The 57,671-nt window shown below is 54.1% G+C and carries 54 protein-coding genes (1 of these 54 running past the window's edge); 42 read left to right on the top strand and 12 right to left on the bottom strand.

Annotated elements, in window-relative coordinates:
- The 4 genes from PEH01S_RS13590 to PEH01S_RS13575 form a co-directional block, all read left to right on the top strand.
- Positions 1-1,033 carry the 3' portion of a sensor histidine kinase gene (locus PEH01S_RS13590; protein WP_127486045.1) on the top strand. The gene continues 827 nt to the left of window position 1, outside the view, so 1,033 of the gene's 1,860 nt are visible here — the last part of the coding sequence; its start codon lies off the left edge, out of view; it ends in the stop codon at positions 1,031-1,033.
- Positions 1,034-1,045: 12 nt separating this feature from the next.
- On the top strand, positions 1,046-2,551 hold the full coding sequence (locus PEH01S_RS13585) for a response regulator (RefSeq protein WP_127486043.1): 1,506 nt from the start codon (positions 1,046-1,048) through the stop codon (positions 2,549-2,551).
- Positions 2,552-2,577: 26 nt separating this feature from the next.
- Complete coding sequence (locus PEH01S_RS13580; RefSeq protein ID WP_127486040.1) at positions 2,578-3,891, top strand: ABC transporter substrate-binding protein; 1,314 nt, start codon at positions 2,578-2,580, stop codon at positions 3,889-3,891.
- A gap of 92 nt (positions 3,892-3,983) precedes the next feature.
- On the top strand, positions 3,984-5,048 hold the full coding sequence (locus tag PEH01S_RS13575; protein WP_127486038.1) for a LacI family DNA-binding transcriptional regulator: 1,065 nt from the start codon (positions 3,984-3,986) through the stop codon (positions 5,046-5,048).
- 98 nt (positions 5,049-5,146) lie between these two features.
- Here PEH01S_RS13575 and PEH01S_RS13570 read toward each other — a convergent pair whose 3' ends face one another.
- From PEH01S_RS13570 to PEH01S_RS13560, 3 genes are read right to left on the bottom strand one after another with little or no spacing between them, the layout of a single operon-like run.
- Positions 5,147-6,328 carry a glycoside hydrolase family 130 protein gene (locus PEH01S_RS13570; protein ID WP_127486036.1) on the bottom strand — a complete coding sequence of 394 codons (1,182 nt, stop codon included), beginning with the start codon at positions 6,326-6,328 and terminating at the stop codon, positions 5,147-5,149.
- A gap of 12 nt (positions 6,329-6,340) precedes the next feature.
- Entirely contained in the window at positions 6,341-7,555 is a 1,215-nt protein-coding gene (locus PEH01S_RS13565) for an AGE family epimerase/isomerase (protein ID WP_127486034.1), read from the bottom strand.
- 14 nt (positions 7,556-7,569) lie between these two features.
- Positions 7,570-8,547 (bottom strand): glycoside hydrolase family 113, encoded by a 978-nt coding sequence (locus PEH01S_RS13560; RefSeq protein WP_025846130.1) that lies wholly within the window; start codon positions 8,545-8,547, stop codon positions 7,570-7,572.
- Positions 8,548-8,942: 395 nt separating this feature from the next.
- Here PEH01S_RS13560 and PEH01S_RS13555 point away from each other — a divergent pair, with 395 nt between their 5' ends.
- From PEH01S_RS13555 to PEH01S_RS13505, 11 genes are all read left to right on the top strand, one after another.
- Positions 8,943-9,422, top strand: a complete 480-nt coding sequence (locus PEH01S_RS13555; protein ID WP_127486032.1) for a DUF6530 family protein — start codon at positions 8,943-8,945, stop codon at positions 9,420-9,422.
- A 25-nt stretch (positions 9,423-9,447) separates the two neighbouring features.
- Complete coding sequence (locus PEH01S_RS13550; RefSeq protein ID WP_127486030.1) at positions 9,448-10,569, top strand: AAA family ATPase; 1,122 nt, start codon at positions 9,448-9,450, stop codon at positions 10,567-10,569.
- A gap of 140 nt (positions 10,570-10,709) precedes the next feature.
- Positions 10,710-11,669 (top strand): vWA domain-containing protein, encoded by a 960-nt coding sequence (locus PEH01S_RS13545; RefSeq protein WP_246062912.1) that lies wholly within the window; start codon positions 10,710-10,712, stop codon positions 11,667-11,669.
- A 28-nt stretch (positions 11,670-11,697) separates the two neighbouring features.
- The gene (locus PEH01S_RS13540; RefSeq protein WP_025846134.1) at positions 11,698-12,057 is read left to right on the top strand and encodes a GIY-YIG nuclease family protein; all 360 of its coding nucleotides are present in this window, start codon (positions 11,698-11,700) and stop codon (positions 12,055-12,057) included.
- A 186-nt stretch (positions 12,058-12,243) separates the two neighbouring features.
- Entirely contained in the window at positions 12,244-14,211 is a 1,968-nt protein-coding gene (locus PEH01S_RS13535) for a hypothetical protein (protein ID WP_025846136.1), read from the top strand.
- Between the two features lie 486 nt (positions 14,212-14,697).
- On the top strand, positions 14,698-15,738 hold the full coding sequence (locus PEH01S_RS13530) for a nucleotidyltransferase family protein (RefSeq protein ID WP_127486026.1): 1,041 nt from the start codon (positions 14,698-14,700) through the stop codon (positions 15,736-15,738).
- The gene (locus PEH01S_RS13525; protein WP_127486024.1) at positions 15,735-16,889 is read left to right on the top strand and encodes a glycosyltransferase; all 1,155 of its coding nucleotides are present in this window, start codon (positions 15,735-15,737) and stop codon (positions 16,887-16,889) included. The genes PEH01S_RS13530 and PEH01S_RS13525 overlap by 4 nt, the downstream gene beginning before the upstream one ends.
- On the top strand, positions 16,870-17,916 hold the full coding sequence (locus PEH01S_RS13520; RefSeq protein ID WP_127486022.1) for a glycoside hydrolase family protein: 1,047 nt from the start codon (positions 16,870-16,872) through the stop codon (positions 17,914-17,916). The genes PEH01S_RS13525 and PEH01S_RS13520 overlap by 20 nt, the downstream gene beginning before the upstream one ends.
- A gap of 21 nt (positions 17,917-17,937) precedes the next feature.
- Positions 17,938-19,005, top strand: a complete 1,068-nt coding sequence (locus PEH01S_RS13515) for a glycoside hydrolase family 130 protein (RefSeq protein WP_025846143.1) — start codon at positions 17,938-17,940, stop codon at positions 19,003-19,005.
- Positions 19,006-19,124: 119 nt separating this feature from the next.
- Positions 19,125-19,541, top strand: a complete 417-nt coding sequence (locus tag PEH01S_RS13510; RefSeq protein WP_025846144.1) for an Rrf2 family transcriptional regulator — start codon at positions 19,125-19,127, stop codon at positions 19,539-19,541.
- A 95-nt stretch (positions 19,542-19,636) separates the two neighbouring features.
- Positions 19,637-20,500, top strand: a complete 864-nt coding sequence (locus PEH01S_RS13505) for an SDR family oxidoreductase (protein WP_127486020.1) — start codon at positions 19,637-19,639, stop codon at positions 20,498-20,500.
- Between the two features lie 140 nt (positions 20,501-20,640).
- Here the strand turns inward: PEH01S_RS13505 and PEH01S_RS13500 are convergent, their stop codons facing one another.
- Complete coding sequence (locus tag PEH01S_RS13500) at positions 20,641-21,255, bottom strand: TetR/AcrR family transcriptional regulator (RefSeq protein WP_127486018.1); 615 nt, start codon at positions 21,253-21,255, stop codon at positions 20,641-20,643.
- 95 nt (positions 21,256-21,350) lie between these two features.
- Here PEH01S_RS13500 and PEH01S_RS13495 point away from each other — a divergent pair, with 95 nt between their 5' ends.
- The 6 genes from PEH01S_RS13495 (at position 21,351) to eat (ending at position 30,056) form a co-directional block, all read left to right on the top strand.
- On the top strand, positions 21,351-22,364 hold the full coding sequence (locus PEH01S_RS13495) for an alpha/beta fold hydrolase (protein ID WP_025846150.1): 1,014 nt from the start codon (positions 21,351-21,353) through the stop codon (positions 22,362-22,364).
- 539 nt (positions 22,365-22,903) lie between these two features.
- Positions 22,904-25,180, top strand: a complete 2,277-nt coding sequence (locus PEH01S_RS13490) for a glycoside hydrolase family 65 protein (RefSeq protein ID WP_127486016.1) — start codon at positions 22,904-22,906, stop codon at positions 25,178-25,180.
- A 39-nt stretch (positions 25,181-25,219) separates the two neighbouring features.
- The gene (pgmB, locus tag PEH01S_RS13485) at positions 25,220-25,885 is read left to right on the top strand and encodes a beta-phosphoglucomutase (protein ID WP_025846154.1); all 666 of its coding nucleotides are present in this window, start codon (positions 25,220-25,222) and stop codon (positions 25,883-25,885) included.
- A gap of 162 nt (positions 25,886-26,047) precedes the next feature.
- Positions 26,048-27,067 (top strand): LacI family DNA-binding transcriptional regulator, encoded by a 1,020-nt coding sequence (locus tag PEH01S_RS13480; protein ID WP_127486014.1) that lies wholly within the window; start codon positions 26,048-26,050, stop codon positions 27,065-27,067.
- Positions 27,068-27,307: 240 nt separating this feature from the next.
- Positions 27,308-28,618, top strand: coding sequence for an HAD family hydrolase (locus tag PEH01S_RS13475; RefSeq protein ID WP_127486012.1), 1,311 nt, complete (start codon positions 27,308-27,310; stop codon positions 28,616-28,618).
- Positions 28,619-28,703: 85 nt separating this feature from the next.
- Complete coding sequence (eat, locus tag PEH01S_RS13470) at positions 28,704-30,056, top strand: ethanolamine permease (protein WP_025846159.1); 1,353 nt, start codon at positions 28,704-28,706, stop codon at positions 30,054-30,056.
- A 42-nt stretch (positions 30,057-30,098) separates the two neighbouring features.
- On the opposite strand, the gene PEH01S_RS13465 is transcribed toward eat, so the two are convergent.
- Positions 30,099-30,668, bottom strand: coding sequence for a TetR/AcrR family transcriptional regulator (locus tag PEH01S_RS13465; protein WP_036712740.1), 570 nt, complete (start codon positions 30,666-30,668; stop codon positions 30,099-30,101).
- Between the two features lie 253 nt (positions 30,669-30,921).
- On the opposite strand from PEH01S_RS13465, the gene asnB reads away from it, so the two are divergent.
- From asnB to PEH01S_RS13445, 5 genes are all read left to right on the top strand, one after another.
- Positions 30,922-32,754, top strand: coding sequence for an asparagine synthase (glutamine-hydrolyzing) (gene asnB, locus PEH01S_RS13460; protein ID WP_127486010.1), 1,833 nt, complete (start codon positions 30,922-30,924; stop codon positions 32,752-32,754).
- A gap of 87 nt (positions 32,755-32,841) precedes the next feature.
- Entirely contained in the window at positions 32,842-33,003 is a 162-nt protein-coding gene (locus PEH01S_RS34580; protein WP_164827825.1) for a hypothetical protein, read from the top strand.
- A gap of 306 nt (positions 33,004-33,309) precedes the next feature.
- Complete coding sequence (uvrA, locus tag PEH01S_RS13455; RefSeq protein ID WP_127486008.1) at positions 33,310-35,847, top strand: excinuclease ABC subunit UvrA; 2,538 nt, start codon at positions 33,310-33,312, stop codon at positions 35,845-35,847.
- A gap of 79 nt (positions 35,848-35,926) precedes the next feature.
- Positions 35,927-36,328, top strand: coding sequence for a DMT family transporter (locus PEH01S_RS13450; RefSeq protein WP_127486006.1), 402 nt, complete (start codon positions 35,927-35,929; stop codon positions 36,326-36,328).
- Positions 36,328-36,642 (top strand): DMT family transporter, encoded by a 315-nt coding sequence (locus tag PEH01S_RS13445; protein ID WP_025846166.1) that lies wholly within the window; start codon positions 36,328-36,330, stop codon positions 36,640-36,642. The genes PEH01S_RS13450 and PEH01S_RS13445 overlap by 1 nt, the downstream gene beginning before the upstream one ends.
- 80 nt (positions 36,643-36,722) lie before the next feature.
- Here the strand turns inward: PEH01S_RS13445 and PEH01S_RS13440 are convergent, their stop codons facing one another.
- Positions 36,723-37,184 carry a MarR family winged helix-turn-helix transcriptional regulator gene (locus PEH01S_RS13440; RefSeq protein WP_127486004.1) on the bottom strand — a complete coding sequence of 154 codons (462 nt, stop codon included), beginning with the start codon at positions 37,182-37,184 and terminating at the stop codon, positions 36,723-36,725.
- Between the two features lie 71 nt (positions 37,185-37,255).
- Complete coding sequence (locus PEH01S_RS13435) at positions 37,256-37,849, bottom strand: TetR/AcrR family transcriptional regulator (protein ID WP_127486002.1); 594 nt, start codon at positions 37,847-37,849, stop codon at positions 37,256-37,258.
- 354 nt (positions 37,850-38,203) lie between these two features.
- Between PEH01S_RS13435 and PEH01S_RS13430 the strand changes: the two genes are divergently transcribed.
- A complete protein-coding gene (locus PEH01S_RS13430; RefSeq protein ID WP_025846172.1) occupies positions 38,204-38,605 on the top strand; it encodes a MerR family transcriptional regulator in 402 nt (133 codons plus the stop codon).
- A gap of 70 nt (positions 38,606-38,675) precedes the next feature.
- On the opposite strand, the gene PEH01S_RS13425 is transcribed toward PEH01S_RS13430, so the two are convergent.
- Together PEH01S_RS13425 and PEH01S_RS13420 are read right to left on the bottom strand one after the other, a co-directional pair.
- A complete protein-coding gene (locus PEH01S_RS13425) occupies positions 38,676-39,572 on the bottom strand; it encodes an NAD(P)-dependent oxidoreductase (RefSeq protein WP_127485999.1) in 897 nt (298 codons plus the stop codon).
- Between the two features lie 25 nt (positions 39,573-39,597).
- Positions 39,598-40,524, bottom strand: a complete 927-nt coding sequence (locus PEH01S_RS13420; protein WP_127485997.1) for an NAD(P)-dependent oxidoreductase — start codon at positions 40,522-40,524, stop codon at positions 39,598-39,600.
- Positions 40,525-40,846: 322 nt separating this feature from the next.
- Between PEH01S_RS13420 and PEH01S_RS13415 the strand changes: the two genes are divergently transcribed.
- From PEH01S_RS13415 to PEH01S_RS13385, 7 genes are all read left to right on the top strand, one after another.
- Positions 40,847-42,322, top strand: coding sequence for an NAD(P)/FAD-dependent oxidoreductase (locus PEH01S_RS13415; RefSeq protein ID WP_127485995.1), 1,476 nt, complete (start codon positions 40,847-40,849; stop codon positions 42,320-42,322).
- Between the two features lie 121 nt (positions 42,323-42,443).
- A complete protein-coding gene (locus tag PEH01S_RS13410; RefSeq protein ID WP_127485993.1) occupies positions 42,444-43,040 on the top strand; it encodes a TetR/AcrR family transcriptional regulator in 597 nt (198 codons plus the stop codon).
- Between the two features lie 34 nt (positions 43,041-43,074).
- Positions 43,075-43,791 (top strand): response regulator transcription factor, encoded by a 717-nt coding sequence (locus PEH01S_RS13405; protein ID WP_025846179.1) that lies wholly within the window; start codon positions 43,075-43,077, stop codon positions 43,789-43,791.
- Positions 43,781-44,812, top strand: coding sequence for a sensor histidine kinase (locus tag PEH01S_RS13400; RefSeq protein ID WP_127485991.1), 1,032 nt, complete (start codon positions 43,781-43,783; stop codon positions 44,810-44,812). Before PEH01S_RS13405 ends, PEH01S_RS13400 begins: the two co-directional genes overlap by 11 nt.
- Positions 44,813-44,899: 87 nt before the next feature.
- On the top strand, positions 44,900-45,820 hold the full coding sequence (locus tag PEH01S_RS13395; RefSeq protein WP_025846182.1) for an ABC transporter ATP-binding protein: 921 nt from the start codon (positions 44,900-44,902) through the stop codon (positions 45,818-45,820).
- Complete coding sequence (locus PEH01S_RS13390) at positions 45,813-46,547, top strand: ABC transporter permease (protein WP_127485989.1); 735 nt, start codon at positions 45,813-45,815, stop codon at positions 46,545-46,547. The genes PEH01S_RS13395 and PEH01S_RS13390 overlap by 8 nt, the downstream gene beginning before the upstream one ends.
- 38 nt (positions 46,548-46,585) lie before the next feature.
- Positions 46,586-47,413, top strand: coding sequence for an undecaprenyl-diphosphate phosphatase (locus PEH01S_RS13385; protein ID WP_025846185.1), 828 nt, complete (start codon positions 46,586-46,588; stop codon positions 47,411-47,413).
- A 75-nt stretch (positions 47,414-47,488) separates the two neighbouring features.
- Here the strand turns inward: PEH01S_RS13385 and PEH01S_RS13380 are convergent, their stop codons facing one another.
- Entirely contained in the window at positions 47,489-47,731 is a 243-nt protein-coding gene (locus PEH01S_RS13380; protein WP_127485987.1) for a hypothetical protein, read from the bottom strand.
- A gap of 148 nt (positions 47,732-47,879) precedes the next feature.
- On the opposite strand from PEH01S_RS13380, the gene PEH01S_RS13375 reads away from it, so the two are divergent.
- The 7 genes from PEH01S_RS13375 to lpdD all read left to right on the top strand — a co-directional run bounded on the left by PEH01S_RS13375 (position 47,880) and on the right by lpdD (position 54,027).
- Positions 47,880-48,614 carry a response regulator transcription factor gene (locus PEH01S_RS13375; RefSeq protein WP_025846188.1) on the top strand — a complete coding sequence of 245 codons (735 nt, stop codon included), beginning with the start codon at positions 47,880-47,882 and terminating at the stop codon, positions 48,612-48,614.
- Positions 48,611-49,714: a sensor histidine kinase gene (locus PEH01S_RS13370; protein ID WP_127485985.1), complete on the top strand. Its 1,104-nt coding sequence runs from the start codon at positions 48,611-48,613 to the stop codon at positions 49,712-49,714. The genes PEH01S_RS13375 and PEH01S_RS13370 overlap by 4 nt, the downstream gene beginning before the upstream one ends.
- A gap of 109 nt (positions 49,715-49,823) precedes the next feature.
- Positions 49,824-50,600, top strand: coding sequence for an ABC transporter ATP-binding protein (locus tag PEH01S_RS13365; protein WP_127485983.1), 777 nt, complete (start codon positions 49,824-49,826; stop codon positions 50,598-50,600).
- Positions 50,575-51,924, top strand: a complete 1,350-nt coding sequence (locus PEH01S_RS13360; protein ID WP_127485981.1) for an ABC transporter permease — start codon at positions 50,575-50,577, stop codon at positions 51,922-51,924. The genes PEH01S_RS13365 and PEH01S_RS13360 overlap by 26 nt, the downstream gene beginning before the upstream one ends.
- A 95-nt stretch (positions 51,925-52,019) precedes the next feature.
- Complete coding sequence (locus tag PEH01S_RS13355) at positions 52,020-53,450, top strand: serine hydrolase domain-containing protein (protein ID WP_246062910.1); 1,431 nt, start codon at positions 52,020-52,022, stop codon at positions 53,448-53,450.
- Positions 53,447-53,572 (top strand): hypothetical protein, encoded by a 126-nt coding sequence (locus tag PEH01S_RS35810; protein WP_281281458.1) that lies wholly within the window; start codon positions 53,447-53,449, stop codon positions 53,570-53,572. Before PEH01S_RS13355 ends, PEH01S_RS35810 begins: the two co-directional genes overlap by 4 nt.
- A gap of 101 nt (positions 53,573-53,673) precedes the next feature.
- On the top strand, positions 53,674-54,027 hold the full coding sequence (lpdD, locus tag PEH01S_RS13350) for a prenylated flavin chaperone LpdD (protein WP_025846196.1): 354 nt from the start codon (positions 53,674-53,676) through the stop codon (positions 54,025-54,027).
- A gap of 8 nt (positions 54,028-54,035) precedes the next feature.
- Here the strand turns inward: lpdD and PEH01S_RS13345 are convergent, their stop codons facing one another.
- On the bottom strand, positions 54,036-54,833 hold the full coding sequence (locus PEH01S_RS13345) for an inositol monophosphatase family protein (protein WP_127485979.1): 798 nt from the start codon (positions 54,831-54,833) through the stop codon (positions 54,036-54,038).
- A 51-nt stretch (positions 54,834-54,884) separates the two neighbouring features.
- Positions 54,885-56,318 (bottom strand): MFS transporter, encoded by a 1,434-nt coding sequence (locus PEH01S_RS13340; RefSeq protein WP_127485977.1) that lies wholly within the window; start codon positions 56,316-56,318, stop codon positions 54,885-54,887.
- Positions 56,319-56,999: 681 nt separating this feature from the next.
- Between PEH01S_RS13340 and PEH01S_RS13335 the strand changes: the two genes are divergently transcribed.
- Positions 57,000-57,671: bifunctional 3-deoxy-7-phosphoheptulonate synthase/chorismate mutase (locus PEH01S_RS13335; protein ID WP_127485975.1), on the top strand; the 672-nt coding region annotated here is incomplete at its 3' end.

Raw genomic sequence — 57,671 nt, 5'->3', positions numbered from 1 at the left:
GCAGCGCGGCCGGGAGTCTCAAGGAAGCTTCTTGGAGCAGGTAGAGGGCGGGGATTCACTGGTTGTTTACTCCATATCGGAGCGGTCCGGATGGCGAGTGGTGATCACGGTCCCCTTGGATCAGTTGACCCAAGGAGTTGAAAGAACGCGGGAGTTTACCTTGTTCGCGACTTTGCTTACAATCGGTCTGGCGCTCGCGATATCGATCTTCCTCTCCTTCGCTTTGACCCGCTCATTAAGGAAGCTGGTCGTTCTTATGAAAAACGTTCAGCAGGGCAACCTGGATGTCCGCTTCCCGGTTACGTCCCAGGATGAGGCGGGCCGGCTTGGCAATCAGTTCAACCGGATGATCGACAGAATCCGGCATCTTATCGAGGAGAACACCCGGATCGGCGAGAGAAAGAAGGAGGCCGAGCTGCACGCATTGCAGTCGCAGATCAACCCGCATTTTATCTACAACACGCTGGAATCCATCCGCATGACGGCAGAATTTAATGACGATGACGAAGTGGCCGATATGACGGAAATTTTGGGGAAGCTGCTGCGCTACAGCATTACCGATAAGAAGGAATTCGTGCAGATGGAAGACGAGCTTGAACATCTGCGTAATTATATGAAGCTTCAGGAATTCAGGTATCCGGGCCGCTTCCAATTGACGATTGAACCGTACGAGAAATTCGAAACGCTTCGGATGCTGAAACTGACCGTGCAGCCGATTGTGGAGAACGCCATCCTTCATGGGATGAACCCCTCCCGGAAGATGATCGTCTCCGTATCTTTCGCCAAGAGCGGCGAAGATGTGGTTATGGTCATTCAAGATAACGGAACCGGCATGAACCCGGAGACGCTGGAGAAGCTGCGCCGGACCTTGTCTTCGGCAGAGGGGAGCCCAAAAGATAAGAGAAGTATCGGTCTGCGCAATGTGAACGAGCGGCTGAAGCTGTATTATGGCGAGTCGTACGGGTTGGAGGTATACAGCGTCGAGGGCAAGGGGACGGAAGTTCATGTAAGACTGCACCGTTCAACGGAATAGGAGTGGAGAAGCGTGCTGCGTATTATGATAGCGGACGATGAGGAACGCATTCGGCTCGGACTGGAGAAAATCATTCAAAAGGAAAGCGAGGATTACGAGATTGTCGGTTCCTACGCGAACGGTTTGGAGATCCTGAACGCCCTGCCCGGCAAGGAAGTCGATATGATTATTACCGATATCCAAATGCCTGCAATGGATGGGCTCGAGCTCATCGATAAGCTCCGGGAGCGGAAGCCCGGAGTGCCCTGTGTGATTTTGAGCGGCTATAGCGAGTTTGAATATGCCCGCAAAGCGCTGAAATTCGGCGTGGTGGACTATCTGTTGAAGCCGGTTAATAAGCAGGAGCTCTTTGCTCTGCTGAGGCGGCTGCACGGTGAGACGGAGAGACGGCGTGTCGAGGGGCGGGCAAGGCAGACCGACTGGATTCGGGCGAAGCTGGAGGGAAGGGAGGTAGAGCCTGCCGGCGAGATGCCGGAGCCGCCCTGGGAAGGAGAAGCGGCTTGCCTCGTGATCCGGGGGGAAGAGCCGATCGAAGAGGGAGCTCTCCGGGCACGGATCGCCGAGGTGGCCGGCGCCGCTTTCCTGGAGGCGATTCCAATAACCGGGCATATGATGTGCCTTCTGGTCGCGGCTGATTTCCGGTCGTATCCGCAGGGAACGGCCGACCTTGCCACGCGGCTGGCCCTCTCTTGTACGACGGGGCAAAAGGGATGCTTGTCCGTTGGGATCGGACCGGTTGTCCGAGGTCCGCACCAGTGGAGCGAGGCTTTCCGCGAAGCGCTCCGGGCCAGTCACTACGCGATGTATGGAACCGGACGGGTGCTGACCGCGATGGTGGAGGAAATCCCCGCAGCCTCGCTGCACGGGCAGTTCGCCAAGCTTGAGAAAGAGCTGAAGCCCTTCCTTGAAATACTGGATGAGGCCGGCATTCGGGAGGTGCTGCAGAAGTTCGTGCTTCGGCTGGCAGAGCTTCGGCCGGAGAAGCGGCAGCTGCTCGAACTCTTCGAGCAGACGGTCTTCCTGCTGCGGCAGGATATTCCCGAGTTTGTCGAAGTCATCGAGGATCATTACGGCGGCTCGCTGAAGATGGAATCTCTGATCGAGAACGCCATGCGGTTCGAACAAATCGGAACCCAATGGATTCGGAGCATAACCGAACTGCTCAGGGGGTGCCGGGAGCGGCGCAGCAGCCGGGAGAACCGGGTGATTGGCCAAGTGAAGAAGATTCTTGCGGAAGGCTTTCAAAGGGACATCGATTTGCAGTCCCTCGCAGCAGAGGTATACCTCACCCCGAACTATCTGAGCAAGCTGTTCAAAGCGGAAACCGGGCAGACACTGACCGAATTTATGATCGGCATCCGGATTCAGAAGGCGAAGGAGCTGCTGAAAGAGCATGCCGAGCTTAAAACTTACGAAATCGGCGAACGGGTAGGGTATCCCGACCCGGCTTATTTTAACAAAATCTTCAAGAAGACCGTAGGCTTCACGCCGAAAGAATACAGGGATATCGTGAGATAAAAAGAAATGGGGGCGGCAGACCGTATATGCGAAGGGGATTGCTCCTGTTGATTATCCTGCTGCTGATTTCCGCCTGTACGAATGCGGGCGACATCGGGCAGCCATCCATCCGGCCGGCTCCTGACCCTGGCAAAACTGCCGATTCCGCCAAGGCGAACGGCCGGTTAACGGTATCGACCCATCGCGTGGACCTCGTGGAAGACGGGACGTTCGACAGATATGCCCAAGCGTTCCGGGACAGGCATCCCGAGGTGCAGGAGGTTGTGTTTGAACCGATCGTCGATTATGAGAGCGATATTCGCTTCCGTCTGACGACCGGGGATGCCGGGGATGTGCTGCTCATTCCGGGGAATATCGCGCAGGAGCACTTGGGAGATTTTTTTGAGAAGCTGAATGACACGGCAGACCAGCTCGGAGACCTTTATTTCAAAGACTATAAGTCTCACCTCGGCAATGTATACGGAATTGTTTCCGGCGTATCCACCGAGGGGATCATCTACAATAAGAAAGCTTTCGCCAAAGCGGGGATCGCATCGGTTCCAAGAACGCTTGATGAATTATACGAGGCTTGCGAGAAGCTGAAGAAGGCCGGAATCACGCCCTTTTACATCAATTATGGCGCGCAGTGGCCGCTGAAGCAGTGGGGCGAAGTGCTCGCCACGATGATGAGCGGTAAAGGCAATTATTTGAATTCCATGACCGAAACCGACGAGCCGTTCCGAATGGACAACGAGTTCGGGCGGTCGCTTACGATTCTTCAGACGCTGATGCGGAAGGGTTATGTGGAGGCCGACCTGCAGACGAACCTGTGGGAGGTGTCCAAAAGTGAATTCGCTCAGGGGAACGCAGGCATGTTTTTTATGGGGAACTGGATGATAAGGCAGCTGGAGCAGGCAGGCGCCTTGCCGCAAGATGTCGGGTACATCCCGTTTCCTTACGATAACAGCGGCTCCTATCATGTGCTAATGAATACGGACTGGTTTTATGCCGTAAGCAAAAACAGCAAAAACAAGGAGACGGCCAAGGCTTGGATCCGATTCCTGATCGAGGAATCCGACTATGCGGAACGGTCCGGATTCATACCGCCCCAGAAAAAGAAGGTTCCTCGGCTTCCGCAATTGGAAGAGTTTTTCTCATCCCGGCCTTCCATAATCGAAAATTCCCCATCCTCGTCGCTGTGGTATGAGATCGGCAACAAGGCGAAGATCGATTTCTATAGGGGAGCATACCTGCAACGCGCGGCTGTCGCGGAGCGGTTGCCGGCGGCATTCGGCGAGCTGAATGCCAGCTGGAAGGCGAACCGGGCCCGCGCCATGGAGAGCCGTGCGCGCAGAATGTAACAAGACGATCAAAATGTATTTTTGTTAGGGGAAAGACGCTAACCGTGTTATAATGGGAGGTATGATCATAGAAATTAGGTTGGTGCAGAGGAATGGCGAAGAAAGTAACCATGCAGCAAATTGCGGATTATATGGGGGTTTCCAAATTTGTTGTGTCCAAAGCGCTGTCAGGTAAAGGCGGCGTAAGCGAGTCTACGAAAGAGAAGGTTATTAAAGCGGCAGCGCAGCTTGGCTATTTTGCCAATACGAAGCCCTACCTTCCTCCGAAGCTGTCGGATGCTTCACCCGAAGGCGCCTCCAAGCAGTCCGTGCTGGTGCTTATGCCCAATGTCCGCTTTCAAACGAAGGAATCCCTTTACTGGGGACGGATTCTGGACGGGATCAAGGCCAGATTGGAGGCCGCCGGTCTCGGCATGATGATCGTGATGGAACAGAGTGCGGATCATCTTTTGCAGGCATTGAATCCAAACGGTATTCTTGGATTGATCGGGGTCGGAGAGATATCGAGCTCCGTTCTTCTGGAGGTTCGACGTCTTCATGTTCCATTTGTACTCGTGGATCACGAGGATGGCTTAATTCCCTCGGACACGGTCTTTGTTAACAATTACGATTCGATGCATCGTCTGACGAATCATTTGATCGGCATTGGCCACAGCCGTTTGATGTTCGTTGGGGATCCGCGCTACTCCCGCAGCTTCTACGACCGCTGGACCGGATTTCGCAGCGCGGTGGAGGAGCAGGGGCTCGTGTCCGATACTTCCGCTTCGCTGCTGATCCGGCTGGAGGGGTACGAAGTGTTTGGCGAACAGATCCGGGAAGCGTTCGAAAGTTTGCGCCGGCGGAAGGCCATGCCCACGGCTTTTGTCTGCGCGAACGATACCATTGCGCTGGATACGATCCAAGTACTGCAGCAAATGGAGTACAAGGTGCCTGAGGACGTGTCGGTAAGCGGCTTCGATAATATTGAAAATTCCTATCGGACCACTCCTTCTTTGACTACCGTGAACGTGCCGAAGGAGCTGATGGGGGCAAGAGCCGTGGAGAAGCTGTTCGAACGGGTTTCCAGAAATGAGGACGTTATCGAGAAGCTTCTGCTATCGGGTGAAGTGATGTTTCGGGAATCTACGGCAGGGGCGGTTAAGACGGACAACGCCTGATATGTGGATAAAGCATTGAGAACCCTTTGGATAGGTGCCAAAGGGTTCTTCGTATTGCACGGAATGCGATTCGAATGGATTCATGTCCGCAGCGGGTCCTATCCATTCATTAGCTGCAAATTGTTATCGATGAGTGCCATCCGCTGCGCCACGCAAGCATAGGAACGAAGCGGATCTTCCGGGGTATGAAGCACATAATCGAGCAGTTGGTCCACCGTGGTGGTAGCGACATGGCAGCGGGTATCCGAGGAGGCGTAATAGAGGTAGACGTCTCCGTTATCGCGTGCGATAACCCCGTTGCTGAATACCACGTTGGACACATCGCCGATCCGTTCCTCGCCCTCGGGAGCGATCAAGTGGCCGCCCGGGCTGTGCGTGACCTTATGCGGCTCGTTCAGGTCGGTCAGGAAAGCGTACAGCACATAACGAAGACCGGCAGCCGTTCCACGCACGCCATGAGCGATATGCAGCCAGCCCTTCGGCGTCTTGATAGGAGCCGGACCTTGGCCGTTCTTGACTTCCTTGATCGTATGGTAGTGGCGCCGGTCAATGATTACTTCGTTCTCAATGACGGCCTGTTCTATCGACGCGGACAGGCCCCAACCGATTCCGCCGCCGGAACCCGTATCGATGAAGCCGTCTTGTGGACGGGTGTAGAATGCATACTGGCCATCGATAAATTCGGGATGGAGCACAACGTTGCGCTGCTGATTGGATTTGGTTTTAAGATCGGCGAGGCGCTCCCACGAACGGAGATCCTTCGTCCGCGCGATTCCGCACTGGGCGACGGCGCTGGACAGATCGCCCGCAGGCGCAGCCGGATCTTTGCGCTCCGTGCAGAAGAGGCCGTAAATCCAGCCGTCTTCATGCTTCACCAAACGCATGTCGTATACGTTGATATCGGGATCTTCGGTTTCCGGCAGGACGACAGGGCGGTCCCAGAAGCGAAAGCCCTCCGTCCCGCTTTCGCTTTCGGCAACAGCGAAGAACGACTTACGGTCTGCGCCTTCCACGCGGGCTACCAGATAGAAACGGCCGTCCAGCTCGATCGCCCCCGGATTGAATACGGCGTTGACGCCGAGACGCTCCATAAAATACGGATTCGTCCCGGGGTTGAAATCGTACTTCCAGATCAGCGGCGCATGCCCGGCGGTCAGGACCGGATACCGATAGCGGTCATAGATCCCGTTGCCCGGCGCCAGCTTCTCGTTCTTGCGGTGAATTAAAGCTTCATACTCGCGCTCAAGCGCCTGTTTTCTCTGCTCAAAAAGCGAATTCATGGGTGATCCTCCTCATTTATGGATATCGTTAAAGCGTTCGATGATTTCAAAGCAGGCCCGGGCGTTGTGATAAGGACATTTCCAGGCGCCAACCTTGGGCTGCTCGACTATCGGTCTGCGGTCCCGGGTGACCCCCCAATACCATTCTCCATGCCGCCGGTCCACCATATAATGCTCGATGAACGTCCAGGAGGCCAGAGAAGCGTTCAAGTATTTCTCCTCGCCGGTCAACTGGTAGGCGTTGAAGAAGCCGACGACGGACTCGGCTTGAGGCCACCAGTCTTTATTTGAATCAAGCAGGTTCCCTTGGGCATCGGCTTCGTTCCAGAGCCCGCCATCCGTGTCGATGCCTTCGCGGTACGTCGCTTCCGCCATGCGAACGGCGATGGCTTTCACCTGTTCGAGCAGCACGGCATCGCCCAATACCTCGGCGGCCTCCACCAGCAGCCAGCTTCCCTCGATATCGTGACCGTAGGAGACGTGACCGCATTTGGAGCGCCAGGCTTCGTCGAAAAACAGCAGAAAATGGGCGGTTTTCTGATCGACGATATGCTCCAGAGTCACTTCGATCAGCGCCTTCAGCTGCCGGGCCAGTTCCTCGCTCGGATACACCCGGTAAAGATTCGTATAGGCCTCCATGACATGAAGATGCGTGTTCATGGATTTTTTTTCGTTCAGATCCTTGCCGCTCAGGCTGAGGTCATCGGTATTTTCCCAGGTGCGCGATAAAGCTTCCACATAGCCCTGGAACACGGGATCAAAGCTGTGCTTCTCCAGCAGATGGAACAGCTTCACGGCCCGTTCCAAAGCGTCCGGCACGGCCGTCGCGCGGTAATATTCCGCATAAGCGTAGATGGCGAACGCCTGACCGTACACCTGTTTTTTCGTCTGGGCAGGCCGGCCCTTGGCGTCGACCGTCCAGAACAACCCGCCGTGCTCGCGGTCCGTAAAGCGGTCGTTGAGGTAGGAATAGGCCCGGCGGGCCGCTTCCAGATAAGCGGGAGCTTGAAAGATTCGGTAAGCGGAGGAAAACGTCCACAGGATACGGGCGTTGAGCACAAGACTTTTCTCTGCCTCTTCCAGAGGGGTAAGATCGCTGCTGATTTCCCCCAGGAAGCCTCCGTTCTTGGCGTCGAAGGAATGCTTTAACCAGAAGGCGAGAATGTTATCCTTAACTTCCTTTTCCACTTCGGGGAGCCAGGAATTTCGAAGTTCGCTGAGCCGCATGAGCATTCACCTTTCTATTCGTCGTTTAAAGCATCGGCAGAGGCTAACGTTTGTTTGTTCTTGTAATACCGCCTGACGGTCTGCTCGGCGCGTTTGCCGTACATGCAGTAGTCGTCATTCAAGGCTGCGGAGCCCCGGTCGTAAAGGTGCGCCGGCCAATCCCACAGCATGAAGCCTCCCACCCAGCCGCGCTTCTCGCAGGCTTCGAACATCGCTTCATAGTACCGCTCCTGAACCTCTTCGCTAGGAGAGCCTTGCAGCCCCCAATCGTTCGGCAGAAACTGCGAGCCCTCCCGGCTCGGGCACCCGGCTTCCATGAAAAAGAACGGCTTCCCGTGCCGCCGCACGACGGTTTCGATGCGGTCGAGCTGCCGCTCCCATTCGCCGATCGGATAATAGCCGCTGGAGGAAATGATGTCGACGGCATCCCACCAGGAGACGTGATCTTCCTGGTATTTGTCGCAGTTATACGTAATCGGCCCGGAATAGACCTTCCGGACTTCCGCGATCAGCTGCCGCCATTCCCGCTCGCGGCGGTCGGTCTGGACCATCTCGCAGCCGATGCAAAATAATTCGCAGCCGGTTTCTTCGGCGATTTGCGCATAATGGAGAATGAAGCGGGTATACGCAGCGAACCAATCGGACCACTTCGGCTCGCAAGGCACATCCATGTCAAAAAAATTGATGTGAGCTCTCCAGGTGCCATCCTTGCAGTTGACGACAGGCTTAAGACATACCTTCAGTCCCAGCTCCTTGGATCGGCCGATCGCCCAGCGGACTTCATCGTCGGTAACGGTCGGCGCTTCTTCAAAGGAGATGACGGTAGACTGGGGATGATCCTGATGGGCCGCGAAAGCTACAGTAACCCAGTTCACATGAAGCTTCTCTTTCATTTCCTTCAGGGAATGCCCGGCCCGCTCGCTCGCCCATTCGCCCCGGACTCCTGTCCACCCCCAAGTCATTCCTGCCACGTAGTGTTGTGTCTCGTTCATAGGCTCACCTCAAAATGGAGATAGAAATCGCAATGAGATAAATATAGCAAGCTTTTGCTAACAATACAATAACTAAAATAACAAAAATGATGCAGGATTTTTTCATTATTCTGGCTTTATTTTATCTGAATCAATTAAATATGATTTGTGTATGCCTAACAAAATTGTAGAAAATCGATGAACGGTGCTAACAAAATAGAATGGATTCCTGCCAATCGTTTGGCTGCCTGTTCCGATTGTACAGCCTGCCTGTCGGCAAAAAAATCTTTCCCGCTATAACGGAAGTCAACCAACGGATTGACTTTCGGTGAAGTGAAGGATACAATGAAGTTGCGATTTAGTAATTTAGTAAATTAGTAATTTGGTGATTTAGTAAATGGAAAGAGGGGTATCACATGAAAATACCGACGACGTTAAAGCATAAGCCCGTTGTCGTTTCCGAAAATTATGAGCAGGTTGACGGCCGGTTCGCCCGCAATACGGATGCCAAGGGGCTTTCCTTGGGATTGGCTCAATGGAATGACAGGGGCAAAATCGATATTTCGGCCAAGGTATGGCGGTACACGGGGGAAAAATGGTCCCGGCAATCGGAAGAGCTGCCGCTCCACCGTGTCCTGGATTTGTCCATTCTGATTTGCCGGGCGATGGCGCATTTTCGCGAAGCTTACCGCTATGAGCATCTGTATGATCCGCAGGAGCCGGTGATCGACCGGGTCGGTCTCCAGGGGGATGCCATGACCGTGGCCATATGTACGGACAACGAGCGAATCAACGAGGATATCAAGCTGTTCTATCAGGCGCTGAGCGATGACGACGAGCTGATCGGGGAACGGCTGCGCACGTTATCCAGAATTTTGAAGGATATGGGGTATTAACTTGAATTAGGGGAAGTGGTCAGGAATGAATCAGGACTATGTATTGTCTCCTGCAAGACAACTGACCGATGCGGAAAAAGCGCTTGTCTGGAAAAAGCCGCCGACGCATAAGGCCAGCGAAGAAGAACGGCGCATCTGTGCCGAAGTCAAGCGCAACTGGAACCGGGGCGAGATGAAAATCGCCAACATTTTGTTGGAGGGCGACGCAGGCTCGGGCAAAACGCAGGTTGCCAAGGCATTGTCGGCGAATTTCGGGCTTCCGTATACGAAGGTCACCTGCTTTGCGGATATGGATAAATCGGACATTATCGGCGCGATTCTGCCCGTGATTTCCTCGGAGCGGCTGGAGAAGCTGGAGCCGGCGGACCGGACGGCGCTCAAGGCGCTATACGAGAGCGACGCGTTTCAAAGCGCCGCCGGAATTTTGACCGACGTTCTAGGAATCGCCCCGGAGCAGGCGGCTTTCAAGATGAAGCAGCTGCTGAAGCTGGCTGCGGAGAACACCGAGGGCGAAGCGGTAGAGTATCGATTCTATCCTTCCGAGATTGTCAGAGCTTATCAAAACGGTTATCTTCTGGAAATCCAAGAGCCGAACGTCATTCGGGATGCCGCGGTGTTAATGGCGCTCAATTCCGCTTTGGAGCTGGATGGCAGCATTAATCTTCCCACGGAAATCGTGCGCAGACATCCGGATTTCATCGCGGTCATCACCACGAACCGCAGCTACGCGGGGGCCAGGCCGTTAAACGAAGCATTGCGCGACAGAGTTCAGCACTCGGAAAAGATGGATCTGCCGACGAAAGAAGTGATGCTGGAACGCGCCATGGCCAAAACCGGTTACAGGAATGAACGCGTACTGGACGTTTTGGCAGACACCATTATTATTTTGGACAAAACCGCCCGCGCCAATGCGATTAAAGGGGTGGCCGGTATGCGTTCCTATTTCTACTGGGCCGATGCGGTTGCCGATGGGGCTTCCGTGAAACAATCCCTTTATCATAAAGTCATCTACAAGATCACAACCGATTCCGAGGAAATCAAGCTGTTGGAAGATGCGCTCGCAAGCCATGGCTTGACGGCCAGCTTGGAGGAGGTTGAGGCTCAAGTAAAAAAAAACGGGACTCTGAAGCTCTGGAGATCAAGATAACGGGCGAGGTCGGCAGCGTCGAACTTGATTCCGAGCAGCCTGCGGATGATGACGCGGTCGCGTTGAAAAAAAGCGCGGACAGCGACGAAAGCTCATCCGATCGCGCCGATGATTCCGATGGCTCCGAGGATGACGCCGGAATGGAAAGTCCGGACTTGGGCGAGAGCAGCGCTCCGGCCTACCATCCGGCCGACCCTGAACCCGTGTCGGAGGAGGCGAAGCGGCAGGAGCGCGATTTCCGCAAAAAGCTGAATCGGGACGCAAGGGAAGTCGTGTCCGGTTCCATCCATCATAAAGTCAAGCTCGTCGTTCACCGGCCCGATTACGATCAGGCAAGCCAGCAGGAATATGTGCGCCTGAGCAGGGGGCTGATGCCTGTCGTGCGGGAGATCGCAAGAAAGACGCTTCCGCTGCTGGAGCACGAGGCCTCGTTTGAATTTGCCAGGAATCATTACTATGGCAGCAAATTTCAAGCGGACAGCGTCGCCTACCGGGATTTCAGATACTTTGCCAAGAAGCGTCCGCCGGCAGAATCGCCTTCGCTTGTGGTCGGTCTGAGGGTGGACGAATCGGCATCGATGACGGCTTTCGGCAGATTGGAAGCGGCCAAGCGCGCAGTAATCGCCGTCTACGAATTTTGTCAGCTGTGTCATATCCCCGTTTTGATCTATGGGGATACGGCGGATGTTTCCAGGCTGGAGCAAATGTCGGTTTATGCCTATACCGATTTTGACCGAACCGATGCCAATGACCGTTTCCGACTGACGGGAATTCGGGCCAGAAGCAACAATCGCGACGGCATGGCTTTAAGAATTATTGCGGAACGGCTGGCAGTCACGCCGCAAAAGACGAAGCTTTTGATCAGCATCAGCGACGGGCAGCCGAAAGCCATGGAGGATTATGCCGGAGCCTATGCCGTTCAAGACATGCAGCAGACGATTGCCGAATATGAACGGAAAGGAATTACATTTCTTGCAGCCGCGATCGGCCAAGACAAGGACGTCATTAATCAAATCTACGGGAACGAGCGATTCCTGGATATTACGAATTTAACTGAATTGCCGGCCAAGCTGGTTCGGATTATCACCCGGTATTTATGAGGAACGGGCCCGGAAGGAGACAAAAAACATGGATAAGAGCAAGCGCAAGGAGCTGCTGGAGGAATTTAAGCAGATTAAAACTTACATGGGCGTCATCCAAATCGCCAACAAAGCCAACGGCAAAATTTTCGTGGACAGCTACCCGAATCTGAAAAACAAATGGTTGACCATCAAGATGCAGCTCGATATGGGGAGATTCGCCAATTTAGAGCTGCAAAAGGATTGGAAGGAGTTCGGAGCCGAAGCGTTCACCTATGAGGTGCTGGAGGAAAAGAAGACGGACGATGTGACGGATATGAAGTGGGAGCTCAAAATGATGGAAAAGCCGTGGCTTGAGAAATTGCAGCCCTATGGGGAACGAGGCTATAACAAGCCGCCAAAGCAGTGACGGATAGCAGAGACGCAGAAGTTGTACCGATAAGGGGGAGACCTGGTAAGGAACTGCTCAAAAGCAGCTCCTTTTTTTTACGATTCAAGCATTTATTTAGTTATTTCATACAAAATAAGAGGGAATTTGCCATAGAACATCGAACCCTAAATAATGGAATTTTATTCATGAAAAGGGGGATGTTTCATGAGCGAAAAGGCCGAAGTCCATCAAATTAGCTCCTTAACGGAGGGATATGCGGAACAGCCGACTTTTTTACAAGCGATAAAGGAAGAAAGCCTTCATCCTTTTCCGGTCGATAAGTTTAAATTTTTAATTCATGAACTATCCGTTCAACAAAAACGAGCAATAGCCCATTTCCTAAATCTCCCCATTGTTTTTTCCAGACATAAGAAGTTTCCTGATGCACTCTTTCATAAATTACTCCTCCAACTGCAAAAACATTATCTCTTAACCGATAGAGAACGACTTTATTGGGTTATCTTATACGCCGTGCTGGATTTATTGAAAAACGAATCCCCGGGCTCCCTGGAAACATTTCTGGCTGCGAAAGAGGACAACATCTCAAGATTCGGGCAATGGCATTTTTATTGGGCTCTCCGGCTTCATCCCGGCCGCGCGGCAGCAGGAACATTATGGGAAGAGGCCATACGAGAGTTTGAGGAGGGTTTGCAAGGAAAGGCTCCGGAAGCGAAGAGCATACAAGAGGACCGCATAAGCGACGCAAAGCTTACTGCTTTGGAAGACAAGCTGAAGAAAGAGTTTGCCTTACGCCAGACGAGGGAAAAGGAAGCCGGGCAGCTGCGAAAGGAACTTGGAATCCAAACGAAAAAGTTGGAGCAATTCGAAAGAGAAAAGAAACAATTATCGGCGGAGCTGCTGATTTTGAAAGAAGAAGCGGTGAAGCAAAAAGCGGAAGCGGAAGTCTCCCGGAATCAGCTGGAAGCTCGGCTGTATCGTCTGAATAAGGAAAAAAACGAGCTGCTGAACCAGCTTAAGGATGCCGAATGGAAAGTCGAGGAAATGAAATCCAATGCGGCAAAAGCGGAGCATGAGTTGGAGAAATGGAAAAAGCGGCTTGAGAGGAAAGAACAGAGCAGCACCTGCGATCTGATCGGTCTTCTTTTACATTCCTTGCTACCGGAGTCGGACAAGCTTTATCAGGAGCTTCGGCAAAGCGATCCGGAGAATGCGCCTGTTCTTCGCGCCCGGATAAGGAAAATTTTTGACTTAATCGATCTTTTGGAACAGTTTCAGCAAGAACATGGGCAGGCGCGTTCTACAAGTCATGTGCAGACAAGCGATCATTCGCTTGCGTCAGATTCAAGCGTACCGGAGGCGAGCCGGGAATCCGAATCTTATGTCGGTACGTTCTACCGTCGCGATCATGGCGGTTACATTGTGCTGGAGGACGGAAAAACGTTTAACGTTACGGAATCGATGGTTCATCAGTACGGGCTGGAGCATGAAGCCGAAGTACAATGCTCGCCAGGCAAGCAACAAAACGGAATGACGCTCTATGACATCGAACTCTTGCTCCAAGGAGACGATACTTATGCGCCGGTCCGCCAATTTTTCGGATATATCGAGCTGGGAGCTCACTTCACATGGTACGTTGTCGACATGAACAATTCCCAAAACCGGTATCCGCTGCATCAACGGGATATTGAGATACAGCAGCCCAACGACGGAGATCCATGTCTGTTCAATATTGCTGACGAAGGGCGATTTGCCCGAATCTCCCGTTTATACCGCAAAACCAAGCAGACTGCAGCCGAGCAAGAATTGAAAACCTATAAGCCGTCTTTACTCAGGGGGCAGGCTAAAAAGGCGAAGCCGGACCCGTTCTTAGATGATTGTAAAGTGGTCATTGTCGGCGGTATGCGGAAATGGTTCGAGGGAGTAGTAGCGGAGACAGGCGCAACACTCATACATGATAGCGGCGATGCCCCGGAACGAATTCACTCGGATTTAAGCAAAGCCAACGCCTTATTTTTCCTGCTGACCGCGACATCGCATCGAGCTACCTGGAGCTGCGTTGAAATTGCAAAGCATAGACGAATTCCGCATTTTGTTATTCAAGGCTCCAAGTCAAATTTGCGCACGCTTCTATGGGAAAATCGAGAATTGATTAAGCGAAAACAAAATGTATGACTTTTGACATCACGTTGTGCTGCGTCTATTCGTTGGATCGCTTGGACTGGAGCGCTGCTTCCCCCGGCGGTCCATTCCTCGATACGGGCTGCAAAATTTGGAGAAAAGCCGAGAAATATGGTGCAATCATCCAAATGAAAGGCCGTAAACCGATTTTTTTGCGCGCTTTGGGCGATATTGAACGAGGATTGAGATTGAAAAACGGGCGCAGGCAATAATACACTGTTATTAGCACTTGTCATTCATGAGTGCTAACAGTTGCCGGCAACAACTCTTCATTCTTGATAAGAACAAAACACAGAAGGATTTTTCCGACTAAAGATTTTTACTGGGCGAAGCGGCGAAGGCTGCCTTGTCCACAAATAATTCCGCAATGCGTGGTTGCTTCAGGGGGCGCGTATTACGAAATGTTTGGCCGAAAGGCGTGAAGGTCCCCGGTTAGAACAATGCTTCTTTTTTATTTTTATCTTGGAGGGAGATGTCGCAATGAACGCATTACTGCTCGCAGGAGGACTCGGAACAAGGCTAAGACCGCTCACGGAGCATTTGCCGAAGCCGATGGCTCTGGTCGCGAACCGTCCTTGGCTCGAGCATCTTGTCATTCATCTGAAAAATCAGGGGATCCGCGATTTCGTGATGGCGGTCAAGCATCATCCCGAGCATATCCGGAACTATTTCGGCGACGGCAGCAAATGGGGAGTCTCCATCCGGTATGCCGTGGAACAAACGCTTCGAGGGACGGCCGGGGCGATCAAAAACGCGGAATCCTATCTCGACGACCGCTTTATCGTGGTCAATGCGGATATTGTACACGAGGTCCATCTGCTGCCTTTATTGGAATATCATCTCCAGCATGGCGGCGAGGTTACCATCGGATTAACGGAGGTGGATGACCCTACCCAATACGGGGTTGTGGAACAGGACCGGCTCGGCCGCATTTTGCGCTTTGTGGAAAAGCCCCGGCTGGAAGAAGCGCCGTCCCGCCGGATCAATGCAGGGATCTACGTCATGGAGAAAAAAGCGCTGCGTTACATTCCCGAAGACCGGGAGGTTTCCATTGAGCGTGAAACGTTCCCGCTGCTGATCCGGGAGCAGGTGGGGGTATACGGTCAAGTCATCTCCGGTTATTGGATGGACATGGGTACCAAAGAACGATACCGGAAAATTCATTGGGACCTGTTGAACCGCACGTGCCGGCTGCCGATTCCGGGCCGGGAGAACGGCAGCGGGATATGGCTCGGCGACGATTGCGAAGTCGGTCCCGGTGCGCTGCTTGTTCCGCCGGTGCTGATCGGCAATAACGTCAAGATCGGGGAGCGCTCCATTATCGGGCCTTTTGCCGTCATCGGCGACGATTGCGAAATCGGCCGTCATGTGCGCTGCTCGGAAACGATTATGTGGGATCGGTGCAAGATCAATGACGCTATCCATTTGAATAACTGCATTTTCGGCTACGGGCTTGAGCTCGGCTCCCGTCAGATTTTGCACGAAGCGGTCATGAACCGGATGGGGGCGATGCAGGCATGACGAAGATCGCTTATGTCAGCACCTACGTGCCTAAAAAATGCGGACTGGCCACCTATACGTTTCACTTGAGACAGGCCGTTCAAGGGGTTAAGGAATGGAGAGGCAAGGACCCGGTCATCGTCCTTACCGATTCCGTCAGGGACAAGAGCGACGATCCCATATTGTGGCCGCTGCCCCGCGATCAGGAGGCGGCCTATGCCAAGATGGCGCGGAAAATCAACCAGTCAGACGTTGACGTCGTATCCCTGCAGCACGAATTCGGGATCTTCGGCGGCGAAGCGGGAGGCCATATTTTAACGCTGATCCGTAACCTGGAAAAGCCGCTGATTACGACGTTCCATACGGTATTTGACAAGCCGCTGCCGCCCTACGCTCCGATCCAGCGGGAAATCGCCGAAAGAAGCAGAAAAATCATCGTCATGAACCGCAAGGCGATCGACTACTTGCACGAGACGTTCGGCGTTCCGAAAGAGCGAATCTTTTTTATTCCCCATGGCACGCCCGAGCCGAACCCCGAGAGCCGGCACCGGCTGAGAGCCCAGCTTGGCTGGGACAACCGGAAGGTACTGATGACCTTCGGGCTTTTGGGCCGGGGAAAAGGCATCGAGCTTCTGCTCAGGGCACTTCCCGGTATCGTGAAGCAGATTCCGGATGTCCTGTATGCGATCGTCGGCCAGACGCATCCAGAGGTGAAGAAGCGCGAGGGAGAGCGTTACCGGGAGGAGCTGCTGGAGCAAATCCGGCGCAGCGGCATCGAGCGGAACGTTGTCATGATCGACCGGTACATGGAGGAACACGATCTGGTCAAGCATCTGATGGCCTGCGACATTTATGTGACGCCTTATCCGGGGATGCAGCAGATTACAAGCGGGACGCTCGCCTACGCGGTCGGCCTGGGCCGTCCGGTGCTGTCTACGCCTTACTGCTACGCGCAAGACCTGTTGTCGGATTATCCGGAGCTGCTGCTGCCTTATGACGACGAACAACCATGGATCGATAATATCGTCTCGCTTCTGAGCAATGACGTGCTGCTGAGAGGATGGGGCAAAAAAATAGAAAGCGTCGGAAAAAGCATGCATTGGCCGGAAGTGGGCAGGCGGCACGAGCAATTGTTTGCCGAGGTGAGAAAGCTTGAGTCCGTCCCCCGTTAGTTTTAGGCATTTGCAGCGGCTGACGGACGATACCGGGATGCTGGAGCACGCGCTCGGCATCATTCCCCGGCGCAAGGAAGGCTACAGCACCGACGATCAGGCGCGGGCGCTATGGACATGTTTGGAATGGCTGGATAGGGTAGAGGGCGCGGAGGCTCGGATACTATACGATTTGACGGATACGTACTTGTCTTTTTTGCAGTGGGTGCAGCGGGAAAACGGACATTTTCATAACAATATCGCCTTTGACCGGATGCCGGAGGACGAAACGCCCTCGGACGATTGCCTCGGCCGCTGCTTGTGGGCCAGCGCGTTGGCTCTGGTCAAGCTGCAGGACAAGAGCCGGACTATCGCCGCGCAAGACCTGTTCGAAAAGGCGCTGCCCCGGGTAAGCGGCATGCAGTATCCCCGCGGGCAGGCTTATGCGCTTGCCGCGGTCGCTCTCCTGATCCGCAGCGGCCGTCCGCCCGGCCTGATGCCGGTGGCGGAAAGCTTGGCTGTCCGACTGCTTGGCAGCTATCGGCGGCATGCGAAGCCGGGGTGGCATTGGTACGAGCCGGTGCTATCCTACAGCAACGGGGTACTTCCGTGGGGACTGCTGTGCGCCTACGAAGTTATGGAGCGAGAGGACATCCTGGCTGTCGCCAAGGAAAGTCTCGATTTTTTGATCCGCATGTCGGTAAATGAACGCGGGCAGATCCGTCCGGTCGGCAACCGGGGGTGGTGCGCTCCCGGGCACCGGGCGCAATGGGATCAGCAGCCGGTCGATGTCATGAAGCTGCTGCTCGCCGTCTCCAAAGCGTACGAAATCACAGGGGACTCCGGTTATGCGGACATTGCGCGGCGGTGCCGGGACTGGTTTTACGGGGACAACGACGCAGGTGCTTTGATGATTGACGCGGAGGAAGGCGCTTGCTGCGACGGATTGGGGGAGGACGGCCCGAATCTGAATAAAGGGGCGGAATCCACCATCGCTTTTTTATTGACGGAAGCTTTGTATCGGAAATTGGCCGATATTCATTCCTAAACGGGAGGCGAGCAGGTTCGGATGAATATTTACCGTTATCCGGGCAATCCGATTATTGAGCCGAAGGATATTCCGCCCTATCTGGAGGATTACGAAGTGATCGGCGTGTTTAACGCCGGGGTGATGCGCTACGGCGACGAAATTTTGCTGCTGCTGCGCATTGCGGAAAGGCCGGTGCATCATGATCCGAAGTACAGCCTTAGCCCCTTCTACGATATGGCGAACGGCAAAATGGGGGTCGTCCGTTTGGAGAAGGGGATGCCGGGCTACGATTTCTCGGATGCCAGAGGAATCGGGACCCCGGACGGATCTTTACTGACGTCGATTTCCTATTTGCGTATCGCGCGGAGCAAGGACGGCATTCATTTCAAGATCGACGACCGGCCCGCCTTGTTCCCGGAAAACCGGTACGAAATTTACGGCATCGAGGACTGTCGGATCACGCAGATCGACGATACGTATTACATCAACTACTCGGCAGTATCCAATCTGGGCATTACGACTTGTCTGGCGTCGACAAAGGACTTTGCTTATATGCAGCGCGAAGGCGTCATATTTCAGCCGGACAGCAAAAATATCGCGATTTTCCCGCAAAAAATTAACGGCAAATATTATGCGCTGCACCGTCCGTCCAGCTCAAGCTTCGGCAAGCCGAGCATGTGGATCGCGGAATCTCCCGATCTGCTCTGCTGGGGAAACCACCGGTATTTGATGGGCTGCCGGGACGGCTGCTGGGACGAGACGCGAATCGGGGCGAGCTGCGTGCCCATCAAGCTGGAGCAGGGCTGGCTTGAGCTGTACCACGGCGCCGACCGCAACAACCGGTACTGCCTGGGGGCGGCGCTGCTCGATATCGATCAGCCATGGCGGGTGATCGCGCGCAGCACGCTGCCTTTGATGGAGCCGGAGACGGCTTACGAAAAGGACGGATTTTTCGGGAACGTCATTTTCAGCTGCGGGGCTTTATACGAGCAGGGCAAGGTTAGGATCTACTACGGAGCGGCGGATACGTCCATGTGCTACGCCGAGGTGGATATGGCGGAAATCATGCGGGGCATGAAGGAATGCGAAGGTTTGTCCGGCAAATGAACGGGAATGAATGGAGGCCTTGGGGAATTGTTCCTCAGGGTCTTTCCTTTATTTTGAGTTGAACGAGATTGACAAAGCAATTAGGTGTAACTATAATGGTTACATCGGTGGTGATACATTTGAAGCAGATCAGTACCCGCTTTTCCATTGCTGTGCATACCCTTTCCCTTATTGCTGTGTACCCGAAGGATTGCACGGGGGACTTTATCGCGGGCAGCGTAAATACCAATCCCGTCGTCATCCGGAGAATTATGGGGATGTTAAAAAAGGCCGGATTGGTTGACGTTCGCCCAGGGGTCGGGGGAGCTTCTTTGTTAAAAGATCCCGAACGGATTACACTCCTTGATGTGTACCGGGCTGTGAATGTGACAGAAGAGGATCGGCTGTTTCGCATTCATGGAAACCCCAATATTCATTGCTTTGTCGGGCGGAATATCGAGCAAGCCCTTCAAAAGGAATTAAAAGAGGCTCAGTCCGTGATGGAACAAAGGCTGGCACAAACAACGTTGGACCAATTGATTGGAAAATTTAAGTAAGTAAAAGCTCATTTTTTCGGGCTTTTATTTTATACAGTTGTTGTAACTTGTTTTGTTATAACAAATTTAATTACAACTAAATGGAGGAATCGTCTATGAAATTGTTGGTGACAGGCGCAACGGGAAAATTGGGGACGAAAGTGGTAGAGACGCTGTTGAAAACGGTGCCGGCGAGTCAGCTGGCTGTCAGCGTTCGCAATCCGGAGAAAGCGGAAGGGTTAAGAGCACGCGGAGTCGAGGTCCGTCAAGGCGATTTTGACCGCCCGGATTCGCTGGAAACCGCTTTTGCAGGTATCGACCGCTTGTTAATGATTTCTGCGGACGGAGACAATGAAACCAGAATCCGGCAGCATGCCAATGCGGTAGCGGCGGCAGAGCGTGCCGGAGTTAAATTTATTGCTTATACCAGCATAGCCAATGCCAGGGAGAGCAACAACTTCCTTGCTCCAACACATCGGGCAACCGAGGAAGCTATTTTGAAAACAGGGATTCCATACTCCTTTTTGCGCAACAACTGGTACTTGGAGAATGAATTGTCGAGCATTCAAGGCGTCGTAGCGGGAGCTCCTTGGGTGACATCGGCCGGAAACGGCAAGGTGGGTTGGGCGCTGCAGCAAGAATACGCAGAAGCGGCGGCCAACGTATTGGCGGGGACCGGACATGAGAATACGATCTATGAGCTTTCCGGAAAGCTGCTGACTCAAGAAGAAATGGCGTCCGCTCTCGGTGCCGTATTGGGTAAGGAGGTTCCCGTGCAGCAGGTTGACGACGCTGCGTATGCCGGCATCATGAAAGCCGCGGGTGTCCCGGACTTCATTATCCCTTTACTCACAGGGATCCAACAAGGCATTCGGGAAGGCACATTGGAAGTCGAAAGCAGTGATTTGGAAAAGCTGCTCGGCCGCCCGGCGACGCCGATTCACGAAGCGCTCGGCCAACTGGTTAAGCATATTTCTTAAAACGTACGAACCTCAAATGACCGGCCTTTCTTGAAAGTGAGAGAGGGCGGTTTTTTCTTTGCAAATTGCCCGAACACAGAAACAATCAATCATTTTCTTACAATCCCTGCTTTGTGAGTCACAGGATCGATATTCCTTGGCTAACCGCGAGAGCTTTCCTCCTCCCTTGTACATAACGAGCTCAAATGCTGGTCAAGCAGATATTCCAGCCGATCCGGCGAGAGTCGCCCTGGCTGCATCAGTTGGTGTATGGCCAGTCCGTCGACCAGCGCGTACAATTTCTCCGCTTCCAAAGCGGCATCCAATCCCGGTTTCGCCAGATTGGACTCTACCAAGGTTTCAATTACGAATTCAGCGATCCGATATAAGCCGTTCTGCATTTCTTCACTTACTTTCTTTAGCTCGGGATAAATCATGACCTTGGCGTTAAATAAAAACCAAACCTCCATCTCCTTTGTTCTTTCCTCATTTACAGGCAAAAACTGCAAAAGCAGTTGCTTCAAATCCGGCAAAAACGGCTTCTCGACAGTAAGCGCTGCAACACGCTTTTGGACGCGCTGAGCATAGAGACCCATACAAAAGGCAAAAAGCTCGACCTGTGTGGAAAAGTAATGCCGCATCGATCCTACGGACAGGCCGGCTTCTTTCGCGATATTGCGGACGGTAGCCTGTTCGAGTCCAAATTTTTGGATGACTTTCAAGGCGGCTTGAGCAACAATATGTCGCTGTTTCTCATGATCAACGATTTTTGGCATAGCTCGATTATATCGTTTTGTTTTTTATAATACAATGTGCTAAAATATTTTTTTGTAATACGATTGTACTAAAAAAAGAGAGGACTTGCCGCCCAATGAACATCAATGCTAGACACAAGAAACCATCAACAAAATTAAAGTGGAAAAGGATGTTGCTCGTTGTATTGTCTATTGTTACACTCCTTATCGGATCAGGATTTATTTATGAATGGATTGCATCGAAGCAAGCCAAGAAGGCTTTTCCCCCTCCAGGAAAACTAGTCGAAGTTGGCGGTTACCGTTTGCATCTTCAAAAATTGGGCAGCGGATCTCCAACCATCATTCTCGAAGCGGGAAGCGGGGAGACAAGCCTGTCCTGGAGAAATATTCCCGAACAGTTGGCCGAATTTGCTACCGTTGTAACCTATGATCGCGCGGGTTATGCGTGGAGCGAGAAAGCAAATACGGCACGAACAGGAGCCAACATCGTACAAGAATTGCATTCAGCCTTGAAAAAAGAGGGAATCGACGGGCCTTACCTGCTTGTCGGTCATTCATTGGGGGGGTTGTACGCACGGTTATTCGCACAGACCTATCCGAATGATATCACCGGCTTAGTGCTTATTGATGCCAGACCCGAAAACGATGAGCGGGAAGCCAAGCCGGTCCTTGAGCGGGAAAAATTCGCCAAAAACCCGCCTGCGTCGTTCTTAAAGCTCTTAAAACTGTCGGGAGGCTTCCGGTTATACCAGGACTATTTGCTGGAAGGTCTTGTTCCGAAAGAAGATAGAAAACAGTTTATCAATGTTATTGCGACGCCAAACTATTTTGAAGCCAAAGAACAAGAGGCGGATTTGGCAGGTTCTACGGAGGATGCCGTTCGGGGACAAAACCTGGGCTCCCTCCCCGTAAAAATCATTGCCAGAGGGCTTCCACAAAATTACGCCGCATTTGGCATTTCAGAAGAAGGCGGTAAGCGGCTTGAAGAGATATGGCAGGCTGGACAACGAAATATGCTGAAGATTTCCACCGATAGCGAGCTTATCATTGCCAAAAAAAGCGGTCATATGGTAATTCACGACGAGCCCGCTCTGGTCATCGAAACGATCCGCAGCTTATTGGGGCATTGAGGGATGATTCGCGTCTTCCTTCCTACAACCAGTACTATGATTTTGTAACGATTCCGCAATTCTTTCACTTACTGCGATTATTCAATAAACAGCGGCAGCCCGGGGCTTTACCCACCCAAGGCTGCCGCTCTTCATTATTTTTTCAATCCTGGCGTTATTAGACAGGCTAGGTTCTGAAAGCAATCATACAGTCATCTCGTGCTTGAAGCTGCTGTCTACAAGTGACAAAAACGGTAATCAGATAAATTCCGGAAGGTTTCGCTTTGAAACTGGAAGTTAACGGATTGAATTCATTGTTATGATTCGATCTTGTTTTGAAAAGCTTTTCAATTATTTTTTAGCTGACTTCAGGGTAAGTTCTGGGGTTTCGTCTGTGGGGAAACGCGCCAATAAACAAAGACAATCCTTTAAAAAAGCACTTTACAACTACCCGTGGTCTCCCTAATAATAGAGAAGAATGGTTCGATAAGTTGGAAGCTATGCTTTGATTGGATTTGAAAAGCTTTTCAAATCAAATTAACGTCCGGGAGTGATATGCGGTGACATGGACATTGACGAACAATGAATTGACCCCGAAAGCTTTGCTGAACTTGGAAAGCTTATTTTCTTTGGGCAACGGGTATCTCGGTGTTCGCGGCAACTTTGAAGAAGGCTACCGTCCGGAGATGGTCTCGATCCGGGGCACGTACCAGAACGCGTTTCATGATGTGATTGAAATCCCTTACGGAGAAAAGCTTTACGCTTTCCCGGGAACCCAGCAGAAGCTGCTCAATGTCATCGACGCGCAAACGATCAAGATTTATTTGGGCGATGACGAAGAAGAGTTCTCTTTATTTGCCGGGGAAGCGGTTGCTTACGAGCGGCGGCTTCATCTCGACCGCGGCTATTCCGAAAGAACGGTGCACTGGCGTTCCCCGGGCGGCAAAGAAGTGAAGCTCCACTTCCGGCGCGTCGTTTCGATGACCGTCAGAGAATTATTTGCTATCGACCTGCGGATCGAACCGGTCAATTTCAACGGGAAGGTCAAAGTGGTGTCGACCGTCAACGGAGACGTGTCCAACTTCGCCGATCCGAACGATCCCCGGGTCGCCTCCGGTCATACCAAGCGTCTGCAAGTGGAGGAAGCCGGAGAAAAGCAAGGCTATGTCTACGCGGTCGACCGCACCTTGGCCTCCGGCTTGAAGACCGCCTGCGTGAGCCGCCATACGGCAACCGGGGCCGCCGACATCAAGAGCCGTAGCGGCGAAACCGTCCTGACGTTTCACTTGACCGAACCGATTCGGGTGACGAAATGGAACGTGTACACGGATACTTTGCGCCACCGGGAGAACCTTGTCGATCAGGCCATCGGCATTCATGAACGACTCGGCGGGCTGACGTTTGAAGACGTGCTGGACGCCCAGCAAGCGTATCTTGACGAGTTTTGGGTAAATGCCGACATCCGGATCGAAGGAGACAGCAGTCTGCAGGAAGGCATCCGCTTTAACCTGTATCATCTGCTCCAGTCGGTCGGCCGGGACGAATACAGCAACATTTCGGCCAAGGGCTTGTCCGGGGAAGGCTACGAAGGCCATTATTTCTGGGATACGGAAATTTACATGTTCCCGGTCTTTCTGATGACGAAGCCGGACATTGCCCGCCAGCTGCTGATTTACCGCTATTCGACCTTGGATCAGGCCCGGGCCCGGGCGAAAGAAATGGGGCATAAGCAAGGCGCCTTGTTCCCTTGGCGTACGATTTCCGGCACGGAATGCTCGTCGTTCTTCCCGTCCGGCACGGCCCAGTATCATATTAGCGCGGATATCGCCTACAGCTACATCCAATATTACCTCGGTACGCAGGATAAGGAATTCATGAAAACGTACGGCGCCGAATTGCTGTTTGAAACGGCGCGGCTCTGGCTGGATATGGGCCACTATCTGAACGGCGAATTCCGGATCGACAACGTGACCGGCCCCGACGAATATACGTGCGTTGTCAATAACAATTACTATACCAACGCGATGGCCAAGCATAATCTGAAGTGGGCGGCCAAGGCTTACGCGCTGCTGGCCGACATTGCCCCGGAGGCTTTGGACCGGCTGTGCGCGCGGCTCAACGTCACGAAGCCGGAAGCGGAAGCGTGGCAAAAAGCGGCGGATTGCATGTACTTGCCGTACGACCCGGAGCTGAACATTAACCCTCAGGACGACACGTTCCTGCAAAAAGCGGTATGGGATTTCGAAAACACGCCGGAAGAGCACTATCCGCTGCTGCTGCATTATCATCCGTTGACGCTTTATCGTTATCAGGTGTGCAAGCAAGCGGATACGGTCCTTGCGCACTTCCTGCTGGAGGACGAGCAGGAGCTGGGGACGATCCGCAATTCCTATAATTATTACGAGAAGATCACGACCCATGATTCGTCGCTTTCTTCCTGCATCTTCAGTATTATGGCCTCCAAGCTGGGATACGATGCCAAGGCTTACGATTACTTTATCGAAACGGCCCGGCTGGATCTCGACAACACGCACGGCAATACCAAAGACGGCCTGCATATGGCGAACATGGGCGGCACCTGGATGTCCATTGTCTACGGCTTTGCCGGCTTCCGCTTGAAGGAGAGCGGTCTGTCGCTGGCGCCTGCGATTCCGCGGCAGTGGGACCGGTACTCGTTCCGTCTTCATTACCGCGGACGGAAGCTTGCCGTGGACATCGGCCGTCAGAGCATCCGGCTCACGCTGGAAGAAGGCGAAGCGCTGACGCTCAAGCTGTACGGGGACGACGTGACGCTGGAGCGGAATCGGCCATTGGAGCAAGCCTTGAAAGCAAACTAAACGGAGCGGACCAAAGCGTACGGAAAGGGGAAGCAGAACATGAACACAGCGGTGCAGGCGGTTATTTTCGATCTGGACGGCGTCATTACGGACACAGCGGAATATCATTACGAAGCGTGGAAGACGCTTGCCGAGGAGCTGTCCATTCCGTTTACGCGCGAATTCAACGAGGAGCTGAAAGGGATCTCCCGCATGGAGTCGCTGGAAAAAATTCTCGTGCTCGGCGGAAAAGCGCAGGATTATACCGAGGAACAAAAACACGCGCTTGCGGACAAAAAAAACGAGCATTATTTGACCTTGATTCAAAACATCAGTCCTGCGGACGTATTGCCGGGCATCCGTGAATTTATTGCCGACATTCAAGCCCAAGGGCTCAAGATCGGGCTGGCGTCGGCCAGCAAAAACGCGCTTGCGGTGCTCGAATCGCTCGGCCTCAAAAACAAGTTCCATGCGATTGTCGATGCGAAGACGGTGCGGCGCGGCAAGCCGGATCCCGAGATCTTTTTGAAAGCCGCTTATCTGCTGGAAGTGGAACCCGGTGCATGCATCGGCGTGGAAGACGCGGCGGCCGGAGTCGAGGCGATCAAAGGAGCGGGCATGTTCGCAGTAGCGATTGGCGCGAAGGAGCTGTTCGCCCATGCCGACCTGGTGTACGAAAGCACGGCCGGGCTTTCCTTGGAAGCCATCTTGCGAAAGGTCGGATAGACAGGTAATCCCGAAGACCCCCGGAGCCGCTGTGAAGGTGGAGCCGGGGGTTGACTGCTCAGGATGTTCAGGCGATTGACGAGCGATGGCAAATCATTTACAATGGTACAAGCTGAAAACCTTTTCAAGCTCAATCCCTTGAATCGGGAGATTAATAATAGAATGGCTACGATAAAAGACGTTGCAAAATTGGCGGGTGTGTCCATAAGCACGATTTCGCGGGTGCTGAATGCGCCGGACAAGGTCACGAAGGAAAAAAGGGAGCGGGTTCTCCGCGCGATCGAACAATTGAAATATCACCCCAATGCTTTGGCAAGAGGTCTGATCCATAAGAAGACCAAGACATTGGGCATCTTGATTCCCGATATTTCCAATTATTATTACGCGGAAATGTTCCGCGGCATGGAGGATGCGGCGCAGGAATTCGGGCATAGCATTATCATTTGCAACACCGATAAGGACAAGCAGCGGATGATCTCGGCGCTCCGGAGCATGAAGGAAAAGCAAATCGACGGCTTCGTGTTCACCAGCGAGCCGGTGTATCCCGATTATTACGACATCTTCAACCAGCTAGGCCTACCGGTTGTGCTCGCTTCCACGCAAAGCCTGGAGTACGCCATTCCTTCCGTCAAAATCGACGACGAGCAGGCCGGCTTTGATGCAGGGCAATATTTGATCGATTGCGGGCACCGGCGGATCGCCATGATTAGCGGGCCGCACCTCGATCCGATTGCCGGTATGTCCCGTCTGCAGGGCTTCATGAGAGCGATGAGAACGAACGGGCTTGACTTCGATTCCGCCCGGTGTGTGGAGTACGGCGACTACCGTTATGACGACGGCTATACAGCGATGGAAAGACTGTGGAGCAAAAATCCGGAGCTGACCGCCGTATTCGCGGCAAGCGACGAGATGGCGCTGGGGGCGATCTACTATCTCTATCGAAGCGGCATCCGGGTGCCCGACGAGGTATCCGTTCTGGGGCTGGACAACACGAGAATCGCCAGCATGTCGCTGCCGCGGTTGACGACCGTCGCCCAGCCGATTTACGAGATCGGCTACAAGGCCGTCCGAACGCTTCAGGAAGTGCTGGACGGAGCGGGTCCATCCACGCTTAGAACGTATCTTCCCCATCAAATCGTCGTCCGCGATACGGTAAAAAAGGCAAACGGCGAAATTTTCTAAAAAATTAAGGTTGCAAATTCGGGCGGTTGGTTTTAATATCTTCTTTAAGAGGATTTAAAATGAAAGTTTTGTGACAAGTGGATAAACAAGGGCAACGGTGCCATGGTCGCAGAAGCGTTATTTCGCTTTTGCTCCCAGGCATTTTTTTGTTTCCGGAGGCCTTGGACCAACAATGGAAAGGGCGGGAGATAAAGCATGAGGCTGACCAAACCAAAGAGAACGGCAAGACCACCGGGATGTGTGAAAACCACCAAAAAGGTTGTTTTGATTTTAGCCGCCGTATTCGTAAGCTTATCGGCAGGCTGCAGCCCATCGGCCACAACGCAACAGGAAGTCAAGACCCAAGCGGAACAGCCCGCGCCATCCCCTTCGCAACAACTGGCCCTTATGCACTGGGCCCCGGCCAATCACAAAGCGATTCAAGCTTTAATCGACGATTACGGCATCCGCAGCAAAAGCTATAACAAGGACAAAAGGCCTTATGCCGTCTTCGACTGGGACAACACCTCCGCATTCAACGATGTCCAAGAAACCTTGTTAACGTACCAGCTGACAAACTTGCACTTTAAAATGACGCCGGACCAATTTGTAAGCGCAATCAAAATCAATATTCCGAAGGATAATTTCAAACAAGAATTCAATAATAAGGCTGGGAAGCCTGTCCGGATCGATCTCATCAGCGAAGATTTGGGCGCGGATTACAAGTATCTATATGAGAACTACAAGGGGTTCAAGGGAACCAAATCTTTGGAGGAAATCAAAGCTACCCCGCAGTATCAAGATTTTGTGGCCAAAACCAGATATCTTTATGAAGCGATCGGGGGAACCTTCAGCCCGGATGTCAGCTATCCCTGGGTCATCTATTTGTTCGCCGGGATGACGGAGAAGGAAGTGCGCGAATTAGCGCGTGCCTCCATCGATTACAATCTGCAGGACGCCATCGGCGAAAAAACGCTGGCCAGTCCGGGCGGGCTGCCGGGTAAAGCGGGCGTTGTCGAAGTGAAGATTAAAACCGGCTTGCGGGCGTTTGCGGAGCAGCAAAATCTGTATAAAACGTTCATAGACAACGGATTCGATGTTTATGTATGCTCCGCTTCCTTCGTTGACGTGGTCAAAGAATTTGCGTCGAACCCGAAATACGGCTACTCCCTTCCGGAGGAGCGCGTCCTGGCCATGGAGCTGGAACGGGATGCCGCGGGGGTCATCCAGCCGGAATATCGCAAGGGGTACGAACAGACGCAGGGCAAAGGGAAGACGAAGACGATCGAGCGTTTTCTGGTATCCAAATACGGATACGGACCCATCTTCGTGGCGGGAGACAGCGACGGCGATACGGCGATGCTGACGGATTTTAAAGATATGAAATTGGGGCTAATCGTCAACCGCTTGAAGGGAGGGGACATCGGGGAATTGTCGAAAACGGCCGCTTCCGGGATTGGCACAGGAAACGCCAAATATTTGCTGCAAGGAAGAGACGATAACACAGGAGCGTTCCGAAATACGGAAAAAAGCGTTAGTTTAGGGGCGTCCGAAGAGAAGCTGCTGAAATAGTCTTGCCGTTTCGCGATCTGGCTGAAGTCAGCGCGCCCGGCTTGTCGTTGAACCTCATAGCCCACATGAAGGAGAGAACTGACGTATGGAAAATCATGAATTGAAGAAGACGTTAAAGCCGATTCATCTTTGGGCAATCGCGGTCGGGATGGTCATCTCCGGTCAATATTTCGGGTGGAACTACGGGTTTGAGCAGGGCGGAATTATGGGCCTTGCGATCGCTTCGCTGCTCGTCATCGTATTTTTTACCTGTTTTATATTCAGCTACTCCGAGCTGTCCACATCCATTCCTAACGCCGGGGGGCCTTCGGCTTATGCGGCAAGGGCGATGGGGCCGTTCGGCGGGTTTATTGCCGGAATCGCGTGTCTGTTAGAGTTTGTGTTCGCGCCGCCGGCCATTGCGGTTTCGACAGGAGCTTACGTACACTTTCTGATTCCGGCGGTTGAACCGGTCTATGTGACGATCGGCGTGTTCGTATTTTTTATTCTGATCAACCTGGTGGGCATGAAAGGAGCCGCGCTGATCGAGCTTGGCGCGACGATCGCCGCGTTGATCGGGCTTGCGATTTTTTACGCAGCGGGACTGCCGCATGTGAAGGTTGAGAATTTGCTGAACGAAAATTCGTTTATCGGGGGAAGCGGCGGCGTCATGGCGGCCATTCCGTTTGCGATCTGGTTCTTTCTCGCGATTGAAGGCGGCGCGATGGCCGCGGAAGAAGTCAAGAATCCGAAGCGGGACATTCCGCGCGGCTTTATCTCCGGCATTTTAACGCTGACCGCGGCTACGCTGTTGACGCTGTTCGTTACCGCCGGCCTTGGGGGAGGCATCGGCAAACCGGCCGATTATCCGCTGCCTCAGGCCCTTGGAAGCGTTTACGGCGAAGGCAGTCTGCTGGCCATGAGCGTGGCGGTTATCGGATTATTCGGCCTGATTGCCAGCCTGCACGGCATTATTATCGGCTATTCCCGGCAGACGTACGCGCTGGCCCGCGCCGGTTATTTCCCGCAGTTTCTGGCCAAGCTTAATTCCAAAAGCGTGCCGGTATGGGGGCTCATCGTTCCGGGCGTGATCGGCGTGATCTGCGCCGGCTCGGCCGCTTTTGCCAACGCCTTGATCCTGCTTGCGGTATTCGGCGCCGTCGTCATGTATGTACTCAGCATGATTTCCTTGTTCATTCTGCGTGTGAAGGAACCGAATATGGAGCGGCCATTCAAAGTAGCCTTTCCTGTCATTCCGGCCATTGCGCTGCTTCTGGGGCTCGTATTCCTCTATTGCGTGATCCGCTACAGCCTGATGACGACCTCGCTTCCGCTGTTCGGCATGAATATCCCGCTCTGGGGCGTCGTTGTCGTCATTTTTGCGGTATCCGTTGTTTATTACTTGGTCCGTGTAAAGCCGGCCCATACTCCGGCGGGGGAAAGCACCGTACTGGATTAGAACGCGAGAAGCCGGCGGTTCCGGCCGGGCTGCCGTTCCGGCTCAATCGTCGGAGCGTTTGCGCAGCATATGCCGAAGCAGCTGCTTCAAATCCTGATCGCTTTGCTCCGTCTTCGGGTAATCAAGCTCGTAGGAAAAAATCATTTTGACCAACATAAACGCGGTAAGCGGCAGCGGAACCTGGGCATAATGCCCTTGCTGCTGCCCTTCCCGGATCAAGCTGCCGATCAATTGAACGGCGGCTTCTTCGGATTGGGCGAAGCATTTTTCAATCTCGGCGAGCCGGAATTCCTTGTATTCCTCAAACAGGGTGGAAACGAAAGGGTCCTGATGCACCTCCGCGCTTAAATAGCCGAGTATGCTTCGCAAACGCACCAAAATATCGCTCTCTTGTTGAAGCTCGCCAAAAGCCTTCGAGCGCATCTGGTTGACATGTCTCATATAGCAATCGATCAGGATTTGGGTCTTATCCTCATAGTAGTAATAGATCGTACCTTTGCCGATCCCCGCCTTCTCCGCGATTTTGTCCAGCGTTGTCCGCCGGACCCCCGAATGCTGGAACAGCTCGGTTGCCGCTTCGATGATTTTTAGTTTTTTATCCGGTTGTTTCATTGACCCGCCCCATGCCGCCGTAAGATATGAATCTGCTATCTATTATTAAATAACTCGGATCGATAGTCAATGATTGCCAAAATTGTTCAAATGTCCTATTATGAATTTATGGCCAATGGATAATTTTGGTCGATTTTTTCACTCTATTTTCGACCGTTTTATGATTTTGGTCGAATTGAAGGGGGTGGGATGTCAATCGGAGAGCCGGAAGGCGCAGCAAACACAAACTAATGTGGAAGGAAGGTAGAACATAATGTGCGGAATTGCAGGATGGGCGGATTGGTCCAAGGACCTTTCCGAAGAACGGTCGGTGTTGACGGAGATGACAAGGTCCATTGCGCATCGCGGGCCGGATGCCGAAGGCTTCTGGTTGTCGAAGCGGGCCGCGTTCGGACACCGCCGCCTGATTGTGATCGATCCCGAAGGCGGGAAGCAGCCGATGCTTTACCGGGACGGCGACCAGACGATTGCCTTGACTTACAACGGCGAGCTCTACAATTACCGGGAGCTGCGAAGGGAGCTGGAAGGAAAAGGCCACCGGTTTAAAACCCATTCCGATACGGAGGTTCTTCTGCATTCTTATGTTGAGTGGAAGGAGGACTGCGTAAGGCATTTTAACGGAATTTATGCGTTCGGCATCTGGGATGAGCAGCGGGGACAACTGATGCTCGGCCGGGATCACCTTGGAGTAAAACCGCTGTTTTTTGCCAAAAGAGGAAGCGCCGTTATTTTCGGGTCGGAAATTAAGGTGCTGCTGGCCCATCCGCTGGTGGAAGCGGTCGTCGACCGTGAAGGGCTGGCGGAGCTTTTCGGCATGGGGGCGATGCGAACTCCCGGGCTGGGGGTGTTCAAGGACATTGAGGAGGTCAAAGGAGGCCATTACGTGACGTTCACGGCCGAAGGCAGCCGTACGACCCGCTACTGGAAGCTCGTAAGCCGCAAGCTCACGGACGATACCGAGACCACGGTGCGGACGATCCGCTCGCTTCTCGAAGACACGGTGGAGCGGCAGCTTATCGCGGACAAGCCGGTCGTCTGCATGCTGTCCGGCGGGCTCGATTCCAGCGGACTGACGGCTCTGGCAGGCAAAAATTTCCACGCGCACGGGAAGACGCTCCATACGTACTCGATCGATTTTGTGAACAACGATCGCGATTTCGAGCAGGATTTTTTGCGGCGCGACCAAGACGAGCCTTGGGTCAGGCGGGTGTCCGGGCATGTCGGCACCGAGCATCATTCCGTCGTCTTTGGACCGGACAAGCTGATTGCGCATTTGCTCGAGCCAATGCGGGCCCGCGACCTTCCGAGCGTCGGCGAGATCGAAACCTCGCTTTATTTGCTGTTCACGGAAATGAAGAAGGATGCGACGGTGGCGCTGTCCGGCGAGTCCGCCGACGAAGTGTTTTCCGGGTACCCGTGGTTTTATCAAGAGACGTATTTGAATGCCGAAATCTTCCCGTGGCTGCTCAACTTCGGCTATACCTCGGACGTCCTGAAAGCGGAGATTCGGGACAGGCTTCAGATTGAGGCGTATCGCAAGCGGCGTTTTCAAGAAGCCGTAAGCGAGATTCCGTTTCTCGAAGGGGAGGAGGAGCTTGAGCGGAAGCAGCGGCAGATGTCGTACCTTTTCATCACGCGGTTCCTGCCGTATATGCTGGACCGGAAAGACCGGGCGAGTATGATGACGGGCTTTGAAGTGCGCGTGCCGTTCTGCGACTACCGGCTCGTGGAATATTTGTGGAACGTGCCGTTCGAGGTGAAAAGCATCGGTCATATTGAAAAAGGGATCCTGCGCCGTGCCTTCGAGGGCGTTCTTCCGGACGACGTTCGAAACCGAAGGAAGAGCGCTTACCCGACCACGAAAGACAAAGCTTATCTCGACCTGATCAGCCGCTGGATGCTCGACATCCTGCATGACCCGGATGCCCCGATTCATGCGCTGATTGATGCCGGAAGGGTGAGACGTATTGCGGAAGGCAAGAGCCTCGAAGGGAGCGGGGCCGACGCCCGCGCGATTCTCGATTATCTGGTGCAGGTGAACTGCTGGCTCAAGGAATACGGCGTCAAGCTGGAGCTTGGGGCGTGAAGTGCGGGAAGGCGTGCATACGATTCCGGCCGGACTGGATATTCTATACATGTGGAAGACAATACGAACGACAAGCGAGGGAACCCGATGGCGGAATTTAATGCCCCAAACAAAGAAAAGCAGACGCAAGAAAGCGGCACGGAGTCCTATAGCGAAATATTCGAATTCGAGCATAACCGGAACCCGGTTGCCTCCGCGCAGAAGCAAATGGCATCTCAGGAAACGGCCGGCGTCTTGGAGCAGGAATAGCCCGCTTCGGCGGCGGAACGGAGCCGCAGGCGTGCAGTCCGCGTTTCGGCGCAGGCTGCGCGTCAAGCTCCGGTTAGGCGATCCGGCCGCCTCCCCAATTTCTTCAAGCAGCATCCCATGCCTGCTACGCTTCGACCTCATCCACGTCCTTCTATTTCGATTGCAATTTCCCCCTTATCGTCATTTTCCGGTAAATCTTCAGGCGCAGGCTTCGATCCAATATGACAATAGATGTCAGGTACATCCCGTATACTTGAATAGAATGGAATGGTACCCAAGGCAGATTGAAACGGGGAGGCTGCAGGCATGGAAGGAGCCATTGTCATCCAAGGCGCCTATGAAAATAATTTGAAGCACGTTTCGCTAAGCATTCCGAAGAACAAGCTCGTCGTCTTGACCGGATTGTCCGGCTCCGGAAAATCGACGCTGGCTATGGACATTTTGCAGAAGGAATGCCAGAGGCAGTACATGGAATCCATGGGCATGGTCACGGATGCGATCGACAAACCGAAGGTGGAATCGATCACCGGTCTTTCCCCGTCGATTGGGGTCAGGCAGCAGACCGCCAACCGGAACCCAAGATCCACGCTGGGAACGGTAACGGAGATTTATACGTATTTGCGGGTGATGTACGCCAGGCTCGGGGAGCGGCCGTGTCCGTCGTGCGGCGCCACGATCCGGCCCTCGTTCGAACCGGTGGCGGAAGGAGCGGTCCCCGGGGCCAAGCTTCTGGAGGAGAGCCCTAGTTCGGGAACGGACCGCTGTCCCCGATGCCGGCATGCCGTCCCCAAGCTGAGGATGGCCCATTTCTCCTTTAACAAGCCGGAAGGAGCTTGTGAAGCGTGTGCGGGAATGGGAATCCTGACCAGTCTGGAAACGAGCCTTATCTTCGATGAAGAACGGAGTCTGCGCGGAGGCTGCGTCACCTTTTGGGACGGCATGTTCATCGACTATTATTCGGACGTGCTGCAAGCTGCCGCCAAGCATTACGGGTTTTCGTTTGATCCGGACGCTCCCATGAAAGATTACAGTCCGGTGCAGCGGGATTTGCTGCTTTACGGCGTGGAGAGCGAGCGGTTTGCCGGGCGCTTTCCGGGAATCAAGGCGCCCAAGTCGGTCGGAAAAGGCCGGTTCGAGGGCGTTCTGACCTATCTGAACCGGCGCCATCGGGAGCAGGCCGGAGATACCGCCCAGTCGAAGAAGCTGGCCGGCTATTTCACCCGGCGCCCTTGTCCCGCTTGCGAAGGAACGCGCCTGAAAAGCGAGAGCCGCCGGGTCACGATCAGCGGACAATCGATTGCGGAAATAGCGTCATGGCCGCTTCACCGCTTGATGGCATGGCTGGAGGAGGTGCGGCCCGTCCTCTCCGAAGCGGGACAGCACGTGCTGGACCCGATCATCCACGACATCGCGGAGCGCATGAGGCGGGTTGCGAAGGTCGGGTTGGGGTATCTGTCACTCGACCGGCAGGCCAACACGCTGTCCGGCGGGGAAGCGCAGCGTCTCCGGCTGGCATCGCTTTTAGGCTCGGGTCTTAGCGGCGTCTTGTACGTTCTTGACGAGCCGACGGCAGGGCTGCATCCGAAGGATACGGCTTCGCTCATCGGCGTGCTGCAGCAGCTGCGCGACCTGGGAAATACCGTGCTCGTGATCGAGCATGACGTCGATGTGATGGAAGCAGCGGATTACGTGATCGATATGGGGCCGGGCGCAGGCCGGCAAGGAGGGACGGTCGTCGGCACCGGTACGCTGGAGGAGCTGAAGGCGAATCCCGGCTCGGTCACGGGACAATTTCTGCGAAACGATCATGGCCGGCCATTATCTTCGGGGCGAAGACCCGGCAACGGCGGCTTCTTAACCGTTCGCGACGCGTATGCGCGAAACCTGAAAAACATCACGGTCGAGCTTCCTTTAGGCACGCTAATTGCCATTACCGGCGTCTCCGGCTCCGGAAAATCGACGCTGCTATTCGACCTGATCGATCCGGCCGGCCGGCAGCATGTTCAAGGGCGCACGGAGGCGGGCTTGGCATGCGGAAGCATTGACGGGTTCGAACAGATCGACAAAATGATTACGGTCGATCAAGCGCCCATCGGACGTATTCTGCGATCCAACATCGCCACCTATACCGACGTATTTACGTTAATCCGCAATCTGTTCTCCGAACTGCCGGAAGCCAAGCGGAGAAAGCTGTCGTCGAAGCATTTTTCGTTTAATGTTCCCGGGGGGAGATGCGAGAAATGCCAGGGGCTGGGCGTGCTGCTGCTGGATATGCATTTTTTGCCGGACGTGGAGGCCGTGTGCCCGGATTGCGGCGGGAGGCGGTTTCAGGACGACATCTTGAGCGTCACATACGAGGGCAAGAACATCTCCGAGCTTCTGGATATGACGGTGCGGGAAAGCTTGCATTTCTTCGGCGGGCATCGCGAGCTGGCGGAAAAGCTGGCGCTGCTGTGCGAAGTCGGGCTCGGTTATTTGCAGCTGGGCCAACCGGCGACCACGCTGTCCGGAGGAGAGGCCCAGCGTCTCAAGCTGGCCAAGGAGTTGAGCAAAAAATCAAAAGGGCATACCCTATACCTGCTGGACGAACCGACGACGGGACTTCATCCTTCCGATGTGCGTCAACTTCTCCTCCTGCTGAATAAACTGGTAGATGCAGGAAATACGATTGTCGTTATCGAACATCATCTTGACCTGATCCGCGAGGCGGATTGGATCGTCGATCTGGGACCGGCTGGCGGAGAAGCGGGCGGCTATCTTGTCGCGCAGGGCACACCGGAGCATGTCGCACAAGCAGGCGGATCTTATACCGCAGTCTTTTTGAGGAACGCGCTGAGCGGATAAAAGCGAAGCTGTCCGCTGCTTGGCGGCCGCAGGTCTGATGTATCGGCGAACGGCAAAAACGGTAGGAGGGAAAACCACAATGACTCAACCGAGGGAGGACGATCGTCAAGCTCCGGCCGGCACGGGGACGGAGCGGGGAAAAGCGCTGCCTGCAGGCAGGGCATGGCTCTATGTCGTGATCGGGGGCCTTCTCGAAATCGTTTGGGCCACCAGCTTTAAAACGGGAGTGCTGGGAATACACACCTTGATTGCCATCTTTGCCAGCTTCGATCTGCTGGTTCGGGCGTCTAAAGTACTGCCGATCGGCACCGTATACGCGGTGTTTGCCGGCATCGGAGCGATTGGAACGATCGTCGTGGGCGCCGTTTATCTGAACGAACCGTTCCCTCCCCTGAAGCTGACGCTTATTTTACTGCTGGCTGCATTTATTGTGGGATTGAAATTATCCGAAGGCGGCGGCAAGAAAGGGGGAGGCGCCTGATGGCCTGGGGCGATTTGATTTTGGCCGGTCTGCTCGAAATTGTCGGCGTGATCGGGATCAAGAAGGTTGCCGAGAACAACAGCTGGACCAACAACCTGATGCTTTACGGCGGTTTTTTTGCCAGCTTCAGTTTGCTGACGCAAGCCATGCAGGAAATACCGTTATCCGTTGCATACACCGTTTGGACGGGGATCGGGACGCTGGGCTCTGCGGCCGTCGGCATGCTGTTCTTTAAAGAGCCGAGAAGCGGGCTTCGCCTCATTTGTATGGTGGGAATTGCCTTGACCATTGCCGGGCTCCGGTTGACGGGCTGATTCGTTCAGCGAACCGCGCTGCGGCGCAACTCAAAAACCGGGACCGATCCTGTACGGATGATCCCGGTTTTTGAGTTTATTTAACCCAAATTACGAATAATCCGGCTTAATACTTGAATCGTCGTACGGTACTCTTCTTCGGTGATGCCTTGAAATACGCGTTGATCGAAGTTGAAGAGAACGGCGTCAAGCGCAGGGAACTCCGCCTTGCCTTCCTCCGTCAATTCCAGCTCGGTGGTGTGCTGCTCCGGATTTGCCCTGCGCACCATCCAGCCCCGTTCCACCAAAGAATCGATGACCTCGTCCAATCGCTTCATGTCGACAAAATCCTGCACCAATTCGTGCAAACTTTCTTTCGTCTTGACGCCTTCATGGTACGTATTGTTTAACGCCTGCCAGTGCGTGCGGGTTAATTCTTTATCACGGAACAGGTCGTTAACGTTCTGCGTAATCATTTTATCGACGCGCTTCAAATACCAGCCGATCGGTTTATCGGAATAATGGGAGAAGTGTTTTTTTCTTTCCACTTTTATCGAAGACATGCTCTGCAGCCTCCTTATGAAAGATGGACATCATGATAGTTAGCACTAACTAACATTTATGCGCTGTAAAACTAGGGGGTCAAGGACTTGACGAACAGCCGGACGCTTGCTTCGATAAACTCGTTCATCGGCATGGTTGTTACCGGAGCGCCGCTGATTTCATTGCTCACAAACGCGCCGTAGTTCATCCACATGAAAGCGAGCGCCTGTGCCTCCGGATTGGCCGGAATCATCAGGCCTTTCCTTTGCATGGCGTCAAAATAACCGGTTAACAGCTCCTTCAGCTGATACGGGTGCTTGTTCGCCTTTTCTTGGAATCCGGGCAATTGGCTGCCTTCTTTGAGTGCGATCAGAAAAATCTTTTTGTTGCGGTTCATGAGTTGATGATACGTTTTGCCGATCAGAAGCAGATCAGCCTCCAGGTTCCATACCAAGCTCTCTTGAAAAAGCTTCGTCATCTCCACGGCATAGTAAAAGCGGTCCATGGCCGCCTCCAGCACATTCTGCTTGCTCCCGAAATGGCGGAAAAGCGTCATCTCGCTTAAGCCTGCCGCTGCGGCGATTTCCTTCGTCGATACGCCTTTGTACCCTTTCTCGGCCATGAGATCGATGGCGGCCAAAAGAATTTTATCGCTGCTGTTAAGCTGAATACCGCCCGAGCTCATCTTGTTCACCTCCCATGAATGTTAGTGATCACTAACATGATGTAAAATAATTCTATACGGCTTCCTTTTCCTTGTCAAGGAGGCGGCGGGTCCGCTTTTTCGCTAACGCCGCTGGGCAAAAAGTACGGCATGGAACAAATTATCGCGAACATGGCAAATAAAAGCGAAAGACGGAGGATTCGCGGATGGCCGATGAAACGAGCTTTATGCTGTGACGATTTTCGGGGCTTGGCCGGTAATCGTTCCGTGCGGTCGACGCAGCAGCGGTCCTTGAAAAATTGCATCTTTACCTTAACACTAATGTCATGGTTTATAATTAGGAATTGAGTATCTTTGGTAAAGGAGGCATTTACCGTGAAAATCAGTCAGCTGTCCAGAGCAACCGGCGCCAGCCCGCGTTCGATCAGGCATTATGAGAAGAAGAAGCTGCTTACGGCGAACCGGCTGGAGAACGATTACCGGGAGTTCGACGAGTCGGCCGTCGAGCGTGTAAAAGCGATCCAAATCTATTTGCGCTTAGGTCTGTCCACCGAAGAAATAGAGCAAGTATTGAACTGCAAGGACAATTATCCGGAGTATGAAGCGGACGAATATTGCGATGAAATGCTGGCCGTTTATGAGGAGAAGCTGAATGAGATTAACAAGCAAATGAGCACATTGGCCACGGTTCAGCAGCGGTTGGAAAAGCAAATCCGTCAAATGAAAGCCAGGGGAACCGCGACGACGGCAGGTGTTGAACCGCCAGGCACATTGTGATGAGGATGGATCCCAGTCCGGTGAACGGACCGGGATCGTTTTCTTTATGAGACCTTCGGCTGCCGCGGGATTACGCAGACGGCTTGCCGAACAGCTCGGCGAGGAGCGAGAATCCGTCGGTGCCTTGACCGGCGTCAATGGCCTGCCTGGCGACGGTATGAGCGGCGCTCAATACGCCGGCGTCGATCCCGCGGGCTTGAGCGACATGAATGATATGCTCCATGCTGGCCGCAGCCGAGAGGATGTTGGACTTATCCCCCGGGTAACGTCCGTCGTCGACCTGCTGTGCGAGCTCGGTCATAATGTCTGGCATGATGCCGACAATCCCCCGGGCATACGCCGCAAGGTCCTTGGCTGCGATATGCTCCGCGCGGGCCAGAGCGAGGGCGTGCATATAGCCGCTCATGGCCGTCCAGTAGATGTCGAGCAGAGCTACATCATAGGCGGCCGCCCTTCCAGGGTCCGTACCGAGATATGCGGGAGTCCCCCCTAGACTGGCTAATGCCGGTTGATTGGCCTCGTACACCGCTTCCGGTCCGCTATACAGCAGGACTGCCGTAGGCTGCCCGATGGTCGGGGTAGGGGTCATAATCGCGCCGTCGAGATAGTCGATTCCTCTGGCGGCGGCCCATGCGGCCATTTCGCGGGCCCGCTCCGGCGAATCGGCGGTGAGGTTGACCAGCGTCCGCCCCTTTAAGGCGTCCGCTGCCGGGGCGAGAATGGCATTCGCGGCGTTGTAGTCCAATACGCAGACAATGACCAGCGGGCTGGCGGCGACGGCGTCAACGACCGTACCCGCGAGAGCTGCTCCTTGGGCGACAAGAGCGTCCGCTTTTCCGGCCGTCCGGTTCCAGACGTTCGTCGGGTGGCCTGCCTTCAGGAACGCGCCGGCTAACGCCTGACCCATCGGACCCAGGCCGAGAACGGTTACCGGCGTGCGGTTTTCATTTGCGGCATTCGTATTCATTGGGATAACCTCCTAGTAATTGGGTTTACAACAATTGCGGCTTCTTTAGCAGCTCGACCAATCTGGTAAGGCCGTCTGCTCCATAGCCGTCTGCGACCGCCCGATTGACCAGCGCTTGAATCGGGGCGACCAATTCGGTGCTGACGCCCTGCTCTTGGCTGGCTTCGATCAAATTCACGAAGCCCACTTTGTTGATGTTGAGGCTGGAGACATCGGTCGTATGATTGTTCGCGTCAATCGCTTGTGCTTGCGAGGGCAGAGAGGCAATCATGGCCTGCAGCCACGGAATGACAAGCGCGGTGAACGCCGCCGCTTCGACCTTTTCCGTGCCGACCAATGCCACGGCATGGAAAAAACCGCCGATCAATCCGTACGCTGTCGTGAGCAGAGCCAGGTCGTAGAGTGCGGCCAGCCCGGCATCTTCGCCCAAGTATTTGCCGGCGCCGAGAACGTCCAGCTCCCTCCGATACGTTTCGAAAGCTTCCGGCGATCCGCTGTAAAGCAGGAATGCCTCAGGCCCCGCAATCATCTGGGGCACCGCCATAATCCCGCCGTCGAGGTAGTTTGCTCCTTGTTCATTAGCCCACTTCGCCGCCTTGCGCGCCTGCTCCGGCTTCCCGTTGGTCAGATTCACCAGCGTACGGCCGGCCAATCGTCCGCCTGCGGGACCCAGGATCTCGTGTACGGCCTCGTAGTCCAGCACGCAGACGACGATGAGCGGGCTCGCCGACACCGCTTCGGCTGCGGAAGCCGCACGGACGGCTCCCTTGGCGACGAGAGCGTCGGCCTTGTCGGCCGAGCGGTTCCAGACGGTCGTCCGGTGGCCTGCGTTCAGGAACGCATCGGCGAGCGCCGACCCCATCATCCCCAGACCGATCACCGTTACCGGCGTGCGGCCGGCTGCTCCTGCCTGCTCATGGGTTTCTTTCTCGCTTGGACTGCTATGTTTCAATGCAAGCACCTCCTTCAATGGGTTCGAGCCTTATTCTAAGAGATTGACACTAGTGGCAATGTCAATAACAATTTTTTATTTTGGCAAGACAAAAAATTGTGGTTGACAAAAAAGGAAAAGCAGCGTATTTTAAAATTGATTGATTCAGTCAATCCAAAAAAGGGCCGGGCTTCATGTCCTGCCATTTGCAGACGGATCTGGGGTAACCGGATCGTGCCGGAGCCTTTTGCCTCTAGTACGGTTCAGCTGCAGCCTGCAGGAATAGCTGCGTCAGATTATTGACTGACCTAGTCAATCTATGACAAGAAAAGGAGCGATACCTATGAACAGCATGCAAAAAAAAGGAACGGCCCTCGTCATTGGAGGAGGCATTGCCGGATTGCTGTCGGCGCGGGTGCTTTCGGATTATTACGAGGAGATCGTGATCGTGGAGAAGGACGATTTTCCCGCCCATCCGGAGGACCGTGCTGGCACGCCTCAATCGTTTCACCCGCATCGCTTCACCGAACGGGGCAAAACGATTATGTCCCGCTTGTTTCCGGACTTCGAACTGGATTTGGCGGAGCAGGGAGCCCGGTCGGTGCTGAACAAGACCGTACATAACATGAATCAATACGGAAGCGTGGTCGTCCAGTATCCGCGCGACGATTACAAGTTCAGCCGGGCCTTGCTGGAGTGGGTTATCCGCAGGCGCGTTAGGGAGCTTCCCGGCGTCCGGTTTCTTCCGAGACATGAAGCGCTGCGCTTATTGACGACGCCGGACCATGCCGCCGTCACGGGGATTGCGGTCCGGGAACGGGGATCGGGCGGGCAGGAAAAGGCTCTGATGGCCGATCTGGTCATCGATACCGGCGGGCGGTCGTCCAAGCTGACCGCATGGCTTGAAAATCTGGGATACGGCGTGCCGAAGCCGGACCTGCTGAAGGTCAACCTGGGCTACAGCACCCGGCGGTACCGGATTCCTCCCGGCCAAGCCCATTTAACCGAGACGTGGGATACCGTGATCATCGGGGGGCAGCCGGCAAACGGTACGTTCACGGGAGTTTTCTCGATTATCGAGAACCAAATCGCGGAGGTGACGCTTTACCGACCGGGCGGTCATTATCCCCCGACGGATACAGAGCAGTTTGAGCAGGCGGTCGCCCAGCTTCCGAGCCCGCTCATTGCCGAGCTGCTGCAAGGGCTGGAACCGGTCACAGCCCCGCGCGGATTTCGGGTGCCGGCCTTGCACCGTCATCATTACGAACAAATGGACCGGTGGCCGTCCGGACTGCTGGTGTTGGGAGACGCTTTCTGCATCTACGATCCGATCTTCGGTCAAGGCATGACCGTGGCCGCGATCGAAACGGAGGTGCTGGAAGCTTGCCTGCGCGAGCAGCGGGAGGCCCCCGGACCGCAATTCGAACAGCGGGCGCTCCGAAAAATTCAGGCTGCGATCGAACCGGCCTGGTGGCTGAACTGCGCGAACGATCTGCAGTGGGAGGGGGTCGAGTATGCAGGTGCGGAGCCGCTGAAGGGCATTTCGTTCGGCCGGAAATATCTCGATCTGCATCTGAAGCGTGCGACGGCCGGGCCTGATTTTGAGCTGTACGGACTGTACTGGGCCGTGAATACGCTGTCGCTCTCGCCGCGGGAAATGCTGAATCCGGATCTGGTGACTAGCGTGCTCACGGCGTCGGAGGAAGGCCGAGAGTGGCTTGCCGAGCTTGCGCAGCAGTACGGACAGCCGCTGGAACACGTGTGGGATGACATCGTGCCCTCCTTCTCCGCAGCGCCTTATCCGTCGACGAGCCGTTAGAGGGCTTACAACCCGGAGCCGGTATAATAGCCATCGGATCATGAGAAATGGTATACTCATAGACGATGTCTATCTATCCAGGAATGGCCGTAAGATTTTCAGGCAAAGGAAGGAATAATCATTGGCGCCTTTAAACGATGAGCAATTGCACCAGATACGCGACGAGCGCAAGGAACAAATTATCGAGGCCGCGCTTAAGGTGTTTTCCCGGCGGGGGATCGCCGGAACGAAAATGAGCATGATTGCGGCCGAGGCCGGCATCAGTCACGGCTTGCTGTACCATTATTTCAAATCGAAGGACGAGCTTTTCATCACCCTTGTTCAAAGGGCAATGATTGGAGCGCATGACGCGATGAAGAGCATCCACGGCCTGCAGGGCTCGCCCCTCGACAAAATAAAATGTTTAACGAAAGACATTCTCGACGAAAGCGGCAGGCCTTACTTCATGCTGATCTATCAAGCGCGCACCTCCGAAGGCGTCCCGGAGAAGGCCAAAGAACTTATTGCCCAGTATTCCTTGAAAAGCTTTGTGGATGAGCTGCTTCCCGTCTTCCAGGAAGGACAGCAGACGGGCGATATTGCGGCAGGCGATCCCGTAGAGCTCATTTCCGCTTATTTATCGGTTCTTTCCAGTCTGATGATACTGAATGCCCAGGACGAAGAAAATTACCGGATTCCAAGCGGCGACATCTTGATGCGGATGGTAACCGGCCCTTAAGCGGGGAATGCCCAGAAAAAAAGCAGGTGGAATGATGCAGCAGGATATTCGAATTTTGATTGCCGACGACGATCGGGAAATTCGCGAGCTGGTAAAAACCTATTTGGAAAGAGAAACGTATCGGATCGACGCGGCGGCAGACGGGGAGGAAGCTCTTCGTCTGTTCGAAGCGCACCGCTATAACCTGATTCTGCTTGATTTGATGATGCCCAAGATCGACGGCATCGAGGTATGCCGGAGACTTCGCATGAAGACGAATGTTCCGATTCTCATGCTCACGGCCAAGGATCAGGAAATCGATAAAGTATTGGGGCTGAGCATCGGGGCGGACGACTATATTACGAAGCCTTTCAGCATCCATGAGCTGGTCGCCCGGATTAAAGCCCATTTGCGGCGTTTCCTGGTCTTGGGCAGTGAAAGCGGTCCGCAGCAGGAAACGGTGCTGAGCTTTAAGAACATCACGATTCATTTGCAAAAGTATACGGTCACGAGAGGCGGGGAAGAGATCACGCTGACCGGCAAAGAGTTCGAGCTGCTGAAGTTTATGGCTTCGCATCCCGAGCAGGTGTTTACGAAGACGCAGCTGTTCCGGCAGGTATGGGACAGCGATTATTTGGAGGACGACAATACCGTGATGGTTCATATCCGCAAGCTCCGGATGAAAATCGAGGAAGACCCGTCCGATCCGAAATTGATTCAGACCGTATGGGGCATCGGATACAAGTTTGCAGGTGACAAAGATGAAGTATGACAAGGGCGCCGTTCTCCTTATCGCACAGTTGATCGTCTTGTCCGCTCTTTTCATCGTGGATTGGACTTACCAGCCCCAAGGCATCGTCCGCGGGGCTTTATTCGCTGTGTTGTTTGCCGTAACGGTCATCCATCTTTACGTCCGGTACCGGTTCACGGCGAGGCTGAAGTCCATGGCGGCTGCGCTGAGACGCGCCACGCAAGGCAATATGAATACCCGGCTGCTTGCGGGCGACGACCGTCACTTTGACGAGGTGATCTTTTCGATCAATGAATTGATCGAGCAGTTGGCTAAGGTTCACGTCCGCACGATCCGCTCCGAGGCGGCGAGAAAAAGTCTGCTGTCCAACATCTCCCATGATATCCGGACTCCTCTCACATCGATTATCGGCTATGCGGATGCGTTGAAGGATGACATCGCGGCTTCCGGCGAGGAGAAGCAGCGGTACTTGGACATTTTGTCCCGGAAGACCGTCGCCTTGAAGGAGCTGATCGACGAAATCTTCGAGCTTGCCAAGCTGGATGCCGACGAAATTCCGTTGAAGCCGGAGACGCTGGATTTTGCGGAAATTGTCCGGGAATCGGTGATCGGATTTTTGCCCAAGCTGAAAAAATATGCTATCGAGTTAAAAGCCAACATTCCGGAGGAAGCCTGCTTCATCGTGGCCGACCGGGTAAGCGTGCTGCGGCTCGTAAGCAATCTGATCAAAAATGCCGTCGAGCATGGAAAAGACGGTAAAGTCTTGGGCATCGAGCTGACGGAGGCCGCAGGGAGGTACCAGCTGCTGGTGTGGGACCGGGGGAGCGGGATTTCGCCGGAGGATTTGCCTCGCGTGTTCGAACGGATGTACCGTACGGACCGGGCAAGGAATCCTTCCGCGCAAGGGAGCGGGTTAGGTCTGGCTATAGCGAAGGCGCTCGCCGAGAAGCATTCGGGGACTTTGTGGGCCGAAAGCGAGCCCGGCGTGAAAACGACCTTCGGCTTCGCGATCCCGAAGCGCGGTGCTCCGAGCCGAGATTAAGAAACAATTAAGAACTGGTTAAGAGGCATTTAAAATCGCCTGCTTATCATGAAATTACGATCTGATGAAAGCAGGAGGGGTAACGATTTGAGTGCGGTTATCAAAACGACGCGGTTAACGAAGATTTACGGAACTCAAAAAGCGGTGGACAACCTGGAAATGAATGTGCGTCAAGGACAGATTTACGGGTTTCTTGGACAGAACGGCGCGGGGAAGACGACGACCATCCGCATGCTGCTCGGTTTAATCAAGCCGACGCATGGTGAAATTGAGATTTTCGGCGAAAGTCTTCAAAAGAACCAGAAAGAGATTTTAAGAAGAATCGGGTCGATTGTCGAGTTCTCCGGATTTTATGAGAATTTAACGGCCCGCGAGAATTTGTTGATCAACGCCAAGCTGATGGGCGTACATAAGAAAAACGCCATGGACGAAGCTTTGGAAATCGTCGGTCTGCATCAGGAAACGAAAAAGCTGGTCGGCAGCTATTCCTTGGGGATGAAGCAGCGGCTTGGGATCGCCAGAGCCATTCTCCATCATCCCGAGCTGTTGATTTTAGACGAGCCTACCAACGGGCTGGACCCGGTGGGCATTAAGGAAATCCGCAGGCTGATCAAATCTCTCGCCGAGGAACGAAAAATAACGATTCTCGTTTCCAGCCATATTTTGTCCGAAGTCGAGCAGTTGGCCGACCAGATCGGGGTCGTTCATCAAGGGAAGCTTCTGGAAGAAATTTCATTCGACGAGCTCCGCAAGCGGAACCGCAAATACCTTGAGTTTCAAGTGTCCGACGACAATAAAGCGGCGATGCTGCTGGAGAAGCATTTCGGCATTACGGACTATGAGGTTCACGACGAACGGGTGATCCGGGTGTACAGTCATATCGGCGAGCAGGGCAAGCTCAACCGGATGCTGGTGGAGCATGGGATAGAAGTCACAAAAATGACAACGAGTGTAGACAGATTGGAAGATTACTTTATAAAATTGATAGGGGGCGGGACGATTGGCTAACTTGCTCTATACGGAACTGATCAAACTGAAGCGGGCCAAGATGTTTATGGTCAGCATGCTCGGAGCCGTGTCGGCCCCTATCATGATGTTTCTTGCTTTGCTGAAAATGAAAAGCAAGCATCCCGATACTCCCATTCAGTTCGAGGTCGCTTTTATCAACACGAATATGTACGTGATTTTGCTTGTAGGCACCCTGCTCTACGGAGTCATTACGGCGTATCTGTTTCATCGGGAATATGCGGAAGATACCTTGAAAAATCTATTGACCATCCCGGTATCCCGACTCAGTCTGATTGCAAGCAAGCTGATTTTGCTGTTCCTGTGGATTATGGCTCTAACGCTCATTATTTGGTTGCTGACGCTGATCCTGGGGCTGATCGGCCAGTTTGAAGGCTTGACTGCGGCTCTGGTGCTCCAATCCTTGAAGCAATTTGTCGTGGGAGGCGCGCTTCTGTTTCTTCTGTGCACTCCGACGATGTTCATCACCTTTTTGTTCAAAAATTATGTTCCCACCATCATCTTTACCGCGATGATTACGATGGCCAACGTAGTGCTTTCCGAATCGGAATACAAGGCTTTATTTCCTTGGTCCGCTACGTACGTCATCGCCAACGAAGCTTTCGTTCCCGAATATCCGCCGGCTTTTTCTTACGCCGCGATTATCGCAGCTTCGATCATCGGACTTGCGGCAACGATTATCTACTTCAAGAAGGTAGATATTCATTGATATAGATAAACAGACGAGAAAATAGGAGTGTGGAGCTGTTGAATTTGTGGGAAGCGTTTGTTGCTTTAATTCTGGGACTCGTGGAGGGTCTAACCGAGTTCGCGCCAGTTTCTTCTACCGGCCATATGATCATCGTAGACGATTTCCTGTTCCAATCCAAAGAAATTTTTTCCCCGAGCGTCGCGAATACGTTCAAGATCGTCATTCAATTGGGATCGATTCTGGCGGTCGTCGTTCTGATGTGGGACCGGTTCATGAACTTGCTCGGACTTAAGAAAATGCCGGGGCAAACGTCTTCCGGACCGCGCTTGAATCTGCTGCAGGTCTTCGTCGGACTGGTTCCGGCCGGGATCCTTGGCGTGCTGTTCGACGATTATATCGACGAATATTTGTTCTCTACGAAAACGGTCGTCGTCGGACTGGTGCTCGGAGCCGTGCTCATGCTCGCGGCCGATTGGTTCCGCCCCCGCCGCCCGAAGACGGAGACGGCCGATCAGATTACATACAAGCAGGCGTTCCTTGTGGGACTGGTGCAATGCTTGTCCCTGTGGCCGGGCTTCTCGCGTTCCGGTTCGACCATCTCCGGCGGCGTCCTGCTCGGGATGAGCCACCGCGCGGCTGCGGATTTCACCTTCATTATGGCTGTGCCGATCATGGCCGGAGCAAGCTTCCTGTCGCTCCTCAAGAGCTGGGACTCGATCACGATGGACGCCATTCCGTTTTTCGTCGTCGGATTTATTAGCGCCTTCGTCTTTGCGCTTCTGTCGATCCGCTTCTTCCTGAAGCTGATCAACCGCATCAAGCTCGTACCGTTTGCGATCTACCGTCTGGTGCTCGCCGCTGTTATTTATTTTGTTTTTCTGTAAACGAGAGTTTGTTTGAGTAGCCTAACCCTGTCATAAACGGGGTTAGGCTTTTTTTGTGAGCAAACCATAAATATGCTATGAACAGCAAATGACAGCATCTTTCAAACGGGTTTCCAGGACAAAGACATTCCCATTCGCATCAAGCTGATAGGATATATGGTTTTGCTTCAAACGGTTAGTAAGAGCCGTCGTTAGTTCTTGATTTAAGTTTGTCGCATGAGCGAAAACCACATAAGTATCGGGGCGATCGGGCAGAGAAAGCCAAGATACAAAAATGCCCAATCCTATAACGAGGCCAATAGCCATTGCTTTTTTCACGTTCATCACACCCTTCTAGAAGTGAAAGTACCATTTTATTGGATAATATACAAATGGATTACATCAGGCTGATGCGAAATTAAAATTGCTTGGCGGCGGCGATCCTGCTATCTTGGTAGTGTCTGTTGAAAACTTGGGAGGAATCGCTATGTACCGCATTCACATCATAGAAGACGACGACAAAATCGGGGCCGTCCTGAAAAAAAATATGGAGAAATACGGCTTCGAGGCGGCGTGCGCAACACAATTCCGCGAGCTGCTGCCCGAGCTGGAAGCCTACGCGCCGCACTTGGTGCTGCTGGATATTAACCTGCCGTATTTTGACGGCTATTACTGGTGCAGACAAATTCGCATGCGCTCGAGCGTGCCGATCATTTTCATCTCCGCGCGGGCCGGGGAGATGGATCAGGTGATGGCCATCGAGAACGGCGGCGATGACTATATTACGAAACCGATCCCGTTGGATCTTCTCATGGCGAAGATCAAGGGCGTGCTCCGAAGAGTCTACGGGGAATATGCTGCTGCCGGACATGACGGCACGGCTGCGGGAGCGCCGGAAGCGGAGCTGAACGCGCATGGCTTGCGGCTGCACCTCGGACGGGGCGAGCTGGTATGGGAGAAGCGGAAAGCCATGCTGACGAAGAACGAGCGGCTGCTGGCGGAATGCTTCATGCGGCAGCCGGGGCGGATCGTCTCGCGGGAGCAGCTACTGGAGGCGCTGTGGGACGATGTGCAGTTTGTCGATGACAATACGTTAACGGTCAATGTGACGAGGCTTCGGAAAAAGCTGGAGGAATTGGGACTGCCGAAAGCCATCGAGACGGTGCGCGGCCAAGGCTATATGCTCCTCTTACGCGACGGACGGGAGGAATCGGGCGTATGAGGAGGGCGTCGGCCGTACTATTTTTGCGGGATCGGCTCGTTTATGCGCTTGTCTGCCTCCTCCTGATCGGACTCGGCGCCGGGCTTATGCTGCTGGAACGGGCGCGCAATCCAGAAGGGATTGGGACGGGCACCATCTCCTATTTTGTCATCCTCGGATTATTCTTGGCCGGCGTGTGGCTGGCCGTTGATTATATACGCCAAAGAGCGTATTACAAGCAGCTGGAGCATGCGGCGGAGCGGTCCGGCGAGCTGCAGGCCGCCGCCATCGTCCAGTCCGCGGTTACGGGCGAGCAGCGGCTTGTCACACGTTTGCTGCAGGAGCAGCACAGCGCTTATCTGAATGAGCTTGGGCAATACCGCCGCCAACAGGAGCAGCACAATCATTTTGTGCTGCAATGGGTGCATCATATGAAAACCCCCGTATCCGTTATCGATTTGCTGGTGCAGGATACCTTGACGCAGCTGCCCGTTACGGAAGAGGAGCAAAAGCAGCTTGCGCTCAGCCTGCAGGAGGAAGCCGACCGCATGACGAGAGGGCTCGATCTGATGCTGAATACGGCGCGTCTCGATAAGTTTCGAATGGATCTCCATTTCCGGCAAACGGCGCTTCACGAGCTGGTGCGCACCGTCATGAATGCGCATAAGCGGCTCTGTATCCGGCATTCTATCTTTCCGCAGATCGAAGGCGAGGCATGGGCGGAAACCGACGGAAAATGGATGACGGTCGTTCTGAACCAGTTTGTCAGCAATGCGATCAAATACAGCAAGGCCAAGCCGGGAGCCAAGAAGCTCGTTTTCCGGTTGGAGCCGGATGCGGACGGGGGCAGCAAGCTGAGCGTGACGGATGAGGGGATCGGAATTGCCCCCCACGATCTGCCGCGAATCTTCGACCCGTTCTTCACCGGAGAGAACGGACGGGAGGCCGGAGAGTCGACCGGCATGGGACTCTATTTGGCCAAGCAGGTATTCAGCGGACTCGGACACCGGTTGTCCGTAGGGTCAAAGCTGGGCGAGGGAACGACGTTTACCGTATTCTTTCATCCCCGGAGCATTTGTGCGTTAGGTGACAAGGGAGAACGGGGCATGCGCTCCAGGTGACAAGTTTGTAAGGTGCAATGTCACGCAAATCGATGGGACCGTCGCCTCCTCCGAGCTATACTAGCGCTATAGACATCAAAGACAGCAACGAAGGAGGAACCGGGCAACGATGAGTGTACTAAGAGCGCAGGGACTCGGCAAAACATACAGCTCCCCTGGAAATATCATTTACCAAGCGTTGGAGGATATTGATTTGACCATCGAGGCGGGCGAGTTTGTCGGCGTCATGGGGCCGTCGGGGAGCGGGAAGACGACGCTGCTCAATCTGCTGGCAACGATGGACCGTCCGACGTCCGGGCGCATCGAGATCAACGGGGTTGATCCGTCGACGCTGAGCGATAAGCAGCTGGCGTTATTCCGGCGGCGCGAGCTTGGCTTCGTGTTTCAGGATTTCAACCTGCTGGACACGTTGTCGATCAAGGAAAATATGATTTTGCCCCTCGTTCTGGAAGGGATGGCTCCCCACCTGATCGAGCAGCGGCTGGAGCCGCTTGCCGAAAGGCTGCAAATCGCCGGGCTGCTCGGGAAGCGTACCTATGAGGTGTCCGGCGGGCAGAAGCAGCGCGCGGCGATTGCGCGGGCGCTCATTCACAAGCCGTCCTTGCTGCTGGCCGACGAGCTGACCGGGAATCTGGACTCGAAGGCGGCCAAGGAGGTCATGGATGCGCTCCAAGAGATGAACGAGCATTTCCATGCGACCGTGCTGATGGTCACGCACGATCCTTTCTCGGCGAGCTACTGCCGGCGCATCATGTTTATTAAAGACGGCAAGCTGTTCTCGGAATTGCGGCGCGGTGCGAGCCGGCAAGTATTCTTCCAACAAATTTTGGACGCGCTCAGCGTGCTGGGAGGGAATTTCGATGACGTTCCGCTCGCTCGCGCTTAGCAATATCCGCGGCAATTGGCGGTCGTACGGCGCGTTTTTTATGAGCAGCGTGTTTTCCGTCATGATCTTCTACATCTATGCCGCGTTTCTCGCTCATCCCGAGGTGGTGAGCGGCCGGCTGCTGGCCGCCGCGAAAGTCCGGCAGGGCATGGTATTTTGCGAGTATGTCATTGTCATCTTCTCGTTCCTGTTCGTGCTGTATTCCAACTCCGCCTTTGTGATGACGCGCCAGCAGGAGTTCGGCCTGTTCTCGCTGTTCGGGATGACCCGCGCGCAGCTCCGCAAGCTTGTGCTGTACGAGAACGCGGCGATTGCGGCGCTGTCGATCGGAGCGGGCATCGGGCTTGGCATTCTGTTCAGCAAGCTGTTCTTTATGGGGCTTGGCGTACTGCTCGGGATGCGCGATACGATCCCGTTTGCCGTTCCGCAGCAAGCGGTGTGGGCAACGGCCGGGGGGTTCTTCCTGCTGTTCACGCTCATTTCGCTGTGGACGACGCTGCGCATGAGCCGTGCGGAAATCGCCGATCGGCTGAAAGCTTCGCGCAAGCCGAAAGGGCAGCGCGTCTATTCGCGCTGGCTTGCGATGCTTGCGGTGGTTTGCCTGGGAACGGGCTACAGCCTGGCGCTGACGTTGAACGAGTCGTACTTCGATCTGAAGGTGCTGCTGATTCTGCTTACGGTGATCCTTGGCACGTATCTTTTGTTTACACAGTTCAGCTTTCTGTTCCTGCGACTGATCCGGAAGCGCGCCGGCATCTACTATGATCGTACGAATATGCTCGTCTATGCCCAGCTCGGCTACAAAATGAAAGACAACGCCCGCGTGCTGTTCATCGTCTCGATTTTGAGCGCGGTCATTTTAACGGCTTCGAGCGCGGTGTATATGCTTGCGGTTGCCGGGCAATACCAGGAGATGAAGACGCAATACGATAATGTTAGAGAAGTCATCGCCTTAACGATGTTTATCGGCCTCTTCATCAGCCTGCTGTTCTTCATCGCGTCCGGGAGCATGATTTATTTCAAGCTGTTTACGGAGCTGCAGGAGGATCGGGCGCAATTCAAGGCTTTGACCCGAATCGGCATCACCGGGGATGAAATCCGCAAAATCGTCGTTCCGCAGGTCGGCGTCATTTTCTTCGCGCCCTGTCTGATCGGCATTGCCCACGCGCTGGTCGCGATGAAGGCATTGGATAACCTGCTTCATTTATCCAATTGGCTTTATTCGTTCGTCGTCATCGGCGTATATATGGCCATGCAGACGGTTTACTTTGTCGTCGCTTGCAGAGGTTATATGAACCGTGTGCTGCGCGGCGCAGCTTCTTAAAGGGAACGAAGATAGAAGGAGAGAAGACAATGAAAATTTTTTGCGCAAAAACAAACCATATATTTCTTTTAATGTAAATTGTTGTTGGATGGGTCGTGTCCCCGCTATCGGCCAAGGCCGAAGCGAAAACGTTTCAGATCGATCCTGCCAAAATCGATGCCTATGTCGAAGCGGCCATGGACAGGCTTCACATTCCGGGCGCGGCCTTGGCGATCGTCAAGGGCGACCGGACCGTCTACCTGAAGGGCTACGGCATCTCCGGCCCGGATCAAGCGCCCGTCACGCCGCAGACGCCTTTTGTCCTCGGTTCCACCAGCAAATCGTTCACCGCTCTCGCGGTCATGCAGCTGGCGGAGGCCGGGAAGATTGAGCTTGATGCGCCGGTGCAGCGGTATCTGCCATATTTTCGAACCGCCGATGAGGCAGCCTCTTCCCAAATAACCGTACGGCACTTATTGAATCAAACCAGCGGATTTTCCATCTATACCGGGCGCAAAGGAATGGTAGAAGGAGACAAGTCGATCGAACAGCATATCCGGGACCTGAAAAATACGCCGCTTGCCAGGCCCGCAGGCTCCGGGTATGAATATTCGAACGTCAACTACAATATTCTTAGCGGGATCGTCCAAGCGGTCTCCGGGAAACCGTATGCCCAATATGTGAGCGACCATATTTTTAAGCCGCTGGCGATGAACCACAGCTACGCCGCCCCGGATCCAGCCCGAAGCGACGGTCTGGCAACCGGCTATCAGCCCGTTTTCGGCTATATGGTCCCAACCAAGCAATGGAATCACGAGGCGACCGTCGCGTCAGGCTACTTGATCTCCAGCGCCGAAGACATGGCGAATTACTTGATCGCTCAGCTGAACGGAGGCCGTTTCCAAGCCAGAACCGTCTTGTCCGAGCAAGGCGTCCGGCAAATGCACGAGCCGGTGGCGCCGATCGCAGACGGGTTATTTTACGGCATGGGGTGGAGCGTCAACAACAGCGTCATTTTTCATAACGGCATTACGGAGAATACGTATTCGTTTATGGCGATGGATGGGGATTACGGCATTGTCCTGCTGATCAACGCCTACGATTTTCTCTCTTCCTACGACAGCATCGCCTCGGGACTGAACGGAATTGTTCACGGTCAGGAACGCTCGGCAGCCGAACTGCCCGATTATACGAAGACGTACCTGATCCTGGATCTGATTATGGCGGTCATTCTCGCTTTGCTCGTCAGATCCGTCTACAGCTTGTGGACCTGGAAAACAAAATTCAAGGCGACGCCGCTGCGCATAACCGTGCATGCCGTGTCTATCCTGTTCCTGAATGTGCTGCTTCCTTTGGCGGTATTGATTTATTTCCCTAAGCTGGACCCGGCTCCATGGTCGGTCGTCACGCTGTTTTTTCCCGGCGCGGGCCATGCGCTCTTGTTCATCCCCATCGTGTTGTTGGGTGTGGGGGCGATCAAAACCGTTCTGCTCCTCCGCAGTAGCTTGGGGAGCAAGAGACCGGCTTCCAGGAGGGTAAGCGGATGATCAAGGTGTTGGAAAATTTGGCCGCCGCCGCGATGACCACGGCCATCGTAACCTTGCTGCTTCACGCTCCGTTCGTGAATGGCCGGCCGTTAATTGACATGATCCGAATTTTGTTTTCATAGCCTGTCCTGTTTCTGGACGGATTGTTCCTTCCTTCGTGATTCGGCTCATAGCTTCCCGAGACGAAACGGCGTAGGGTAAATGTATCCGAGGGGGGCAGGACATGGAAAATAACGGTAACGACTACGGGATTCGAATCGATTCATATCGGGCGGGGGACGATTATGTGTTTCTGGTGACCGGGGGAGAGGCGCATGTGGGCGCGGTCGCTTGCGCTTACTGGCATGAAGGGGCGGTCCGGTCGGAGACGATATCCGTGCCCGGGCACCGGGAAGGGGAGCTGGTTAAGGAATTGGCCGAAAGCGCAGCGTCGAAGCTGCGCCATCGTGCCGTCGTGATTATGGGAATCCACATCGATAGCGCGACGAAGCAGGATATTGCACATATTATTGCTTTCGTGCACGGGAAGATGAGGGCCGCTCTCGAAAGCTGTGTCCTGGGGGAACACGGCAGGTGAAGCGTTTGTTAACCCAGCGTATGCCGAATGGCGGCATGCATCGCCGCATTGCCGGCAATAATGCCCGAAGAGCCCACGGTAAACGATTCGCCCCGGATATCCGTAACGATCCCCCCGGCTTCCCGGACGAGCAGGGCTCCGGCCATCCGGTCGTAGGAATCATCGCCGAATTCCCAATACCCGTCCATTTTTCCGCTGGCTACATAGGCCAGTTGAAGCGCGACGGAGCCCAGCATACGAACTCCGAATACGCGCGGAAGCAGCTTGCTGATCCCGTCGGCGGCGAGCTGTGCGGTTAACGGTTCTTCATCCGGCAAAGAAGGGGGGGCCGTTACCAAGAAGGCGTCGTGCAGCGCGGACTTCTCCCCGACCCGGATGCGGGTTCCGTTCAGGAACGCGCCTTGCCCGCGGGCGGCGTGGAACAATTCGCGCCGGTTAGGGTCGTAGACGAGCGAGAAGACAGGCTCCCCGTCCTCCATCAGGCACAGGGCCATCGACCAAGAGCTGAACCCTTGATGCAAATGAACGCCTCCGTCTACCGGGTCCAGCACCCAATACGCCTGCTTGGATGCCGAAGCGGTATGCTGCAGCTCCGGATCAATATCGGCATAGGACCATTGAATATCCGGGTATTTTCGCTGCAGCACCGGTGTGAGTTGTCCGGTGGCCCAGACGTTGGCTTCCGAGAATCTGGCGAACATTTCTTCGCGGTTGCGGGGAGCCGTGCGGTGGTTATACTTCTGCTTTAACTGCTCTCCGAGGCCGGCGAATAACTCCTGCAATTCGTTTACATTCACTTGTACCACAGTCTTCCATCTCCTTAGATATGATCAAAAGCTGCCGGTCAAAAACGGCTATCATGCGGCCGCCTTTTGCCGGTTTTGTAAACCCAGAATGAAAAAGAACGTCACGATGCTTAAGGCAATGCTGCACGCGAGCGCGATCACGAAGGCGTGCAGGTACGGCTCTGTGCCGTGTCCGGTCAAGAAGGAGAAGAAAATCGTGCCGATGACCGCGACCCCGAGAACGTTGGCGGTTTGCATGCAGGTCGTGAGCACGCCGGAGGCGGAGCCCGCATATTGGCTGTGAATGCCCGACAAGATCGTCTTCATCAAAGGGGACGCGACGAGTCCTTGACCCAATCCGATAAGCAGAAACGGAATCAGCAGCGGCAGCCAATCAAGCGACGCGCCACCCGCGCAGATGAACCAGATGACGGCGGCATAACCGGCGGCCATGAGCCATGCGCCCCACTTCAGAACGGCCGTCCCTGCGCGATTCAGCCATTTCGGAGCCAGCAGGGAAGCGGCGAAGAACGCAATGCCGATCGGCATAAAGGCCGCGGCGGATTGCATCGGAGACAGCATCAGCCCATCCTGCAGCGTGATCGAGACGGTGAGAAAAAAGCCCGAATTCCCTAATTGGAAAGCGATGAGCGCCAAAACGCCGACGGTAAACGATCTCTCCTGGAAGATAGCCACCGGGATGAGCGGGGATTTCCCGTTGCGAAGCAGCTTTTTCTCATGCCAAACGAACACGAGAAGAAACGCTAGCCCTCCCAGAAAGCAGGCATATACCCAAAGGGGCCAGCCGGCTTCCCTTCCGATGACCATAGGATAAATGCACAAGAGCAGGCTGCACGTCAGGAGGACGATTCCCCATACGTCGATGTTCTTTTTCTCGCTGGAACGGTTTTCCCGAACGAGAGGAATGATCAGCAGAACGGCCAGCAGGCCGATCGGAATGTTGATCAAAAAGACGCTGCGCCATCCCAGTCCGAGCGCATCGAAGTGGAGCAGCAGGCCGCCGACGATTTGTCCGGCGATTAATCCCAGACCGCTGACCGCACCGTACAGACCGATCGCTTTGCCTTTCTCTTCCAGAGGGAAGATGACATGGATAATGGACAGCACCTGCGGGATCAGGATCGCTGCGCCGATCCCTTGAATCACGCGCGCAAAAATCAGGAACGGCGCGCCCGTCGCGATACCGCACAAAGCCGATGCCGCGACGAACACGATCATGCCGAGAATGAAGCTTTTTTTCCTGCCGATCCAATCGCCGATCCGCGCCCCCGGAATCAGCAGCACCGCATAGCTGAGAACGTACGCGGCAACGATAAACTGGATTTGGGTAGACGAGGCTTGAAGCTGGCTTTGGATCGACGGGATGGCGACATTGACAATAAACGAATCGAGAATAACCATGAACGTGCCAAGCAGCAAAACGGACAACGCCCACCATCTTTTGGCTTCCAACGGTTGGGAAGCACTAACATTTGCCTGACTCATAGATGAATCTCCTTTGAAGTGAATTTAGTAGTATTTAAAAATACTACTATTAATAGGGCGAAAAAAGCGATAAAGGGCTGCTTAATAAAAATTTAAAATATGGCGGGTGCCATGTAAATGCCTCCTTTGTCCGTAGTAGTATTCCATAATACTACTTATATTCAATCGGAATGTCAATGCCTTTTCCTGCAATTTTTAAACGGAATTCGCGCAACCCCACGCAATAAGCCGGAAGTTCCGCTTGATACAACTAAAAAATACTTCGCCGCTATAAAGCAAAGATGCTTTAAATCATGCTCTTGTATTTCATACTTGTTTCGTTATACAATGCATCTTAACTAAATCAACTGAATGTTCTGACAAGCAATGAAGGAGAGAGTAAGCGAAGAACGCTTCTTACCAGGGACGGTGTGCCGGCGACTGAGAGCACCCGATGGAGCACTGCGCTGAAGTTCACTCCCGAGCTGGTGCCTGATAAGCGGCCTGAATCGATCATGGATAAGGCTTCTTGGTAGGGTTTCCCGTAAGTCCTGCGTTAAAGGATGGAAAGTGAGAAGAGCACTCCGGTTCGTCCGCGAAGGGAGAGCACTTCTAATAAGGGTGGTACCACGGCTCCTCGTCCCTTGCGACGGGGGGCCTTTTTTATGTTCCAACAAAAACAATTCAAGGAGCGGATGAGAAATGAACCAACCGAGTTTAGAGCCTTTACGCCAAAGATTGGACGAAACGAACCGCCAGCTTCTGGAGCTGTTGTCGGAACGCGCCAAGATTGCCCAAGAAATTGGAAACATCAAGGAGAAGCAGGGCATTCCGAAATTCGACCCCGTGCGGGAGAAGCAAATGCTGACGGAGCTGGTAGCCAGCAATAAGGGACCTTTCACCGACGATACGATCCGGCACCTGTTCAAGCAAATTTTCCAGGCTTCGCTGAATCTTCAGGTCACCGATCATAAGAAGCAGCTTCTGGTCAGCCGGAAGAAGCAAAAGGAAGATACCGTCGTTACGTTGGGGGACGATGTGAAGGTTGGCGGAGGCCATCCCGTTCTGATTGCGGGACCTTGCTCCGTGGAGAGCTACGATCAGACGCGGACGGTAGCCGCGGCGCTGAAGCAGGCGGGGATTACCGTGCTGCGCGGAGGGGCGTTCAAGCCGAGAACCTCTCCTTACGATTTTCAAGGGCTGGGCATCGAGGGGCTTAAAATATTGAAGGAAGTCGGCGGCGAATTCGATCTGAAAACGATCAGCGAAATCGTTGATCCCGCTCATGTGGAACTGGCATGCGAGTATATCGACGTCATTCAGATCGGCGCGCGCAATATGCAAAACTTCGAGCTGCTGAAAGCGGCGGGCGAG

It is taken from the genome of Paenibacillus ehimensis NBRC 15659, assembly GCF_004000785.1.
GTDB lineage: Bacteria > Bacillota > Bacilli > Paenibacillales > NBRC-103111 > Paenibacillus_G > Paenibacillus_G ehimensis.
The sequence above is the reverse complement of the archived record's forward strand: the minus strand, read 5'-3'. Positions and strand labels throughout refer to the sequence as shown.

Coding starts and splice junctions, on each gene's coding strand:
- PEH01S_RS13525 (WP_127486024.1), top strand. CDS start 15,735: ATGACGAAGATCGCTTATGTCAGCACCTACGTGCCTAAAAAATGCGGA.
- PEH01S_RS13465 (WP_036712740.1), bottom strand. CDS start 30,668: ATGAAACAACCGGATAAAAAACTAAAAATCATCGAAGCGGCAACCGAG.
- PEH01S_RS13365 (WP_127485983.1), top strand. CDS start 49,824: ATGAGTGTACTAAGAGCGCAGGGACTCGGCAAAACATACAGCTCCCCT.
- uvrA (WP_127486008.1), top strand. CDS start 33,310: ATGGAAGGAGCCATTGTCATCCAAGGCGCCTATGAAAATAATTTGAAG.
- PEH01S_RS13575 (WP_127486038.1), top strand. CDS start 3,984: ATGGCGAAGAAAGTAACCATGCAGCAAATTGCGGATTATATGGGGGTT.
- PEH01S_RS35810 (WP_281281458.1), top strand. CDS start 53,447: ATGATCAAGGTGTTGGAAAATTTGGCCGCCGCCGCGATGACCACGGCC.
- PEH01S_RS13565 (WP_127486034.1), bottom strand. CDS start 7,555: ATGCGGCTCAGCGAACTTCGAAATTCCTGGCTCCCCGAAGTGGAAAAG.
- pgmB (WP_025846154.1), top strand. CDS start 25,220: ATGAACACAGCGGTGCAGGCGGTTATTTTCGATCTGGACGGCGTCATT.
- PEH01S_RS13505 (WP_127486020.1), top strand. CDS start 19,637: ATGAAATTGTTGGTGACAGGCGCAACGGGAAAATTGGGGACGAAAGTG.
- PEH01S_RS13570 (WP_127486036.1), bottom strand. CDS start 6,328: ATGAATTCGCTTTTTGAGCAGAGAAAACAGGCGCTTGAGCGCGAGTAT.
- PEH01S_RS13560 (WP_025846130.1), bottom strand. CDS start 8,547: ATGAACGAGACACAACACTACGTGGCAGGAATGACTTGGGGGTGGACA.
- PEH01S_RS13340 (WP_127485977.1), bottom strand. CDS start 56,318: ATGAGTCAGGCAAATGTTAGTGCTTCCCAACCGTTGGAAGCCAAAAGA.
- PEH01S_RS13500 (WP_127486018.1), bottom strand. CDS start 21,255: ATGCCAAAAATCGTTGATCATGAGAAACAGCGACATATTGTTGCTCAA.
- PEH01S_RS13360 (WP_127485981.1), top strand. CDS start 50,575: ATGACGTTCCGCTCGCTCGCGCTTAGCAATATCCGCGGCAATTGGCGG.
- eat (WP_025846159.1), top strand. CDS start 28,704: ATGGAAAATCATGAATTGAAGAAGACGTTAAAGCCGATTCATCTTTGG.
- PEH01S_RS13495 (WP_025846150.1), top strand. CDS start 21,351: ATGAACATCAATGCTAGACACAAGAAACCATCAACAAAATTAAAGTGG.
- PEH01S_RS13425 (WP_127485999.1), bottom strand. CDS start 39,572: ATGAATACGAATGCCGCAAATGAAAACCGCACGCCGGTAACCGTTCTC.
- PEH01S_RS13440 (WP_127486004.1), bottom strand. CDS start 37,184: ATGTCTTCGATAAAAGTGGAAAGAAAAAAACACTTCTCCCATTATTCC.
- PEH01S_RS13415 (WP_127485995.1), top strand. CDS start 40,847: ATGAACAGCATGCAAAAAAAAGGAACGGCCCTCGTCATTGGAGGAGGC.
- PEH01S_RS13480 (WP_127486014.1), top strand. CDS start 26,048: ATGGCTACGATAAAAGACGTTGCAAAATTGGCGGGTGTGTCCATAAGC.
- PEH01S_RS13540 (WP_025846134.1), top strand. CDS start 11,698: ATGGATAAGAGCAAGCGCAAGGAGCTGCTGGAGGAATTTAAGCAGATT.
- asnB (WP_127486010.1), top strand. CDS start 30,922: ATGTGCGGAATTGCAGGATGGGCGGATTGGTCCAAGGACCTTTCCGAA.
- lpdD (WP_025846196.1), top strand. CDS start 53,674: ATGGAAAATAACGGTAACGACTACGGGATTCGAATCGATTCATATCGG.
- PEH01S_RS13375 (WP_025846188.1), top strand. CDS start 47,880: ATGTACCGCATTCACATCATAGAAGACGACGACAAAATCGGGGCCGTC.
- PEH01S_RS13550 (WP_127486030.1), top strand. CDS start 9,448: ATGAATCAGGACTATGTATTGTCTCCTGCAAGACAACTGACCGATGCG.
- PEH01S_RS13545 (WP_246062912.1), top strand. CDS start 10,710: ATGGAAAGTCCGGACTTGGGCGAGAGCAGCGCTCCGGCCTACCATCCG.
- PEH01S_RS13580 (WP_127486040.1), top strand. CDS start 2,578: ATGCGAAGGGGATTGCTCCTGTTGATTATCCTGCTGCTGATTTCCGCC.
- PEH01S_RS13435 (WP_127486002.1), bottom strand. CDS start 37,849: ATGAGCTCGGGCGGTATTCAGCTTAACAGCAGCGATAAAATTCTTTTG.
- PEH01S_RS13370 (WP_127485985.1), top strand. CDS start 48,611: ATGAGGAGGGCGTCGGCCGTACTATTTTTGCGGGATCGGCTCGTTTAT.
- PEH01S_RS13535 (WP_025846136.1), top strand. CDS start 12,244: ATGAGCGAAAAGGCCGAAGTCCATCAAATTAGCTCCTTAACGGAGGGA.
- PEH01S_RS13530 (WP_127486026.1), top strand. CDS start 14,698: ATGAACGCATTACTGCTCGCAGGAGGACTCGGAACAAGGCTAAGACCG.
- PEH01S_RS13555 (WP_127486032.1), top strand. CDS start 8,943: ATGAAAATACCGACGACGTTAAAGCATAAGCCCGTTGTCGTTTCCGAA.
- PEH01S_RS13450 (WP_127486006.1), top strand. CDS start 35,927: ATGACTCAACCGAGGGAGGACGATCGTCAAGCTCCGGCCGGCACGGGG.
- PEH01S_RS13405 (WP_025846179.1), top strand. CDS start 43,075: ATGCAGCAGGATATTCGAATTTTGATTGCCGACGACGATCGGGAAATT.
- PEH01S_RS13400 (WP_127485991.1), top strand. CDS start 43,781: ATGAAGTATGACAAGGGCGCCGTTCTCCTTATCGCACAGTTGATCGTC.
- PEH01S_RS13445 (WP_025846166.1), top strand. CDS start 36,328: ATGGCCTGGGGCGATTTGATTTTGGCCGGTCTGCTCGAAATTGTCGGC.
- PEH01S_RS34580 (WP_164827825.1), top strand. CDS start 32,842: ATGGCGGAATTTAATGCCCCAAACAAAGAAAAGCAGACGCAAGAAAGC.
- PEH01S_RS13515 (WP_025846143.1), top strand. CDS start 17,938: ATGAATATTTACCGTTATCCGGGCAATCCGATTATTGAGCCGAAGGAT.